Origin of the sequence: Janthinobacterium sp. 13, assembly GCF_002749695.1 — a bacterium.
GTDB classification, from domain to species: Bacteria; Pseudomonadota; Gammaproteobacteria; order Burkholderiales; family Burkholderiaceae_D; genus Janthinobacterium; species Janthinobacterium kumbetense.
Genome location: NZ_PEEQ01000001.1, coordinates 6,233,031 through 6,290,701 on the forward strand (window position 1 = coordinate 6,233,031; position 57,671 = coordinate 6,290,701).

A 57,671-nucleotide genomic window follows, 5' to 3' on the forward strand; every position below is an offset into this window, starting at 1 on the left:
CCGATTTCGGCTTCCTGCCCGTCAGCACGGCGCTGAACCTGGGCACGCTCGACGGGCCATGGCACGGCATCGTGTACGACGTCACCATGGGCGGGCCGGGCGCGCTCGTCTCGGCCGCCGGCTTCCATTCGACCCTGCTGCTGGCCTGGTCGCCTGCCAGCACGGCCGACGACGACGAACAAGCCGTCTTCGTCGGCCTGTCGCTGCCCGGCGCGGCGCCGGGCGCCAGGCTGATCAGCCTGCAAGGCATCTTCAAGCTGGCCATCGACAATATCGGGCTGATGCGGCAAAAAGTGCCCGACGGCGACTCCTACTATTACTGCCTGCGGCTCGACAATATCGCCATCAAGTTCCTCGGCATTGCCAAGCTGCCGCCCGACGCGAACATCCAGTTCTTCCTATTTGGCGACCCGAAGAATACGGGCAGCCTGGGCTGGTATGCCGCGTACATCGCCGATGCGGCCGCCCGCCAGGAGCAGGCACTGGCCGCGCTGCCATTGCCTGCCATTTCACTGGGGAGCGCAGCATGACCAACGTCGTGTACTGGAATATCGAGAACTTCGGCATCAACAAGGTCAACAATCCCAGCCGCAAGCGGCCCCGCTATGGAGAAGGCGGCCGCTGCGGCGGCAACCTGCCGGCCGTGGCCGCGCTGCAGCGCCGCAACCACATCCTGACCATCCTGCGCGCCACGCAGCCCGACATCTTCGTCCTGATCGAGGTGTCGGCCAGCGCGGCCGGCGCCGGCGACCTGGCGCCCGACACGGGCGGCCTGCAGGGCGCGATCTTCCTGCTGCAACAGCTGCGCACCGACCCCGCCGACCCCAACCGCGCTGCCTGGCGCATGGTGCCGCCGCTGAAAGTGGGCACGGGCGGGCGCACGGAATCGGTCGCCGTGCTGTACCGCGGCATATCGGGCACGGTTGGCACGCCCACGGAAGTGCGGCGCTATTTCACGGGGCCGAACGTGTGGACGGGCGGCGGCGTGTCGGCCGTGGCGGCCGGCGCCGTGCCCGCCGCCTACCCGGCCGGGGGCGCCGGCGCGCCCGACATCCAGGATTTGCTCAACCCGCAAGGCCAGCCGGCGCGCACCATCCCCGCCGGCGCGCAATACAACGGCGGCCTGGCCGAGGGCATGGCGGCGGCGCGCATCGCCTTCGCCCCCGCGCCGGCGCCGGCCGTGCCGCCCGTCGTTGGCGGCCTGGTCAATTTCAATGGCTTGCGCCAGCCCTTCATGGTCACTTTCGTGGAAACCAACCGGGCCAACGTCATCACGCGCAACCTGACCCTGTTTGCCGTGCATGCGCCGCCCAACCACGGCGGCGCCACCAATTTCATCAATATCCTGCTGCGCGGCGTGCTCGACGTGGCGGCGCCGCCCGCCGGCGCGCCGCACAATGAAGTCAAGATGATCTGCGGCGACTTCAACCTGAACGCCATCTACGCGCAGCCGCCCGGCGCGGGCGGGCGGACGACGGCCTACGACCAGTTGCGCGCGATCAACTACATACCGCTGCTGGACCCGCCGCCCGCCATGCCGGCGGCGCCGAACCTGACGCTGGATGCGTACCAGGGCTACCTGGCCACGCATATCCGTCCCAAGCGCACCAAGCAGCAGCTGACGCAGCAATCGCGCTTCCTGTGGTCCGACAATACGGCCGGCGGCGCGCTGGTGGCGGCGCCGTATCCCGGCTATAACTATATCGGCAGCGATATGGTGAGCAACTTTTTCTCGATCGACAATATGCTCGTCAACCCGCTGGTGCCGGCGAATAACTACCAGTTCACGGTGATGAACCCCGTGTCGGGCACGCCGTTCACGGTGGCGGGCGGCATGCCTGCGGGCGTGCCCATCGGCACGCGCCCGCTGCCCGCGCAATTTCCGAACGTGCCTACCGGCATGGCCTGGCCGCAATCGCCGGCGGCCGTGTATGCCGTAGGCCAGGCGCGCACCCTGAACGGCTGGGCCAATTACGGCTACCTGCGCAGCACCAGCGACCACCTGGCGCTGTTTGCCGTGCTGTAGACAGAGCGTCCGGGCGGGTGCGAGCGTCCGCCCTGGACATCATGACTGATTCAAGGAGCAAGTTCGTATGGCCACCACCGATACCGCGCTGGAAAACCTGCAGCAAGCCATCGTCAACGCCGCCAGTAGTGGCCCGTTCGCCCTCGATGCCGCCTTCCTGGAAGCGGGCCTGGCCGACCCGGACGTCGCGCCGCCCGAAAAATTCGACGCCATCATCGGCCAGGCATTCCAGATCGACGCGGCGCAGTTCCTGATCAGCTGCGCGGCAGCCGACGTGGGCGCCGTGAGCGACGGCGTGTTTACGGTCAGCAAGGCGAGCCTGCCCTTCATCGGCGGCCTGCTGCAAACTCCGGCTACGCTGGTGTTTTCCACGCAGCCTGCCGCCGCGCGCTCGTCGGCCGACGACGGGGATGACGGCGGGGATGACGCGGCCGTGCTGGTGGTGCAGGTGGCCGCCAGTCCCGCGGACTGGAACTGGGACAGCAGCTTTCCCTTCATGGGCGGCTGGCCGTTCGGCGAATTGCCGCTGTCGGGCGCGCTGCTGGTGTTTTCCAGCGCCGACGGCGTCTATCCATGGGGCGGCGACAGCGCGCTGTCCGTCACGGGCGGCGCCAAGCAGAACCTCAGCGCCAGTGTGGCCCTGCCCGCCTTCGTGACGCCATTTCTGGAACTGTTTTCCGACCTGGCCGCGCCGCCGGGCAAGCTGCAGATCGGCGGCTACCTGGACATGGCGCTGTACGACGGCAAGACGTTCGAACTGGGCGGCCTGATGCCCAGCGGCGTGCTGTCGGCCACGCTCAGCGAGCTCGACTGCACGTTCGCCGGCTACCTGCGCGTGGCGGCGCCCAGCCTGACCGTGACGATCCCGCCGCCCGTCGATGCGCCGCCGCCCGACGCCCTGCTGCTCGACGGCGGCATGCAGCTGCTGCTGCGCGGCGCCGGCGAAGCGGACGACGAGGAAGCGGCCGACGGCGACCAGGCCGCCACGCTGGCCTTGACGGCCACGCTCAGCGTGGAAGGCGCCGGCGCCGCCGACTACACGCTGTCGCTGCTGCTGCAGCCATCGAACGCCGACGGCGACGGCAACTACGCGGTCAGCCTGGAAGCGGGCAGCGACGGGCCGCCCCTCAGTCCCGCCGCCGCCATCGGCCTGATCGGCGGGGGCGCCAGCTATTTCCGCGCCACCCCGGCCGTGCTGCAGGAGTTCCTGACGTCGTTCGGCCTCGGCGGCATGACCATCAGCGGCAGCATCCCGCCCAAGGCGGCGCCCACGGTGGACCAGGTCACGCTGCAGCTGCGCAGCGTGCGCGATCTCAGCTGGCAGCCCATCCCGGCGCCCACGCCCGCGCTGAGCTTTACCATCACCTCGTTCTTCCTCGACTGGACGGCTTACCAGCCGCTGGCGAGCAAGGCCAGCGGCAAGTCGCGCTATGAATACCTGTTCGGCACCACCTTCACCCTGTTGCCCACGGTATTTCGCAACCTCGACGGCACGCCGGGCGGCGAATTCGACGTGCAATTCAACTCGGCGCAGCTGTTCCAGGCCAGCTTTCCCGGCAAGGCCACGCTGTCGGACTTCCTGTCCGTCGTCTCGAACGGCCTCGTCAGCCTGCCCGACAGCATCCAGGCCGAGGTGTCTAACATCGCGCTGAGCATAGACGGCGCGGCCCAGTCCTTCGCGTTTTCCAGCGACTACGCCATCAGCCTGTCCTTCCTGACGGTGGGCGGCGCGCCCATCCTGAGCATTTCGGATGGCCAGATCAGCCTGTCGGGCATCAGCGCCACGGTGGCCGCGGACAAGCAGGAAGGCGCGCTTGCCCTTGTCGAGGCCGGCAAGGCGGGCGCCGGCACGGCCTGGGCCGGTTCCATTTCCGGCTTGCTGGGCGTGGGCGCCAGCCTGCAGGCGGCCGTCAGCGTGGCCTACAGCAGCCAGGAAACACCGCCCCGCTGGACCCTCTCCGCCTCGCTCGCGCAAGAACTCGACGTGGGCGAGATGATCAAGCAATTCTTTGCCGCCGGCGGCATCTATGATTTCCCGGTCTTCTTGCCGGGCAACCTGAAGATTTCCGCGTTCGCCATCGACGCGGTCATTCCCAGCGGCAAGCCCAGCACGGACCTGGCCACCAGCTACACGGTCGACACCACCTTTACCTGGCTGTTCTTGCTTGGCCAGCAACAGATCGGCTTGCAGAAAGCCACGCTCTCGGTGCAATATGACGGCGCCAAGCCGGCCGCGCAGCAATTCTCGGGCAAGGCAGACGCCGTATGGATCTATACCGCCATCAATCTGAAACTGGGCTTCGGCTATGCATTCCAGCCGACGGACAAGGGGCCGAACCACACGCTGTACGTGAGCTGGGAAGGCTTCACGGCAACCTATACCAGCGGCAACGAGATGCTCAGCTTCACCCTGGCGGGCTGGTCCCTGGGCAGCCTGATCCAGGCGCTCGTGCGCACGCTGGGCGATCCGTATTTCGTGCTGCCGTCGCCGTGGGACTTGCTGAACCAGGTCACGCTGGACGGCCTGTCCGTCAACGTGTCGCTGAAAACCGGCGAAAAGAACCGCCTCAGCGCCACCTACACGCTCAGTTCCCCCCTCAACCTGGGCTTCATCGTCATCCGCAGCATCGTCTTCAAGCGCAATACGGACGGCAAGGTGACCCTGGCGCTGGACGCCACCGTGCCGCCATTGCTCAAAGGCAGCATGGGCGACTTGCTGGACCCGGACAAGGGACAGGACGTGGAAGAGATGCCCAGCGTGCCGGGCGCCGGTTCCAGCTATTTCAAGGTCTTCCTGCTGATGCTGGGCCAGCGCGTGGCCATCAACGGCGCGTCCGACTTCAGCTCGACCAAGGCCGTCATCGATGCGCTGGCGGGCGTGCCGCCCACCACGGGCAAGAACAATCCCGTCAACCCGGGCAGCGGCGTGCACGGCCAGCCGTATTACCAGCCGGACAGCAACTGGCTGATCGCCGCGCATTTCGGCGTGCTGCAGACGGCCGGCGTATGGGCCGTCGACGTCCAGATCGTCTTCAACGATCCCAACCTGTACGGCTTGCGCCTGACCCTGGGCAGCCCCAAGATGGGCGGCCTGGCCGGCCTGGTGGTCGACATCCTGTACAAGAAAATCAGCGACGACGTGGGCCTGTTCCAGATCGACTTCACCTTCCCCGACAGCATCCGCAACCTGAACTTCGGCGCCGTCAGCGTGGTGCTGCCGATGATAGGCATCAAGATCTACACGAATGGCGACTTCCTGATCGACATCGGCTTTCCCTACAATATGGACTTTACGCGCTCGTTCAGCTTCAGCGCCATCGTCTACGGCGTGCCGGTGCTGGGCTCGGGCGGCGTGTATTTCGGCAAGCTGTCGGGCGCGACGGCGACGCAGGTGCCGAAAACCGATCTCGGGTATTTCAATCCCGTCATCGTCTTCGGCCTGGGCCTGCAGCTGGGCCTGGGCTACAACTTCGTCAAGGGGCCGCTGAAAGCCGGCTTCGCGCTGACCGTGTTCGGCATCATCGAAGGCGTGATCGCCACCTACCATCCGTACGACCGCAGCAACGCCGTCGCGCTGGCCAACGCGGGCGCGTCCGGCAGCGTCCAGGAAAGCAGCTACTTCAAGCTGACGGGCACGTTCGGCGTGATCGGCATGCTGTACGGCGAAGTGGACTTGAAGATCATCAGCGCTTCGCTGCTCGTCAATATCACCGTGTCGGTGCAGATCGGCTACGAATCCTACCGCGCCATCCCCCTGTCCGTGACGGCCTCGGTGCGCATCAGCCTGCGCGTCAAGATCGACCTGGGCATCTTCAGCTTCACCATTTCCGTGGGCTTTTCCGCCACCGTCAGCGCGCAATTCCGCATCGGCGACGACAGCCGCGCGCCGTGGGATGGCGGCGGCGCGCTGCGCCTGGACAGCCTGGCGCGCGGCCGCGCGCGCACCTTGCCGATGGAATTGCAGGCCGCCATGCTGCGTGCCGCGCCGCGCCGCCAGCCGCGACGCGTGCTGCGCACCGACGCCAAGCCGGTGCTGCAACTGGTGACGGCGCCGCAATTCACGGTGTTGGCGCCGCAGGGCGCCACCGCCAGCAGCGCGCAGCAAGGCGCGTTCGTCTGCCTGTTCGCCATGGATGCGCCGGACCCGGCCGCCGGCGGCGCGGGCACCGGCACGACCTCGTTCGACCTGCTGTGCAAGGCGTATTTCCCGTGGCTGCTCGACGCCCTGCAGCCGGCGGTGCGGGCCGACGCCGAGGCGCTGGACCTGGCTGCCGCCGCGACTGCCAGCGTCACGCTGGCGCAGCTGGTGGCGGGCATCCAGGTGCTGGCCGATCCCGCCATGCAGCCATTCGGCATGGGCGACCTGCTGCACTTCCTCGCCGACAGTTTCATCGTGAACATCAGCGCGCCGGGAGCCAATATGGACGGCGCCACGCTCTTCCCGCTGTTCGACGGGCTGCGGCTGGACGTCCCCGACCCGCAAGGCGGCGCCGGCACGCAGGCGATCGACCTCGAGACCTACGCGACGGCGACGGAACAGTACCGCAGCACGGTGGCCGGCGTGCTGCGCCAGGTGGCCGCCAAGGTGGGCAAGGCGCCCGCCAAGCCCGCGCTGCTGGCGCAGGACGACGCCGAGCCCGAATCGATGGCGGCCTTCATCTTCGTCGACGTCTTCAGCCTGATCGGCCGCGCACTGCTGCAATCGGCCATCGATGCCTTTGATAATTACAGCTATGCGCTGCAGCCGGGCGACAGCATCGCCGGCATCGTCGCCGCCTTCAACCGGGCCGGCAACGCCATCGACGCGGACGACGTGTCGCTGCCGAATGCCACGTATCCGCTGAACGGCGCGCTGCCGCTGCAGGTCGGCGGCCTGTCCGCCGTGATCCAGGCCGGCGATACGCTGGCGGCCATCGCCGCCCGCTACACGGATCCGGCCGGCGCCGGCGGGCGCTGGCACACCACCGCGGCCCAGCTCATCGGCGCGAATGCCGAACCGCGCGCGCTGCGCACGGGCGTGACGCTGGTCTTCGACTTCGGCGCCGGCGCCGTCAGCCACGTCACCGCGCCCGGCGACAGCTTCGGCGCCATCGCCGCCGCGCTGGGCGTGCCGCTGGCCACCCTGGCGCAGCAGGCATCGCTGTATGCGCGCGCCGACCTGCTGCTGCCGACGGCCATCCTCGCCGTGCCGCCGCTGGCCTATGCTTCCGTCGCCGGCGATACCCTGGCCGGCATCGCCAGCCGCTTTGCCGCCACGACGGCCGCGCTGGGGCGCGACAATGCCGGCGTCGCCAATCTGTTCGCCGCGGCCCCGGGCCGGCTGGCCATCGCCCACCTCGACGCCTTGCCGCTGGAGCAGCTGTGGAGCGGCGTGCAGGCGAGCGGCGCCGTGGCCCAGGCCGCCGGCCAGGTCGCGCGCTTCATCACCTATGGCTTGCGCCTGCCGGTGGCGGCGGGCCTGAGCCTGTCGCCATCCTTCCTGTATAGCAAGACGCAGACCGACTACGCGCTGTACCAGCTGACGGGCCAGCAATTCCCCACGCCCGCCAGCGCCGCCGGCGGCTACCGCATCGGCCTGGGACGCAATGCCGTCTCGCATGGCGTCGCCCTCGATTTCATCACCTTCGCCGGCGCGCCCGGCACCAGCCTGCCCATCGACCTGGGCGCCGCGTACGGCTTGCTGTCGGGCGTGCTGGCGTATGCGCAGGCGGGCAACTTCGTGCCGTCGCCTGCGCTGCACATCCTGCCGCTGGCGTCCTTGCAGCCGCGGCAGTTCCCTGCGGCAGGCTATGCCGCCTGGATCACCGCCGACCTGGCGCGCCTGACGGCCGTGACGTCCGGCGCCGCTCCAGGGGCGCGCGCCGCCGCCAGCCAGGCCGCGCCCGCGCCGTATCTGTGGCAATTGCCCGACGCCATGCTGGCCAGCATCACCCAGCGCCAGGATACGCTGCAGACGCTGTACCCCCAGGCGCCATACGCGGACATACTGGCCCTGATGCCCGCCTATCGTCCCCGCATTGGCAACACGCCGCCCAACAGCAGCAGCACGGTGTTCCAGGACTTGAGCGGCTATGCCTATGCCACGCGCGTGGATTTCCAGATCACGCGCATGCCGGCCGCCACCGTGGCCACCAACGACGCCAGCGGCACCGCGCTGGCCAGCGCCGCCACCCTGGCCCACGTATACGAGCTGGTGGGACCGTCGGCCGCCGATGCCCAGCGCCTGGAATACTTGCTGAGCGGCATGGCCGCCGTGGGCGAAACCCTGGTGGCAGGCCTGTTCCTGCTGTACAGCGAAGGCGGAAGCGACCAGGTGGCGCTGACGGGCCAGGCCGATGCCGACTACCTGTGCTTCCTGACGCAAACCAATCTATCCACGGAAAGCCATCCACCGGCCAGCCGCATGCTGCTGGACGCGGCGGGGACGGTCTTGCCGCGCGGCATAGCCAACAGCCCCTCGCAATTCATCAAGCTGCTGTGGGAGCAATCGGTGGTGCGCGGCGGCGGCTACTATCTGTATTTCGAGGACATGGTGTCGGGCGCCGGCTTGCCCCCATCCGTCTTCGACGCCACGGGCACGGCCACGCTGACCCTGGTGGTGCCGCTGGCGCGCCAGGCGGCGGGCGCCGCCGACACCGTGCCGAACTTCGTCAACGCCCTGCTGACGACGCAAGCGATCGACCCGCAGCAGGACGTGCTGGTGTTCGAATCGCTGAGCAAGCCGGCCAAGAGCCAGCCTTTGGCCCTGGCCGCCACGCGCACCCTGAGCGCCGTGGCCGCCACGTACGGCATGGGCGTGGGACAGCTGGCGCGGCAAAACGCCGCGCGGCCGCTGCGCGCCGGCGCCAGCGTGCCCGTGGCCGGCATCCTGCACCAGCTGAACCAGCAAGACATGGCCGCGCCCGCGCAAGCGCTGGGGCAGCTGGCCGCGTACTACTCGGCCGGCGCCACCCCGCTGAGCGCGGCGCAGATCGCTGCCTACAATCCCGGCGTGACGGTGGCGCTGGGCGCGACCATGCGCATTCCGCCGCTCGTCTACCGCGTGCCCGCCGCCTCTGGCGGTCCCGGCAATACCTTCGCCGCCCTGGCCGCCTACTACGGCTTGTCGGTGGACGCCCTGGCCCTGGGCGCAGCCGACACCGAAGGCCTGTATGCCGATGGCGCCGTGCTCGACGTCGACAGCCTGGCCCTCGATGCGCAAGCGACATTGGCGCCGGGCAACCTGTCGTTCCAGCTCAAGCGTACCAATGACGGCGTGCCCGTGCTGCCGCCCAACCCCACGCCGCAGCAACAGCAGCAATATGCGCAGGCGACCCTGTCCGCGCTGTACAACACGCTGTCGGCCGGCCTGGGCCGCAACCCGTTTTTCCTGCCCAGTCCCTACAGCCTGCCTTTCGGACCGCAGGACCATGCGAACGACAGCGATGGCGGCGACGATGGCGAAACTCACCGCCGGCGCTATGCGGCCGCGGCGCTGGCCGATTACGACTACCGCCAGGCACTGGGCTACCTGGGCAACAACAGCCAGGGACGGCCGTTCGCCACGCTCAATGCGGCGCCTGCCAATCCGCCGGCCGGCCTGCCGCCCGCCGCCGACAATCCCTACCTGGGCGTGGGCGGCCATGCGTCGCTGGCCCTGCGCTGGCAAGACCTGTTCGGCAACACCACCGTCACGCCGTTCGAGGCGCCGCCGGCCGGCTACACGGGAGCGCTGGACCAGGCCCCCGCCCCGCTGCGCTACACGGATCGCCTGCTGGGCCTGTCCGCCTGGCCGAAAGTCCAGGCCAGCTACCTGTATGGCACGGATGCGGGCGGCGCGCCCGCGCTGCTGCTGACCTTGCGCATGGATGGCCTGGCCTACGCCACGCCAGCCGACGCGGCGCAAGACTTGCCTTTCTATCAATGTTTGTACTTCCAGCTGCACCAGGACTATACGGGCCTGGGCGTGCCCGGACTGAGCGGAAATGCGGTGAGCATTTCCCTCAGCAACTCGCTCTTGGCCACGCCGCTGCAGCCGCTGGACGAGGCCCGGTCGCGCCAGGTGCGCGACTTCGCCGCCGCCTGCGCCATCTACTTGCAAGCCCTGGCCAACGGCGGCAGCGCCACGGCGCCCGCCGCCACGCTGTCGGTGCCGGTGCCGCTGGCGCAACTGGCCAGAGCCAACCGCATCGCGCTCGACGTGGCGCTGGTGCTGACGCGCCAGGCCATCCTGCTCGATCCCGCGCTGGCGGCCCTGCCGGACGGCGCCAGCGTGGTCAGCGCCGTGCTGCCGCAGGCCGACACGAACGGCGGCGCGTCCAGCTTCACCACGTTTGCCAAGGCGCTCGAAGCGTGCCTGAAGACGCCGCAATGGTCGATGCGCGCGGGCGCGGGGCTGACGCGCGTGGGCAGCGCCGGACAGCAGACGCAGCAGTTGTTCGCCGTGCGTTTCAGCGAGACGCCGGGCCAGGGCATCCATTTCCGCCTGGGCCAGCAAGCCAGCTACTACGCGCCGTTGCCCGTCGCCAATTCGCTGGAAAGCCGCACGGTCAGCATCGACGCCTATCCGACCAATACGCCGCATGCGCTGACGCTCAATAGCGTCGACCTGAACCTGTGGCTGCAAAGCTGTCTCGACGCCATCGACAAGTTCCTCTCGGCCACCTATGCGCCGCCCGCCTACATCCTTGATCGCCTCAACGGCGTCGCCGATCCGCTGCAGAGCGGCCAGCTGGGCCTCGTACTCAAGGCGAAACAGACGCTGGCCGACGTCATCAGCGCTACGGTCAGCCCCGTGCTCAGCAGCAGCGCCGCGGACGAGGCCACGCGCGTCAGCGCGGCCGCCACCATGCGGCAGCAGCTGCTGACCACCCTGGGGCCGGCCTTTGCCGCCGGCGCCGTGGTGGTGTACGGCGTGGACCAGGTCACTGGCGCGGACGACGAAGACGAGGGCGCGCCGCCAGCGCTGTACGGCCAGCCCGCCGGCGCGGGCACAGCCGACGGCGCGGCCGGCGACGGCAACCAGAACTACACCTTGTTCCCGACCCGGCTGCCTTTGCCAGGCACGGCCGCGCAGGACCAGAGCCGGCTGTCATTCAACTTCATCTCGAAGAACGTCGAAGGCCAGGCCTATGTGCCGCTGGACTTGCGCTACCAGATCACGCACATGGAATTCGACCAGCGCCCCGTGCCCGGCATCGAAAACTACCTGCAAAGCCAGTGGCTGCTGTTCATCACGGGTCCGTTCGAGGTACCGCTGGGCAATGGCACGCAATATATCCCCGTGCTGAACCGCGCCCTGCCCGTGCCGCCCACGGTCAACCGGCAGACCGCCACCGCGTCCGCCGCGCCGCAGGGCGGCCGCATGCGCCTGGCCGCCGGTGGCTTGCAGCCGGCCCAGCTGGCCCAGTGGGATTACGGCTTCAGCTACACCTATCGCCAGGCGGCGCAGGATGCCGTGCACGTCAGCGTCGTGCTCAACGTGCCGTCGCAGGTTGCCAGGCTGTCCGCGGCGACCGGTCCCGACCTGTTCACGGCGCTGGCTGCCTTCGTCAGCAACTATCCGCTCATCTCGGCTGACCTCGACGCCTTCCTCGCCCCCCTCGACGGCAAGCAGGACACGGCCGATAGTATCGCCAAGGCAACACTGGCCACCACCGCCTTCCAGCAGCTGGTGACCCAGGTGGCAACCAGCTATGGCCAGCATTTCGGCACGGCGCGGCTGGCGGCGGCGCAAGGCGAGGCCAGCGTGGCCGTGGAATTCGACGCGCGCCTGGAAGACCATGGCGGCGACGCCTGGTATGCGCTGCTCAATGTCACCGTCGGCGGCGCGCCCGCCACCTACGACCCGCTGTCCGGCACCCTGAGCAACGGTATCGTCAGCGTGCCCGTGCCCGTGCTCGACATCGATGCGCAGCAGTACCGGGCCACGCCGGCCACGCCCACGCCGCCCGATGCGCTGCTGGCCTACCGCTACGCGGCCATCGCCGCCGACGCGCCCGACCTGTCGTTTGCCGCCGCGCTGGCCAATACCGGTCGCGAGGTGCGCATGCCGGGGCTGAACGTGATGGTGTACAAGAACGCCCAGGCTTCGCTGTACGTGCAGCGCAACCGCTACCTGTGCCCGCCCAGCCAGACGCAGGTGTCGACCATGCACGCCTTCCTGTACCAGACGCCGGTCGTCAAGTTCAGCGACCCCATCCTGCCACGCCTGAGCTGGCAAGGCTATGATTTGCGGCAAGTCGCACCGGTGGGCGGCAGCGATGTGGCGGCCTATATGCGAGGCTTCTTCAACGCCCTCTTCACGGGCGCCTCGGGCAGCGTGCGCATCGCCATGGATGGCAGCTATTCCTACAGCGTGATGCCGGCCGTGGCGGGCTTTCCCCGCACTTCGCTGCCGGTCAGCCTGCTGCCGGCCGTGCTCGCGCCCATCGATGCGGCCCAGCCTCCCGCCGCGCCCATGGCGCTGGTGGCCCAGGTGCAGCAATGGTATGACGCGCAGCAGCCGACCACGGATGGCGGCGCCGCCATGGATTTCCGCCTGAACTTCTTTACGGACGGCGCGCCCGAGCAACTGCTGCTGTCGCTCGAAGACGTGCGCTGGGTGGTGCGGCCTTGACGCGGCGGCGCAGCGTCAGGGCACGGGCGTGAGCAGCGGCAAGCCGGCAAAGTGGGCTTGTAGATTGTCCAGCACCAGCTGGCCCATGGCGTGCCGCGTTTCCACGGTCAGGCTGCCCACGTGCGGCGTGAGCACCACGTTGGGCAAGGCGCGCAAGGCGGCTGGCACGCGCGGTTCGTCCGCGAACACATCGAGGCCGGCCGCGCCCAGGCGGCCATCCTGCAAGGCGGCGATCAGCGCATCTTCGTCGATCAGGGCGCCGCGGGCGATATTGATCAGCGTGCCTTGCGGGCCGAGCGCGTCGAGCACGCTGCGCTCGACGATCTGGCGCGTGGCCGGCGTGCCCGGCGCACAGACGATCAGATAGTCGCTTTCCTGCGCCAGGGCCAGCAGCGATTCCGCGCGCGGCACGGCAGTGCCAGCAATGGCGCGCGGCTGGAAGTAACGGACCTTGACGCCAAAGGCGGCCAGGCGCAGCGCGATGGCTTGCCCGATCTGGCCGTAACCGAAGATGCCGGCCGTCTTGCCGCGCAGGCTGGACGCGGGGACGATGGCCTCGCGGCGTTCCCAGCCGCCGTCGCGCACGAAACGGTCGAGCGCCACGATGTGCCGCGCGCTGGCCAGCAGCAAGGCCAGCGCCACGTCGGCCACGTCATCGGTCAGCACGTTCGGCGTGGTGGTGACGGCGATGCCCCGTTCGCGCGCCACGTCCAGCGCCACGCCGTCGAGGCCCACGCCATTGACGGCGACGATTTCCAGCTTTGGCAACAAGGCCATGTCGGCGGCGTTCAAGCCCAGCGCGCCCGTCGTGACGACCCCGCGGATGACCGGCGCCCGTTCGGCCAGCCACGCATGGCGCTCGTTCGCCGGCACTTGCCAGGCGTGGTGGCAGGCGTAGTGCTGGTCGAGCTGCGCGTTGACGGCAGCCGAAGGGCTGGGAGCGAGGATGAGGAGTTCGGGGAGCATGGGCGTCCAGGTTGGTGTCGACAGGATTAGCAGACGCAACTTAGCATATTTGGGAACCGGCCGGGGCTGAGCGCCCCGTATGCCGTGAAAACCGTGTACTGCGCGGAAACTTTAGCCCGGGCAAGGCACGCGTTTGACCTTGCCGCCCGTCCTGGCCGGGTCGGCGCCCGAGCCTGGATTCTCGGCCATGCCAAAGCACGTGGCGCCGCCGGCGCTGACGACGCGCGTGGCGGGCCGGCCGTCGGCCGTCAGGTAGTCCTCCACGCGAAGGACGGGGCCGCCGCGCCAGGCGGAGGCGACCAGTTTCTGGAAGGTGCTTTCGCTTTTGAGGTCGGCAGCGGCCAGCCACGGCTGGTCTTGCCTGCGTTCGCCGCGCAGGGCCTTGTCGGCGGCGCCCGCCGCCAGCCGGGCGCGCGTGAGCAAGTCGGCCGTGGCAGGCGCCGTGGCTGGCGCGGCGGGAAATTCCTCGGCCGGTACGGTGATCGCTTCGGCCGCCACGGGCGGCGGCGCGAAGAAGACGGGCGGCGCGGCGGGCGGCGCGACGGCCCGCGTGCGCGGCGCAGGAGCCGGCATGGGCATCGGCAAGGCCATCGGCGGCGTCTGCGGCAGCGCGCGGGGCGGCAGCAAGGTCATGAATGCCACTTCCGTGTATTGCTTGAGTTGCCGCGCCGGCAGGAGCAGGAAATACAGGCCCAGCACGTGCATGGCCAGGATCAGCGCGACGGCCGCGCCTTTCAGGCTCAAGCCGTCCCGTATGCGCATGGAAGCGGACGGTAAATGGCGAAGCAATGGCATGCGGTGTCCTGTGGGCGCGGGGCGCGATGGCCTATTCTAGCGAAACTTGAATATGCGCATTAATAAATCCGCAAGGTATCGCCTGGCGCGCCTTTTTCCGCCAGATTCCAGCACCCTGGCTTGCCCGGTGTTGTACGAATGGCGACTTTTTTGACCGCTTTCTCACACTTTCCCACGCGCTGCGCCACGCTGGAATATAATGATAATCATTCTCATTAATATCCAAACAATACCATGCGCACCTCCCACCTCGTCCCTACCCCGTTCGCCCTGGCCGCTTTCCTGCTGGCCAGCGCCGCAGCCCACGCCCAAGCCACCACCACCGCGCCGGCCGGCGACGCGCAAACCATGCCCACGGTAGTCGTCAATGCCTCGGCCGATGCGTCGGCGGAAGGGTTGTCGAAGGCGTATGCGGGTGGCCAGGTGGCGCGCGGCGGGCGCATGGGCATCCTCGGTGCCGTGGACATGATGGATTCGCCATTCGGCAGCACCAGTTACACGCAGCAATTCATTGCCGATCAGCAAGCGCGCAGCGTGGGCGACCTGCTGCAGAGCGATCCGGCCGTGCGCATGTCGCGTGGCTATGGCAATTTCCAGGAAGTGTATGTGATCCGCGGCTTCGCCCTCGATTCCGACGACGTGGCGTACAACGGCCTGTACGGCGTATTGCCCCGTCAATATGTCTCGCCGGAATTGCTCGAGCGCGTGGAAGTGTTCCGTGGCGCCAGCGCCTTCCTGAATGGCGCGGCGCCGGGCGGCAGCGGCATCGGCGGCGCCATCAACCTGATGCCCAAGCGCGCCGGCAATGCGCCGCTGACGGAATTGACGGTGGGCGTGGAATCGGGCGGCCACGCCTATGCAGCCATCGACGTGGCGCGCCGCTTTGGCGAGCGCCAGGAATTCGGCGTGCGCGTCAACGCCGCCAAGCGCCAGGGCGAGACCGGCATCCAGCGCGAAGACCACGACGTGGGCATGTTCTCGGTCGGCCTCGACTACCGCGGCAGCGGCTACCGCCTGTCGGCCGACGCCGGCTACCAGAATTTCGACCTGACATCGCCGCGCCCGTCCGTCGGCATTGGCAGCGTGGCCGTGCTGCCATCCGCACCCGATGCGTCGAAGAACTTTGCCCAGCCGTGGAGCTATTCCAAGGAACACGATGTGTTCGGCACGGCGCGCGCCGAAGTGGACCTGGCCAAGGATGTCGTGGCCTGGGCCGCATTTGGCTCCCGCTCGACCAAGGAAGCCAACAGCCTGGCCGAACCGACGTTGACTTCGATCAATGGCGACGCCACGGTGTCGCGCTTCGACAATGCGCGCAAGCAAGAAATCCGCACGGGCGAACTGGGCATTCGCGGCAAGCTCGTTACGGGCGCCGTCAAGCACACCCTGGTGGCCAGCTGGTCCGGGCACTGGAATGAAGCGAAGAACGCATTTGCGATCGGCGACAAGTTTGCCACCAACATTTACGCCCCGGTCGACGTGACGGCGCCGCCGGCGCCCTACACGGGCGGCATCATGAGCGACCCGCGCATCACCCAGAAAACCATCCTCAACAGCTACGCCCTGGCCGACACCATGGCCTTCCTCGACGACAAGCTGCTGCTGACCGTGGGCTTGCGCCGCCAGCAGATCAAGGATGCCGCTTACGACTACAACACCTCGGCGCCGCAAGGCAAGGCCTATGACGAGAGCGCCACGACGCCCGTGGCGGGCATCGTGTTCAAGGCCGGCAAGGACGTGTCGCTGTACGCCAACTACATCGAGGCGCTGGTCAAGGGGCCGACGGCCACGGGAACGTATCTGGAAAACGGCCAGCAGGTCAATGTCGACAACATGGGCGAGGTGTTTGCGCCGTATAAATCGAAGCAAAAGGAAATCGGCGTCAAGTACGACGGCGGCAAGCTGGGCATGAGCGCGGCCCTGTTCACGACAAGCAAGCCTTTGCTGGCCGTGCTCGGCAAGCGGGCCGAACTTGATGGCGAGCAACGCAACCGCGGCCTGGAATTATCGATTTTCGGCACGCCGATGCAGGGCGTGCGCCTGCTGGGCGGCTTGACCTGGCTCGATGCAAAGCTCAGCAATACCGGCGTGGCCGCCAACAATGGCAAGAAACCCATCGGCGCACCGGAAACGCAGATGAGCGTGGGCGGCGAATGGGACGTGCCCGGCGCGCCAGGCCTGACCCTGAACGCCCGCACCATCTACACCTCGACGCAATACGCTGACCTGGCCAACACCCGGCAGCTGCCATCGTGGACCCGCCTCGACATCGGCGCGCGCTACCTGACGCAAGTGGCGGGCCGTGACGTGACCTTGCGCGCCCGCGTGGACAACGCGACGGACCGCAATTACTGGTCGTCGGCCGTGTCGTCCTTCAATATCGGCTCGCTGGTGCTGGCCGCGCCGCGCACCGTGGTCGTGTCGGCCAGCGTGGCATTTTAAAGACCGCGCGCGCCTGTCGCACGATGAAAAGCTGCCTTCGGGCAGCTTTTTTTCATGTGTGCGCCTGTGCCGCAAGGCGCGCTTCGGCGACAATGCCGACATGAAACGACTCCCTGCCCTGCTGCTGTTGCTTTGCCTGTCCCTGCCGGCCCTTGCCCAAAAACAAGCCGCCTGCCCGTACGCCGCCTGGAAAAGCGGCTTCAAGGGCGATGCGCTGGCGCAAGCCACGTGCTTGCTGCGTCCCGTCAAACTGTATGCGCGCTTGGGGGACAGCGCGCCGCTGCCGGACTTCCTGGCCGCCCGCATCGGCCAGCGCGCGGGCATCGCCCCGGCCCGCCTGCGCGCCTGGCTGGCGGAACAGGGTATCGCCGAGGCGGACGTGGGCGGCGCCGTCGACGCGCCCCTGTCGCGCGCCGTGGGCCGGCTGGCCGCGCCGATGGCGCGCTATTTCGTCATCCACGACACCAGCTACCCGAATTTCTTGTTAGAAACCATTCCCGACCACATCAACGACGCGAGCTGGGATTTCAACGACTTCAGCTTGCGCAATCCGGCGCTGGGTGGCGGTCCGAAAGGCCATGTCTACGTGAACCGCCTGGGCGGTTCCTTGCAGGTGCGCGATTTCGGCACGGCCAGCTTTGCCAGCAAGCTGGAAAAGGACAAGCCTTCGCTGACGGGCCTGTTCCTGCACGTGGAACTGGTGCAACCGCGCAACTCCGTGCCCGGCGGCGGCAAGGGCAACGATGGCCTGGCGCCCGATCCCGGCTTTACGCCGGCCCAATACGACCGCCTGGCCCTGCTGTACATCGCCGCCAGCGTGCGCAAGGGAACGTGGCTGATTCCCGCCTTCCACGCCGTGCTCGATACAGGGTTTGCGAATGGTCATGATGACCCACAGAACTTTTCGCTAAGCGAGTGGTCAGCCTCGCTTTCCCGCCTGTATGCGGCCTTGCGCCAGGCCGATACTGGACAATAAAGCGTTTCCCCGGCGGCTGATTAGGCGCATACTATTGCAAGCATAGTCACTGCGGTCAGGGAGGCCAGGTGAGCATCAGCACGGATCATCACGCGGGTCGCCAGGCCGGCACGCGCCAGCCATTGCAGCGTGCGCAGCGCATCTTCGCCATGCGCGACGCCGTCCTCGAGGCCTGGGAACAGCGCGTGCGCGCCAGCGTGCGCGGCGCGGACCAGCTGCTCACGCCCATACTCATCAATACCTTGCCGGCCTTTTTCGACAACCTGGCCGAAGCCCTCACCCCCGGCCACCCGCGCGACAACGCCGCCAGCAACAGCAACGTGCCCGCCGTGCATGGCAACGAACGGGCGCGCATGACCAATTACGGCCCGGAACAGGTGATCCAGGAATACCAGATCTTCCGCGACTGCTTTGCCGCCACTGCGCATGAGTCCGGCATCACCCTGCGCAGCAAGGATTGGCAAGTGATCAACAAGTCGATCGACGTGGGCATCCGCGAATCGATACGCGAATTTACCAGCATGCATGAAAGCTTCCGGCGCCGCGTCGCGGCCGGCCTGTCGCACGACATGCGCAATCCCTTGGCCGTCATCAGCACCAGCGCCCAGCTGTTGTTCAGGCCAGCCGACCCGGAGCGGGTGGTATTGCTGGCGCACAAGATTGTCGAGCACAGCAAGCGGCTCGACAGCATGATCGAGGAATTGCTCGATGGCCTCAGCTACCACCAGGGCCAGCAGCTGCCGCTGGTGCTGAGCCAATTCGACGTGCTGCCGCTGGTACACGCCGTGGCCGGCCAGGTCAACTTGCAGCGGCCGGACAAATGCCGGGTCAGCGGGCAAGCCGTCACCGGCTGGTGGTGCGAGAACTCGCTGCGGCGCGCGCTGGAAAACCTGCTCGGCAATGCCCTCAAGTATGGCGACGACACGCCCATCAGCGTGCACGTGGAAGCGGTCCACGAACGCCTGATCGTCACCGTCCACAATGGCGGCCAGGCCATCGCGCCGGAACAGGCTGCACGCATCTTCGACTATTTGCGCCGCGAAAACGACAACCCCGCGCCAGGCTGGGGCATCGGCCTGCCCTTCGTGCAAAGCGTGGCGGAAAGCCACGGCGGCAGCATCGCCGTCGACAGCGCGTCCGAAACGGGCACCAGCTTCATCTTCGACGTGCCCGTCGATTGCCGCCCCTTCGTCCCGTCCGCCGACGTCCCCAAGAGTGGCGCCTAACGCACCAAATTGGTGCAAGGAATGGCGCGACGCCACAAAAGTGGTCATATTTACACCTGTTCACGCCCGCCCTGTTGGCACGCTTCCTGCTGAGCTATACCCAGACACGGCTCAAGGGAAATCACAACATGGCAAATTTTTTCAATGAAATGACTGCAAATGAAGTGGGTACGGACAGCAAGGTACGTGAACACTATCGTGAATTCAGCAACTGGCTGGAACAGCAATCGCCCGAGACCATCGCCCGCAAGCGGGCCGAAGCCGACCTCACGTTCCGCCGGGTCGGCATCACGTTCGCCGTCTACGGCGACGATGCCGGCACGGAACGCCTGATTCCGTTCGACACCATCCCCCGCATCATCCCCGCCGCCGAATGGGCGCAGATGCAGACGGGCCTGGTGCAGCGCGTGCAAGCCTTGAACATGTTCATCCATGATATTTATCATGAACAAAACATCATCAAGGCGGGCATTATTCCCGCCGAGCAAATCTACAAGAATGCCCAGTACCGCCCGGAAATGCAGGGCATATCCGTCGCTTCCGACATCTACGCCCACATCGCGGGCGTCGACATCGTGCGCGCCGGCCAGGGCGAATTCTATGTACTGGAAGACAATTTGCGCGTGCCCTCCGGCGTGTCCTACATGCTGGAAGACCGCAAGATGATGATGCGGCTGTTCCCGGAACTGTTCGCGCGCAACCGCATCGCCCCCGTCGACCACTATCCGGACATGCTGCTCGACAACCTGCGTTCCGTCGCGCCCATGGGCGTGGACGACCCGACCGTCGTCGTCATGACGCCCGGCATGTACAACTCCGCCTACTTCGAGCACGCGTTCCTGGCCCAGCAAATGGGCGTGGAACTGGTCGAAGGCAAGGATTTGTTTGTCAACGACAATTCCGTGTACATGCGCACGACGCGGGGACCGAAGAGGGTCGACGTGATCTACCGCAGGGTCGACGACGATTTCCTCGACCCGCTGGCCTTCCGTTCCGACTCGTCGCTGGGCGTGCCGGGCCTGCTGTCCGTGTACCGCGCAGGACGCGTGACCCTGGCGAACGCCATCGGCACGGGCGTGGCCGACGACAAGTCGATCTATCCCTTTGTGCCCGACATGATCAAGTTTTACTTGTCGCAGGAACCGATCCTCAACAACGTACCCACGTACCAGTGCCGCAAACCGGCCGATTTATCCTACGTGCTGGCGAACTTGCCGACACTGGTCGTCAAGGAAGTGCATGGCGCGGGCGGCTACGGCATGCTGGTGGGCCCGGCGTCCAGCCTGGCGCAGATCGAGGATTTCCGCCAACGCCTGCTGGCCAATCCGGGCGGCTACATCGCCCAGCCGACACTCGCCCTGTCCGCCTGCCCCACGTATGTCGAGGCCGGCATTGCGCCGCGCCACATCGATTTGCGGCCGTTCGTGCTGTCCGGCAAGACAATTTCCATGGTGCCGGGCGGCCTGACCCGCGTGGCCCTCGGCGAAGGCTCGCTGGTGGTCAATTCCTCGCAAGGGGGCGGCACCAAGGATACCTGGGTATTGGAAGCCACATCCGCTTTTGCAGGAGAGAAAACATGCTGAGCCGCACTGCCGATCATTTATTCTGGATGGCCCGCTACACGGAGCGGGCGGAAAACACGGCGCGCATGCTCGACGTCAACATGCAGACGTCGATGCTGCCGCAATCCGAGCAGGACGCGGAGCAAGGCTGGCGCGCCACCCTGGGTATTTCCGAGCTGCAAAGCGCGTACGACCACAAATATGGCCGCTTCCACACGCGCGACGTGCTCGACTTCATGGTGCGCGACCCGAACAACCCGTCTTCCATCCTGGCCTGCCTGACGGGCGCGCGCGAAAACGCCCGCGCCGTGCGGGGCACCCTGACGACGGAAGTGTGGGAAATCCAGAACGCCACCTGGCTCGACATGCAAAAGCGCCTGAAGAGCAATCTGCTGGAAACGGACCCCAGCCAGTTCTTCGAATGGGTGAAATACCGTTCGCACCTGTCGCGCGGCGTGACCCTGGGCACCATGCTCAAGGATGAAGCCATCCACTTCATCCGCCTGGGCACCTTCCTGGAGCGGGCCGACAACACGGCGCGCATCCTCGACGTGAAGTTCCACGGCGCGCGCGACACGTCGAAAGACATCACCCAGCGCGATTTCTACTACTGGGCGGCCCTGCTGCGCTCCGTGTCCGGCTTCGAAATCTACCGGAAGGTCTACCGCGACGTGATCACGCCGGCACGGGTGGCGGAATTGCTGATGCTGCGCGGCGACATGCCCAGGTCGCTCTTGGCCTGCATGGATGACGTGGTGGAAAACCTGAAACATATCCGCAACGACGTGTCGGCCGATACGGAGCGTTTCGCCGGCAAACTGCATGCGGAACTGAAATTCGGCCATATCGACGACATCATGAAGGCGGGCCTGCACCATACATTGACGGAATTCCTGGAAAACATCTATGACCTGGGCAACCGGGTCAGCCGCGACTTCCTCGTTCCCTTGGCGGCCTGATGCAGCTCACCATCCGCCACGAAACCCATTACGCCTATAGTGCGCCGCTGGCCTACACCATCCAGCAGCTGCACCTGACGCCGCGTATCGAGCCGCAGCAGCGCGCCCTGTCCTGGCACATCGCCACGCCGGGCCAGTGCCACGCCTACACGGATGCCTACGGCAATCTGTCGCACATGCTGACGATTAACGGCAGCCATCAGTCGCTGAGCCTGGTGGCGCACGGCGTGGTGGAAACCATCTACCCGCACAAGGGACGGCTGAACCTGGTCGATACCCTGTCGCCGCTATTGTTTACCATGCCGACGCCGCTGACCCAGGCCAACCCCGCCATCCTCGAGCTGACGGCCGCCAGCCTGCCGGACCGGCGCGTGACGGCCGGCACGGGCCATTTGCTGCGCCTGGCCGAGCACATCGTCGGCAAGGTCGCGTATGAAAGCGGCGCCACCATGGTCACCACCACGGCCGGCGACGCCCTGGCCCTGGGGCGCGGCGTGTGCCAGGACCACGCCCATCTGTTCCTCGCGTGCTGCCACGCCTGGGGCATCCCGGCCCGTTACGTGTCCGGCTATATCGATCCGGGCACGACGGGCCACGCGGCCAGCCATGCCTGGGTCGACGCCTGGGCGGAAGACACGGATTTCGCGGGCTGGGTCAGCATCGACGTCACGCATGCGCGGCTGATGACGGATGCGTATTGCCGCCTGGCCATTGGGCGCGACTACGATTCGGCCGCCCCCGTGCGGGGCGTGCGCCAGGGTGGCGGCACGGAAACGTTAAGAGTCGATGTGCAGATCGTGCCCGTGTAAACGGGCAGGAATGAGGCTGGCCGGGCCTTGCAGGCGGTAGGCCGGGCCCGGCTGGTGTAAAATGCTTCCCCTTTTGATTTGATTTACGACAATGACTTATTGCATAGGCATGCGCCTGAACGAAGGCCTGGTCTTCCTGTCCGACTCTCGCACCAACGCCGGCGTGGACCAGGTGGGCACCTTTCGCAAGATGAGCGTGTTCGAAAACCCGGGCGACCGCATGCTGGTCTTGATGACGGCCGGCAACTTGTCGATCTCGCAGGCGATCCGCCAGATCGTGTCCGAACACGTGGATGCGGACGGGCGCAGCATCTGGAACGTGGCCAGCATGTACGACGCGGCCCGCATCGTGGGCGAAGCCGTGCGCACCGTGCACCTGCGCGAAGCGAAGGCGCTGGCCGACTGCGGCATCGATTTCAATGTCAGCATCATTCTCGGGGGCCAGATAGGCGCCGAGCGCTGCCGCTTGTTCCAGGTGTATTCGGCCGGCAATTTCATCGAATCGCACGATGAGAACACGTATTTCCAGATCGGCGAAGCGAAATACGGCAAGCCCATCATCGACCGGGTCATCAATCCGTTCACGCGCCTGGACGAGGCGGCCAAGTGCGCGCTCATTTCCATGGACTCGACCCTGCGATCGAACATTTCCGTCGGCTTGCCGCTGGACTTGCTCGTCTACGAGACGGGCAGCCTGGCCGTCACGCGCTTCGTCACCATCGATGAAAAGAACCAGTATTTCCGCATGATCCGCGATACGTGGGGCGAACAATTGAAGCATGTGTTCGAAGGCATCGTCGATCCCGTGTGGAATGCGGCGCCGGAAACCACGACAAACGTGCTGTCATCGACCAACATGCACAGCAAGCCCGTGCGCGTGGCCATCCCCGAGCACGTGAGCCGCGGCGGCTTGACCGTGGCGCCCCTGCAATCCCTGGCGCAGCAGTTCAGCGACGACAAGCAGCATTGATCTGTGGTTGACAGCGCCTGTCGTGACAGGCATTGCCTCGTCGCATGCAAAACGCTTCACAGATTACGTGCAAATATTGCTTTATTGATATGCCTATAGGGGTGCAATCTATATCGAACAACAAGAAAATAAAAATTTTCATTCTCAACATTGCCTCTTAATTTCATGTCACTATTTAAACTGGCGCCTTTCGATTCCGGAAGGCGCTATTTTTCAATATTGCAATATAAAAGGAAACAGCAATGAACTTTCAAAAGGCACGGGTAGATAAACATAATTGCTGGCCTACGGCTATGCTATTTAAGGCGGAACAGGAATTTGCTGATTTGCTGGTGATGAAGCACCATCCTCAGGTATTTGAACCCGTGCACCTACAATTTAGCAGCGATGCTAATTTCCAAGTACTGGTGGGGCACCTGATTGATGGCATAGAATGCCTGCCTACCCGTCCAGACTATCTGTTTGATCATTGCTTTCGTGTCATAGACAAGGGCGCAACTCCGCTGTTTTCCAAAGGTGGCAAGGCCATAGTTCAAGGATTGGGGGGGAAGCTGACCCTAGCCAACCAAAAAGGTTGGAATGACATACTCAAGCTACTGGCCGATGCAATGCCGCTTGGTTCATATAAATATGTGGCCAAGCGCATTTGCTACGCACATGTACAACCTGGCATTCAGAACGAATTTATCAGAGGACGCGCCAAAGATTTTTTTGGCGAAGTGCGCTATGACGAATTTATGGATAAATTCGCGGTGCCGCCACCGGTCGCGCCTCAAACGGTTGGAGCAAAACTGAAAGGGAAGCCAAAACTTTCAAATCCACCGCCTGTCGATGCCAAGAAAATCGATCTGTGTGCGAGTTTTCTCAAACTCTACATATCGGGTTCGTTTGGCGGCAAGCCGAAAAATCCTGCTACGCATACTGCACTGGATATGACTAGGGTGCAAAACCAGCCCAAGGATAAGAAAAGAATCGAGTTTTTTCTATCTTTACTATTATTCACTTCTCGCAATGAGCGCGCGCATGGCAGTATGTTAAGCCCGTTCCGCACCAGTAAGGCGGATGTTGAACGCTATGAGCGTTTTTATTTTTCGGCCTTGGTTGCATATATCTTTGCGCTTGGTGTTATTGATCTTCAAGGTGCGATAGCAATTCCTGTTGCCGACATCAAGGCTATCTGCGCACGCAATTTACAGCTCCAGAAGTATCTGTTCACATAGGCGGTTGTGGTGGCCGCGGCCAGGCCAGAGTCGGAAGAACAATGGCTCTATCCGAGCAGCTTGACAGATCTTCCATGCGTTGCGAACCCCTCTGGACAAGCTCATGACATCGTGCTTATATGGCAATATCAATAATTGCACAGGAAGGTGGGCAGCATGGACTTGATCACTTCCGCCGTCGTGGCAGCCATCGGGCATGGCGCGCCCGGCCAGGCTCCCGAAGCCATCGCCAGCCACTATGAACGCCTCAAGCAAGCCATCGCCAAGTTCGACAGCGCCGCCGCCATCCTGGCCGCCATCGCCGCGCTGGAAACCGAACCTGCCGATACCCGGCTGCAACTGGCCCTGTCGGCCGCCCTGTCGGCCGCGAAAGTGCCGGACGACATGGAAACCCTGTTTGCCGCGCAAGGCTTGCTCGATGCGGTGCAGCCCCCCCTGCGTCCATTTCCCCCGTCGCCCGCCCCTGCCGACCAGGGCGCCGTCGTGTCGAACTATGCGGTGGTGAAAGTGTATTTCGCCACGGACCGCCAGCGCGACGTGGGCAAGCCGCCGGCCCAGCGCTTCAGCGGCGAACGCAACATCATGGGCGGCAATGGCCCCCTCAGCTATGGCAGCTGCGACGTCAGCATTCCCCGCGACCATCGCATGGGGCAGCTGGAATCGCCGTCGCTGTGGCGCCTGGAGTTTCGCGACGACCCGGCCAAGCACGTGGTGCTGCTGTCGGCCGACGTGCAAGACCGCGACAACTTCTTTGCCGCATTAAAAACGCAGATCCGCGCCTCGGCTGGCAAGAGCGCCTTTGTCTTCGTGCATGGCTATAACATGAGTTTCGAGGATGCGGCCCGGCGCACGGGACAGATGGCCTACGACCTGGGCTTTGACGGCGCGCCCGTGTTCTACAGCTGGCCGTCGCGCGGCGAGGTGGCCGGCTACACCATCGATGAAAACAATATCGAGTGGAGCACGCCCCACCTCGCCAGCTTCCTGACCGACTTTCTCGCCAGCACGGAAGCGGCGCAAGTGTACCTGGTCGGACACAGCATGGGCAGCCGCGGCCTGGCGCGGGCCGTGGCCGACTTGCTGGCCGCGCAGCCGCAGCTGGCGCAAAAGATTACGGAAATCATCCTGTCTGCGCCCGATATCGACGCCGCCATCTTCAAGCACGATATCGCGCCGAAACTGGCCGGCGCGCGCAATCCCGTCACCCTGTATGCCTCGTCGCAAGACCTGGCCCTGGCCGCCTCGAAAGCCGTGCACGGCTACCCGCGCGCGGGCGACAGCGGCGCCGGCATGCTGATCGTGGCGGGCGTGGAAACCATCGACGCCACGGGGGTCGACACGAGCTTCATGAAGCACTCTTACTTTGCGGAAAAGCGCTCGGCCCTGTCCGACATGTTTTATCTGATACGCAACCAGGCGCGCGCCGACCAGCGCTTTCTCGACCCCGTCGATACGGTGGCCGGGCGCTATTGGACGTTCAAACCGTGACGCCGTTCCATCGAGTGCGGCACGCATGCTAAGATACGGCCCAGAGGGTGGCAAAGGCACGGCGATGACGCCGCCAGCCGATCCCCCGCAAGCAGGCCTATCATGTTGACATCATCTTCTACACCGCAAGCCGAATCGCTGATCCGCAACACCAACGCCCGCGTCACCAAGACGCGCGTGAAGGTGCTCGACTTTTTAATGGCGCAAAGCCGTTCGCTGACCCACCATGAAATCCAGCAAGCGCTGTCGCAGGACAGCGACATCGATTCCGTCACCCTGTACCGGGTGCTGGAATGGCTGACGGAAAATGAACTGGTGCACCGCATCGCGGGTGCCGACCAGGTGTGGCGCTTCAGCGCAGGCGCCGGCCACCAGGCGCACGAACACGCGCATTTCCAGTGCACGAAATGCGCGAACGTCACCTGCTTCAATGAAGTCAAGCTGCCCCCGCCCGTGCTCTTGCCGGAAGGTTTCAGCGGCGGCGAAGTCGATTACCTGATCAAGGGCTTGTGCCCGCGCTGCAAGTAATCGGCGGCAGCATTACCTGATCAATAAAGCCAGGTGATGCTCGTCATAGAATAGCTCGCCCACGCGCATCGAGCGCGGTTCCGTGCCATACGCGATAAATCCCAGCGATTCATACAGGCCCAGCGCGGCATTGTTTTCCGCATTCACGCTCAAATGCACTTGCATGACGGCGGGGTCCGCTTCGGCCTGGGCGATGCAGGCGTTCACGAGGCGCCGCGCCACGCCCTTGCCCCGCTGCGCCACATCGACAAACACGCCCCACAGCAAGGCCTTGTGCGACAGTTGCCGCATGGATTCACGCCGCAAGCCCGCAAAGCCGACCAGGCGTTCGCCATCGAAGGCGCCGAACGCCCGGTGCAGCGGGCCGTCGGCGATACGCTGAACGTGTTCTTCGGGCGTGCGGGCCAGCTCGTCCTCGCGCGACGAGGAAAACGAGCTGGGCGAATCGAGGATGGCGCGCAGGCGCAGCGCGCAAAAGGCGGCGGTGTCGGCTGGCGTCAGCAGGCGGATGACGATTTCAGGTGCGGGCATGGTGGAATCCGGCAGTTTTTTTCCATTATACCCACGCCCCCGCCTCAAGCACGCACGCGGCGCAAACCCAGCAAGGTCCAGCCGTACAGGGCCGCCATCAGCAACACCATGGCCGCACCGAGTGCCGCCGTCCAGCTTTCCGGCAGCGACCAGGCCGGATCGAGCTTGCCGGCGGCCATGCAAGCGGCCATGGCCACGCAGATGGCGACGATGGGCCAGCCCAGGCGGCGCCGGAAGGCGCGCACGAGATCAATCTGGCCAGTGCGCATGACTTTTGCCGTAACCCAGCCATCGAAGGTATCCGTCACGCCCATGCCGACGGCAAACACCAGGCCCGTGAGCAAGGCCGGCTGCATGCCGCCCAGCGCGACGGCCGCATAGCCCCAGGCGGCCGCCTGCAAGGCCGTGTCGAAGACCAGCGCGAACAGCATGCCGACGAGAATGGCGGCGAGCGGCCCGGATGCGCCCCGCAGCCAGCGCGGCAGCAGCCGGCCGCGCACCTCGGCCAGCTGGGCGCCGGCCAGCAAGCTGCGCGCATTCAGGGCCGCAATCAGCAGCAGCAAGGCGATGGGCAACCATTCCAGCCAGCCGAACACGGTTTCCGACGGTGAAAATTGCTGCGACGCCACGGCGGCCACGGCCACGATGGCCAGCACGGTGACGCCATGGCCCAGCGCAAACAGCGCGCCCATCCACGGCGTCCAGCGCGGCGCCGCGGCCTGGCTACGCAGGGTCAGGCCATCGACGGCGGCCAGGTGGTCCGGTTCCAGCCCATGCCGCATGCCCAGCAAAAAGATCAGCGCCAGGGCGGGCAAGCCCGCTTCCACGCTCACGCCGCCACCTCGGCGGGGCTGTCCGCCTTGGCCACGCAGCGGTCCAGGCCACGGGTCAGCATATCCTGCGGCAAGTCGCGGCCGATGAAGATCATCTTGCTGGCGCGCGTTTCCCCGTCGTTCCACGGCGCGCCCAGTTCCGAGCCCATCAGCATGTGCACGCCCTGGAAGACGGCGCGGCACGGCACGTCGGCCACGTACAGGATGCCCTTGTAGCGCATCAGCTGGCTGCCGAACAGCTGCACCACGGCATCGAGGAAATTTTCCACCTGCAGCAGATCGAGGGGCCGGGACTGGTGATAGACGAACGATTGCACGCCGTCGCCATGGCGGTGGCCCAATTCTCCCAGGAAATCCGGCTCCAGCTCGACGATGGCGTTCAAATTGAAACCGCGGATGTTGAGGATGTCGCGCAAGGGCACATTGCCAAAGCGCACTTTCTGGATGCTGGCGCGGCCATTGATGGCGACCAGGCGCTGGCGCAGCGCGGCCAGCTCGTCCTTGCCGACCAGGTCCGTCTTCGACAGCAGGATGCGGTCGGCGAAGCCCACCTGCTCCTGCGCTTCCTTGTGCGCCGTCAATTGCTGCTGCGCATGACGCGCATCGACCACCGTCAGGATGGCGTCAAGCATGTAGTACTCGCTGACGGATGGCTCCGCAAAGAAGGTTTGCGCCACGGGGCCGGGCGCGGCCAGGCCCGTCGTTTCGATGATCACGTGGTCGAAAGCGATGGTGCCGGCTTCGCGTTTGGCGTGCAACTCGCCCAGGATGCGGATCAAGTCGCCGCGCACGCTGCAGCAGATGCAGCCATTGTTCATTTCCACGATCTGCTCGTCGCTGTCCTGCACCAGCAAGCCATGGTCGATGCTTTCGGCGGCGAATTCGTTTTCGATCACGGCGATGCGCACGCCGTGATCGCCCTGCAATATGCGCTTGAGCAAGGTGGTTTTCCCGCTGCCGAGAAAACCCGTGATGATGGTGACGGGGATCAATTCTGTCATATTTGTTTCCTATCGATGGTTAATCTTCCAGTTCTTCCATGCGTTGCCATTGGGGAAACGGGTCGGGCAGCTTGCGCCAGGCGGCCATGCCCTGGCGCGTTTCCGTGTAGTTGAGTTGGCATTTCTTCAAGTCCGCCTCGATGGCGGCCTGGTCCATGTCCTGGCCGATGAAGACGAGCTCCTGGTAGCGGTCGCCATACGGCTCGCTCCAGCCCGCCTTGACTTCCGCCAGCGAGGCCGCATCCGTGGGCCAGCGCTCCTTCGGCACGGACGCCCACCACAGGCCCACGGGTTCGATATTCATCAGCTTGCCCGCGCCGGACAGGCTGGCCACCCATTCGGGCCGGCTGGCCAGCCAGAAATATCCCTTGCTGCGCACCACGCCCTTGATCGGCCGGGCGATGTAATCGTGCAGGCGCTGCGCGTGGAACGGCTCCTTGGCGCGGTAGACGAAGCTGCTGATGCCATACGTTTCCGTCTCCGGCGTGTGCACGCCGGCCAGCTCCTGGGCCCAACCGGGCATGCCGGCCGCCTGTTCCAGGTCGAACAAGTTCGTGCCCAGGATGGCGTCCAGCGGCACGACGGACTGGTTCGTTTCGATGATGCGCGCGCCGGGATTGAGGGCTTTTAAAATGGCCAGCACGCGCAGGCGCTCGTCCGCCGCCACCATGTCGACCTTGTTGAGGACGATGACATTGGCAAATTCGATCTGTTCCGTCAGCAAATTGGCCAGCTGGCGGTCGTCGCCCTCGCCCGCGATTTCGCCGCGCTGCTCCAGGCTGTCTTCGCTGTGGAAATCGGCCAGCAGGTTGGCGCAGTCGACCACGGTGACCATGCAGTCGATGCGCGCCACGTCGTTCAGGCTGTCGCCATGCTCATCCTCGAAATCGAAAGTGGCGGCCACGGGCATCGGCTCGCCCACGCCAGTCGATTCGATCAGCAGGTAATCGAAGCGGTCTTCCGCGGCCAGGCGCCGCACTTCCAGCAGCAAATCGTCGCGCAAGGTGCAGCAGATGCAGCCGTTGGACATTTCCACGAGTTTTTCTTCCGTGCGCGACAGGGCCGCGCCGGCCGCCTCGGCGCCATCCCTGACAAGCGAAGCGTCGATATTGACTTCGCTCATGTCGTTGACGATGACGGCCACGCGCTTGCCTTCGCGGTTGCGCAGTATGTGGTTGAGCAAGGTGGTCTTGCCGGCGCCGAGAAAGCCGGACAGGACGGTGACGGGGAGTTTGCGCTGGGTCATGGGTATCTTTCGGATGGGGTGATCGGGTTGTCAAGCAAGGGAGAAATGGACGGTCGCATTTTAAATGCAAGTCGATTGCGTTTGAATTATAATGCAGCTCAGTTGCATTTGTGCAGCAATCTTTGCCTGCCGGCCAGTTACCCGAAAGAACTTCATGCTCCACCTCGATTCACTCACCTACGGCTATGACCCCGCCCGCCCCGTGCTGGACATCGCCGCCTTTCACTTGCCCGCCGGGCGCCACGCCCTGCTGCTGGGACCATCCGGTTCCGGCAAATCGACCTTGCTGCATTTGCTGGCCGGCATCCTGGCACCCCAGGCGGGCCGCCTCGACGTGGCGGGCACGTCCCTGCCCGGCCTGACGCCGCGCCAGCGCGACAGCTGGCGCGGCCGCGCCGTCGGCTTGCTGCCCCAGCAACTGGCGCTGGTGCCCAGCTTGAACGTGCTCGACAATGTCTTGCTGCCCGCCTACGCCAGCGGCCAGCGGCCCGATCCGGCCCGCGCAGCCAGCCTGCTGGGCCAGTTGGGCTTGGCCGACAAGCTCGACGCCTACCCGCATGCCTTGAGCGGCGGCGAACGGCAGCGGGCCGCCATCGCGCGCGCCGTCGTCATGCGCCCGCAACTGATCCTGGCCGACGAGCCGACGGATAACCTCGACGACGAGAATTGCGCGGCCGTCGTCGCGCTGATGGCCAGCCAGGCCGCGCAAGTGGGCGCCTCGCTGGTGATCGCCAGCCACGACGCCAGGGTGCTGGCCGCCTTGCCGCACGCCGTCGTGCTGCGCCTGCCGCGCGCCAGGGTGGCGGCATGAACGCGGCCACCCTCGCCTGGCGCGCCCTGCGCCACAAGCCGCTGGCGTCCAGCCTGAACTTGCTGCTGGTGGCCATCGGCATCGCCATGATGACCTTCATACTCGGCGTATCAAACCAGCTGGAAGAGCACGCGGAGCGCGATGCGCAAGGCATCGACCTGGTGGTGGGCGCGAAAGGTTCTCCACTGCAATTGATCCTGTCGTCCGTGTATCACGCCGATATTCCGACCGGCAATATCCCCGACACGGCGCTGGCGGCGCTGGCCGCGCAGCCGCTGGTGAAAGCGGCGATCCCGCTCGCGCTGGGCGACAACTTCCACGGTTTCCGCATCGTCGGCAGCACCACGGCGCTGCTCGACCATTACGGCGCGCGCCTGGCGCAGGGAACGCCGTTCGCGCAGCCGATGCAAGCCGTGTTCGGCGCCAGGGCGGCGCGCGAGACGGGCGCCATCCTGGGCGCCCGCTTTGCCGGTTCGCACGGACTGGCGGCGGGCGGCGAATTGCACGAACATGCGCCGTACACGGTCACGGGCATCCTGGCGCCCACGGGCACGGTGCTGGACCGGCTGATCCTCACGCCCGTCGCTTCCGTGTGGCAAGTGCATGAAACGGACCCGGATGAGCAGCCGGCCGTGCCAGCCGCCGCGCCCGAGCGCGAACTGACGGCCGTGCTGGTGCAATACGCGTCGCCCCTGGCCGCGATCAGCCTGCCCCGCTGGGTGAATGGCCAGCCGCGCCTGCAGGCGGCGCAGCCCGCTTTCGAGGCGGCGCGGCTGTTCAACCTGCTGGGCGTGGGCATCGCCGTGCTGCGGGCGATCGCCGCCGGCGTGCTGCTGGTGGCGGCCCTGTCGCTGTTCGTCGCCCTGTACGGCGCGCTGGAAGAGCGCAAGACAGACCTTGCCATCCTGCGCACCCTGGGCGCCTCGCCCGCCAAACTGCTGCGCTTGCTGCTGGCGCAAGGCTTGCTGCTGTCATTGACGGGCGCGGCCCTGGGTTGGCTGCTGGGCCATGCGGCCCTCGGCTTGCTGGGCTGGCTGGCATCGATGCAGGAGCTGAACCTGCAAGCCTGGCGCATCGCGCCCGGCGAAGCGTGGCTGCCCGTGATTGCCGTGGCCGTGGGCTTGCTGGCCGCTGCCCTTCCCGCCGCGCGCGCCTACCGCACCGATATCGCCGCCACCCTGGCGCGTAGCTGAAAGGAAAAACATGTTGAAAATCATTGTCTTGACTGCCTGCCTGCTGCTGGCCGGCATCGCGGCGGCGGCCCCCGCCGACGAACCGCCCTCGTTTTTTGCCCCGTTGACGGACTTGCCCGGCGTCGTTTCGTGGAAACTGCTGGGCCAGGCCACCACGGTGAAGGCGAAAAAGGGCCGCATGGTGCCGAAATACACGCCGGAAATCAGCGCGCTCGACAATACTGACGTGAAAGTGCAAGGTTTCATGATGCCTTTGGAACCAGGACAAAAACAGAAACACTTCCTGCTGACCATCACTTCGGCCAGCTGTCCCTTTTGCCTGCCGGCCGGTCCGGAAGGCGTGGTGGAGATCAAGAGCCGCACCCCCGTGAAATTCAGCTACGCGCCCTTCATCGTGCAAGGCAAGCTGAAAGTGCTGGCCAGCGACCCCATGGGCCTGTATTACCGCATGACGGACGCGGCCGTGGTGCCGCAATGATGCGCTGGCCCGCGCTGCTGCTGGCGTTCGCCTGCCAGGCCCACGCCGCGCCGCTATCCTTCGACCTGCCCCGCCTGGATGCCGGTGGCAAGCTGCGCCTTGATCAATTCCACGGCCGGGCCGTGGTGCTGAACTTCTGGGCCAGCAATTGCCTGCCTTGCATCCAGGAGTTGCCGATATTCAACGCCCACGCCGCCAGCCAGCCGACACTCCCCGTCATCGGCATCGCCATCGACACGCGGGCCGCCGCGCAAGCATTCCTGCGCAGCCACCCGGCCAGCTATCCCCAGGCCCTGGCTGCGCCCGGCTTGTTGCCCATCTTTGGCAATCAAATCAAGGGCTTGCCGTACACAGTGATTGTGAATTCTGAACATCGGATCTGCATCCGGCGCCTGGGACCCGTCGATGCGGCCTGGCTGGCCACGGCCGCAGCCGCCTGCGCGCACCCCTGAATCCATGCGCCATGCACGGCTGTCATCGCCGCGTCATATGGCGGCGTTACAGTCGCGTCCTTTGAATCTTTCCGAGGGCGGTAATGAAAACAAATTGGGTCATGCTGGCGGCGCTGGCAAGTGCAGGTCTCGTCGGTTGCAACGGCAGTTCGAACACGGCGCCGGCCATTCCCGAAGGCACGACGGTCACCGTCGCCTTGCTGGAAACCACGGACATCCACTCGAATGTCCTCAGCTATAACTATTACGCGCTGGCCGAAGACACGAGCCTGGGCCTGGAACGCACGTCGACCCTGATCCAGGCGGCGCGCGCGGAAAATCCGAACAACGTCTTGCTCGACGATGGCGACGTCATCCAGGGCACCTTGCTGGCCGACCTGCAAGCCGTGGCCGCGCCCGTTCCTTGCAGCGGCACATTGGCCGTGCACAAGGCCATGAACGCGCTGAAATACGATGCGGGCGGCATGGGCAACCACGAATTCAACTACGGCTTGCCTTACCTGAGCCAGATCACCAACACGGATTTCGGCATTCCCGGCGTGGCCAAGCCGACGGGCACGTGCGGCGCGCCCGCCTTCCCTTCCGTGCTGAGCAATGTCGTCGGCGTGTCCAGCGGCAAGCCGATTTTCCAGCCCTACACCCTGCTGCCCCGCGATTTCGCCGCCACGGCGCCCGATGGCAGCAAGCTGACCGTGAAAATCAATGTGGGCGTGCTGAGCTTTGTGCCGCCGCAAATCCTCGAATGGGACCAGAAAGTACTCGCTGGCAAAGTCAGCGTGACGGGCGTGCAGGAAGCGGCGAAACAATACGTGCCGGAATTGCGCAGCAAGGGCGCCGACCTCGTCGTGGCCCTGTCGCACGGCGGCCTGGACACCAGTCCCTACAGCCCGAAGATGGAAAACGGCAGCTATCACCTGACCAGCACGGGCATCGATGCCTTGATGATCGGCCACTCGCACTTGATCTTCCCGAAAGGCAAGGAAACGGGCGCGGCCGCCCTGGACGCCTCGTTTGCCGCCTTCCCCGCCAGCGCCAAGATCGATGCCGAGAAAGGCTTCGTCAATGGCGTGCCCACCGTCATGGCGCAAAGCTGGGGCCGCCGCCTGGGCATCATCAAGCTGACCATGGCCTACCAGGGCGGCAAGTGGGTGGTGCAGCCGGCCAAGACGACGGTGGAATCGCGCGGCTTCAAATACACCGATGGCAAGACCCTCGTGAACGCCGACCCGGCCATCGCCCCGCTGGTCGCCACGGAGCACGCGGCCACCATCGCCTACGCCAAGCAACCACTGGGCATCAGCACGGATTTCGAGATGTCCGCCTACTTCGCACTGGTGGGCGACGTGAGCGCCATCCAGCTGGTGAACCAGGCGCAGCTCGATTACGTGAAAAATTTCATCGCCACCAGCACGGATGCCACCTTGTCCAGCTACAAGAACATCCCCGTCATTTCCTGCAGCGCGCCATTCAAGGCGGGCCGCAACGGGCCATCGGACTTCACGGACGTGGCCGCTGGCGCTTCCCCTGCCGCGCCGGTCGGCTTGCAAGTGCGCAATCCGGGCGACCTGTATTTATATAGCAACAACAACCTGCAAGCCGTGAAGATCAAGGGCGCGGACTTGAAAGCCTGGCTGGAAACGTCGGCCAAACAATTCAACCAGATCGACCCGGCCAGCAGCGCCGAGCAAGACCTGGTGCCGTCGTATGGCACGATCTATAACTATGACGTGTTCTACGCGGAAAACAATGCGCTGACGTACCAGATCGACGTGACGAAAAAGCCGGGCAGCCGCATCGTCAACCTCAGCTACAAGGGTGCGCCAGTGGCCGATGGCGATGACTTCATCGTCGCCACCAACGACTACCGCGCCGGTGGCGGCGGCGCCGTGCCTGGCATCGATGGCAGCAAGACCATCATCAAGTCGCCCGATGCGAACCAGGCCGTGGTCAGCAATTACCTGGCGTCGCTGAGCACCAAGGGCGGCAAGGTGACCCTGGCCAACAATGGCAGCGCGCGCAGCTGGAGCTTCGTCAAGACGGCCACGGCAGGTCCCGTGATCCTGCGCTCGGCGCCCGGCCATCTGGCGCTGGCGCAAGGCAGCGGCATCACCAACGTGGCGGCCGAAGGCGGACTCGACGCCAGCGGCTTTGCCAAGTACCGCATCGACCTGAGCAAATAAGGTCCGAGGGCCGGAACAAGCGCAGTTCCGGCCCGTTTTGATGAAAGCTGATCACAATGAAACACGCACTCTCCCTGCCCGCCGTCGTGCTGGCCTCCGTCCTGGCCGCTTGCCAGGCGTCGCCACCGCCCACGGCGGCGGAAATCGAAGCCGTTGCCATGCATGCGCGCCAGGCGGGCGACCACCAGGCCGAGCGCAAGGTGCGCAGCTGGGCCGGCAAGGACATGCCCGTCGCCGAGCGCGAACTGGCGCTGATTTACCAGCCCCGCGCCGAACGCCGTGCCGAGGCCTTGAGCCTGTTCGAACAGGCGGCACGCGCGGGCGACACGGAAGCGGCCTTCGAGCTGGGCCAGATGCTGCGCGCGGCCACGCCGGCCCAGGCCTGGCTGTGGTACCGCCAGGCGGCGCAGCAAGGCCACGCGAAGGCGGCCCTGATGCTGGGCTTGCTTGCCGCGAATGGCGAAGGCGTGCCGAAAGACGCCGTGACCGCCGCGCACTGGCTGGACAAGTCCAGCGAGCTGGGCAATCCACACGCCATGTTCCTGCTGTACAACGCCTACCGCGAAGGCCGCGGCGTGCCGCGCGACCTGGCGAAAGGCCGCGAATGGCTGGAAGAAGCGGCCCACCACGAATACCCGCCCGCCATCCAGGAACTGGCCATGACGGTGCAAGCGGACGACGCCCTGCGCGCCGGCCACCTGATGAAGGAAGCGACGGAGCACCGGCACAATAACTGGAACAAGTTTTAAGCCAGGTCAAGGCCGGCCCATATTGCCAAATAGAATGCTTGCCGGTGGCATAAGCTTGCCTGGCACGGACAGCTGTTCGCGCACAACTTCATCGCGAGGCAGGCATGGCAGATCACCGGTTGGGCCCCATGACAAAGAGCGACTTGCAGTTCAGCTATCCGGACGGCCCGGCGGCCGGCGACGACCCGGCGCAGCGCGGCATCCCCGACAGCACCCTGCTGAACCGCCACGAATGGTATGAGGTGCTGTACAGCTGCAACAGCTGGTCCGGCGGCAGCCTGGCCACGGCCTTGAAATGCGAACGCCTGATCCAGCGCCACTTGCCCGCCGACATACGCGGCCATGCCGCCGTGCTGACGTGGCTGCAGGCGAACTGGGCCCAATATCGCTGATATCGCCAATACGTCGGAAATCACGCTGCGCTTTGTGCCAGGTCAATCGTGTTGGGCTGGACAAGGCCGAGAGGCTATGATGGGCAAGCCGCTTCCCCGGACGCGGCGGGGCTGTTGCCGGCTCCGAAATGGATTACACTGAATTTGCTTTTTAGAAATTTGTTACTCTGGACCAGCCTCGGTGAGCACGTCGTACACGCTCAGCCCAGCCAGTGTTTGGGTAGGCCCTGGCTCGTCCGTTGACCTCCCCTATAAAGAAAGAGTCCAATGAAAAAGCTGACCACCGCCTTTGGCGCGCCCGTAGTCGACAACCAGAACATCCAGACGGCCGGCCCGCGCGGCCCCGCCCTGCTGCAAGATGTGTGGTTCCTGGAAAAGCTGGCCCACTTCGACCGCGAAGTCATTCCCGAGCGCCGCATGCATGCCAAGGGTTCCGGCGCGCACGGCACATTTACCGTCACGCACGACATCACGCGCTACACGCGGGCGAAAATCTTTGGCGAAGTGGGCAAGCAAACGCCGATGTTCGCGCGCTTTTCCACGGTGGCGGGCGAACGGGGGGCGGCGGACGCGGAACGCGATATCCGCGGCTTCGCCCTGAAGTTTTATACGGAAGAAGGCAACTGGGACCTGGTCGGCAACAACACGCCCGTGTTTTTCATGCGCGACCCCTTGAAATTCCCCGATTTGAATCACGCCATCAAGCGCGACCCGCGCACGGGCTTGCGCAGCGCCAACAGCAACTGGGATTTCTGGACCTCGCTGCCGGAAGCCCTGCACCAGGTGACCGTGGTGATGAGCGACCGGGGCTTGCCGCGCAGCTTCCGCCACATGCACGGCTTCGGCAGCCATACCTTCAGCTTCCTGAATGCGCAAAACGAGCGTTTCTGGGTCAAGTTCACCTTTAAAACCCAGCAAGGGATCCAGAACCTGACGGATGCCGAAGCGGAGGAACTGGTGGGCAAGGACCGCGAAAGCTCGCACCGCGACCTGTATGAAAGCATCGAAAACAAGGATTTCCCCCGCTGGACCCTGTACGTGCAGATCATGCCGGAAAAAGAGGCAGGCACGTATCACATCAACCCGTTCGACCTGTCGAAAGTGTGGCCGCACGGCGACTATCCGCTGATCGAGGTGGGCGTGCTGGAATTGAACCGCAATGCCGACAACCATTTCGCGGAAGTGGAGCAGGCGGCCTTCAATCCGGCCAACGTGGTGCCCGGCATCAGCTTTTCGCCGGACAAGATGCTGCAAGGCCGGCTGTTCTCGTATGGCGACGCGCAGCGCTACCGGCTCGGCGTCAACCACAGCCATATCCCCGTCAACGCACCGAAATGCCCGTTCCACAGCTATCACCGCGATGGCCAGATGCGGGTCGACGGCAACCAGGGCGGAACCCTGGGCTATGAACCGAACAGCGAGCAGGAATGGGCCGAGCAGCCCGATTTCCGCGAGCCGCCGCTCAGCATCGAAGGCGCGGCCGACCACTGGAACCACCGCGTCGACGAAGATTACTATTCGCAGCCGCGCGCCCTGTTCCGCTTGATGACCGCGGCGCAGCAGCAAGCCTTGTTCGACAACACGGCGCGCGCCATCTCGGGCGCCTCGGAGCAAGTCAAGCAACGCCACATCGGCAACTGCACGCTGTGTGACCCCGCCTATGGCGCGGGCGTGGCCGCAGCGATCGGCCGCCTGAGCCCAGGCTGACAGTGAACCCGGAAGGCCTGGCGACAGGCCTTCCGCCGCCATCCGCGGCCGGAGGCCCCCGCCGCCAGGCCGGCTGGCCTAGCGGCGCTGGATATCAATCTGGCCCGTGATGCTCGTTTCCACCGGATAACCCTCGACCTGCAACGGCACGCGCCGCTTGACGGACGAGTCGCGCAGGTACACGACGAGCGCTTCCTTGCCCACGGCCGTCTGCCCCAGGCTGACGCCTTCCACGCCGTCGATGGCCATCAGCGCCCGCTCGTTGCGCCGCCTGGCCGCTTCCAGGCGGCCCTGAGGTGCGGCCTGGGCATGCTGCCCCGGGCCCTGTCCAGGGGGGGCATCCGGCAAATACGGCATGGCCGCGTCCTCGAAGACGGCATATGGCGATTGTGCGAACTTACTGTTTGACATGACACACCCTCCTGATATGACAAACCCTCCCGATGCCTTGCATGATACACCCGGCCAACCGGCGCTGCAGCACGCTTCGCCGGCCAAGACCATGCGCGACGGCCGCCCTTGAGCAATACTTGAGCAAGATCGTCATCGTGCAAAAAACAGCGTCGGGCAAGGCGGCGCGCGGCCGCCCGGCCGGCTCCTAAGGCGTGCTCAGGTGTACAAATTGATGTCGAGCGCCACCACCACGCGCCGCATCTGGTTGGCAAACGTGATGTTGCCGCCGCCGGCAAACAGCAGGCCGACGGGATTGCGCTGCTGGTTCCAGGTCCAGATGGACGAGCCGGAATCGCCGCCCGCGCTGAAGGCCCCGCTGACGCCCGTGATGGCGATCTGGTCCTGGAACAGCGCGATCCTGCCGCCGCCGTAATTGACGTTGATGGTGGCGCCCAGGCCCGTGATGCGGCCCTGCGTCAATTGCGTCGTGCGGCCGGACTTGCCAACCATCATGCCCAGTGCGGGTGCCACGAGCGCATTGCTGATGCGGAAGTACGCGGGCACGCCCCCGCTCAGGTAGACCAGTTCGGGACGCACCCTGTCTGGCCAGGCCCAGCCGGTGGCGCAATCGACGAAGTTGACGCCGCCGCTGAAATTGATGGGCACGAAGCGCTCGAGCACGGCCACCTGGTCTTGCGGGCAGCGGCCGCCGTCGATGGGGCCAGGCTGCACGATGCAATCGTTGAACACGCCCCCGTTGGAATTGGCCAGCACGTGATTATTGCTAAGAATCATCAGGCGGCTGTTGCGCGGCGCGCTGCGCCCCACGGCCAGGCAGCCGATGGTGCCGGCCGTGATGCGGAAATGCCCGACCGACACGCCGCCCGGCGCGGGGCGCAAGCGGAAACGGTGGGGCTGCGCATCGATCACGCCCGTGACGACGATGTTGACGGGCACCTTGTCGCTGGCCACGGCGCGCACGCCCATGGCCCCCACGATGGCGGCCTTGGCGCGGTCGACGGAAGTGGGTTCGGCCACGTACAGGGTCAGGGCCGGCAAGCCCGGTTCGCCGGACGAGCTGTCGCTGGCGCCCTCGCCCAGGCCGATGGACACGCCCTGGATATTGCCGCTGTCGCTGAAGGCGTCGGCCGCGCGCGCGCCGCCCGCTTGCGCGATGCTTTGCCGCATGCCGTCCTCGATGCTGCGCTTGATTTCCAGCAATTCCATGCTGACGCCGCTCAGGGCGTCGGGCACATCCGCAACGGACGCGCTCTCGATCGTATTGTCGTCTTCGCCAGGGACGGAAAACTGGCCGACGGCCTCTTCATCGTCCGCGCTCTGTCCCCTGCCGCTGCCGCCAGGCGGGGCGCTGAAACCATTCTCGTTGCCTATCATCGTGTTCTCCTCGTGGGTCGCCGCAAGCTTCCAGTGTGGACGGGCTGCGCGGGCCGGTATTGATCTGGATTGAACCGCGCGGATGCCAGGCTGCCCTGCCCCAATGGGGGCCAGCGAGTACAAAAATAGTTCCCTCGTCAAGGTTGAGCGGGATCAGGCGTGCGGGCAGAGGCGCCGCCGTATACTTGGCCGACAGGCTGGAACCGGGCCTGCTCCACGGCAGCAACGCCAGCAACAGCAAGGATGGGGAAACAATGACGAGCCCTGCAATAACGAGCCCTGGTATGACACGCCAATCCGACGACGCCCCTGCGGCAGCGGCCTCAGCCGGCGCCAATACAGCCGCCGAGAATACGACGGACGCCGGTGGCACGGCCCAGCATGCGGGTTTCGTGCACGGCATGGCGGCCTGGGCGGAAAAACACCGCATCACGCCCTGGCGCGGCAGTTTTGCCGACTTCCTCGAGCAAATCCTGCCCGGCCGCGCCGCCCTGCTGACGCGCAGCGCGCACCAGTACCTGTGGGACATGATGCGCTGGAATGGCCAGACCGACGACAACGGGCGCTTCCGCTGCCGCCTGTTCGACGACGAGCTGTTCGGCATCGACGAGGCGATCGACAGGGTCGCCGCCTACTTCAAGGCGGCCGCCGCCGGCTCCGAAGTGGGCCGCCGCATGTTGCTGTTGCTGGGCCCGCCATCGGGCGGCAAGTCGACCATGGTGATCCTGCTCAAGCGGGGCCTGGAAGAATACAGCCACAGCAGCGAAGGCGCGCTGTACGGCATCGCCGGCTGTCCCGTGCACGAATCGCCGCTGCATCTGGTGCCGCACAGCATGCGCGCCGACTTTCGCGCCAGCTATGATGCCGAGCTGCAGGGCGAACTGTGTCCACATTGCCGCGCCCGCCTGGAAGAGCAGTATGCGGGCGACTTCCTGCGCATGCCCGTCGAGCGCATCCATTTGTCCGAGGCGGGCCGCTGCGGCATCGGCACGTATGCGCCGCACGATCCCACGACGGCCGACCTGGCCGACCTGGTCGGTTCCGTCGACCTGTCGAAAGTGGCGCAATACGGCGACGAAGGCGATCCGCGCGCCTGGTCGTGGTCCGGCGCCGTGTACGCGGCCAGCCGCGGCATGCTGGAAATGATCGAAATCCTCAAGGTCAAGCGGGAATTCCTCTACTTGCTGCTGACCTTGACGCAGGAAAAGAATGTCAAGGTGTCGCGCTTCCCCCTGATCTACCTCGACGAAACCATCCTCGCGCACACGAATCTGGCCGAATTCCGCAAATTCCTGCAAGAAAGCGAAAACGAGGCGCTGCTCGACCGCATGGTCATCGTGCAAGTGCCCTATACGCTCAATTACCGCGAAGAAGCGCGCATCTACCGCAAGCTGATCCTCGCGGCCGCGCCCGCCTTCCGCGACGTGCACCTCGATCCGCACGTGCTGCATGCGGCGGCCGTGTTTGCCATCCTCAGCCGCATGCCCGAGGGCGAGGACAAGGAGGCCGAGCTGGTCAAGAAACTGCGCATCTACGCGAACGAAGATGTCGACGACTTGCAGCCGGCCGACCTGCGCCGCATGCGCGAGCGCGACAAGTCGCCCGACGAAGGCCTGTCGGGCGTGTCGCCCCGCTTCGTCATCAATGCCCTGTCGCACGCCATCATTTCCGCCCAGCGCAACAGCCTGTCCACCATGGACGTGCTGCTGGCCCTGAAAGACGGCATCGAAAACGATGCGCGCATCGAACCGCGGCGCAAGCGCAAATGGGTCGATTACCTGGTGCTCACGCGCAAGGATTTCTATAACCGCTGGGTCAAGGCCGACGTGCACAAGGCCTTGTTCGTATCATTCGAGCAAGAAGCGCAAGACTTGCTGAACAAATATCTCGATGAAGTCGAAGCCATGCTCGACAACCGCCAGATCCGCGATCCCATCACCAGCGAAGAGCGCCGTCCCGACGAGCGCTTCCTGCGCGCCGTGGAAGAGAAAATCCACATCAGCGACTCGGGCAAGCAATCTTTCCGGCAAGAAGTGGTGCGCAAGGCCATGAGCGCCTTCAAGCGGGGCGAAGCGTTTGGCCTGGCCAGCCATGCGCCATTGCACGACGCCATCCAGCAATACCTGTTCGAGCAGCGGCGCGACGTGCTGCGCCTCGTCGGCTCGGCCAAGCGGCCCGACGACGACGTGCGGGCCAGGATATCCGCCGTCGAGCAGCGCCTGGTCGACGAATATGGCTATGACGCCCATAGCGCGCGCGAAGCGCTCAACTACGTGACCACCTTGCTGGCGCAGGAATAGCCATGGCCGCCACCACGACGCCAGGCAGCGGCACACAGGATGGCCATCCGGCCTGGGGGGATTCCACGGACCCCGCAGGCACCGCAGCCCCCGCCGCCACGGCCGGCTCCTCCGGTTCCGCCGGCGCGGCGGCGGGTGCCGCGCCAGCCCTGGCTCGGCCCTGGTATGCGCTGTTCTCGCGCGGCGCGCGCGACTGGCTGCGCCACAACCAGAAGGTACGCGAAGCCGTGCAGGCGCACTTGCCCGAGCTGGTCGCCACGCCCGACCTGATCGGCGGGCCGCAGCAGCGCACGGTGCAAGTGCCCATGCGCCTGCTCGAACATGCGCGTTTCCGCCTGGCGCCCGCGCGCAGCAGCTTGGGCGCGGGCCAGGGGGACGGCCAGCCCGGCGATATCCTGCGCCCGGCCCGGCCCGCCGCCACGGGCGGGGCCGGCACGCAAGGTGACGGCGGCGATGGCGAGGGGGCCGTGCGCCTGCTGCTGGAGTTTCCCATCGACGACATACTCGACTGGCTGTGGGACGCCTTCGAATTGCCGCACCTGACGCCACGCCACCTGGGCGCCATCGACGACGTGCGGCTCGTGCGTAGCGGCCTGGACCGGCATGGCGCCCGTTCGCGGCTGGACCGGCGGCGCACCGTCAAGGAAGCCATCAAGCGGCGCGCCCTGCAAGCGCAGCCAGTACCCTTCACCAATGAAGACTTGCGTTACCGCCAGGTGCTGCCGCAACCCCGGCCCAGCACGAACGCCGTCGTGTTTTTCGTGCTGGACGTGTCGGCCAGCATGGCGCAGCCCGAGCGCAAGCTGGCCAAATCGTTCTTTTTCTTTGCCTTGCAAGGCTTGCGCCGCAGGTATGCGCGCGTGGAAACGCGCTTTATCGCCCATACGACGCGGGCCTGGGAATTTTCCGAAGCCGAGTTCTTCCAGGTCAATGGCATGGGCGGCACCATGGCGTCCACCGCGTTTCGCCTGAGCCGCGAATTGCTGCAGGAACACTACGCGCCGGGCCGTTACAACGCCTATCTGTTCTATGCCTCCGATGGCGAAAATTTCAGCGAAGACCGGGGGCCGGCCAGCGTGGCCCTGGGCGAACTGGCCGTCTTGCTTAACTATATGGGCTATGTGGAAACCGTGCCCGGCGTGCCGCGCAGCCTGGAAACCGAAATGCACAGCTTGTTCGCCGAGCAGGAACGGCGCGGCTTGCCCTTGCACAGCAGCATCCTCGGCAAGAGCGACGACGTGTGGGAAGCCATCCGCACCTTTTTCCGGCACGAGGCGGCCGATACGGAGGATGCGGCATGATGCGGCACGACGCCCCGCGCCACGCCGGCACGGCCGATATGGGCGATATGGCCGATACAGCGAACATGGCGAGCACAACTGGCCTGGACGGCTACGCGGCGCGCATCGAAGCGCTGGCGCGGCAACTGGGGCTGGCGTTCGCCCCCGTCGAGTTCGAGCTGGTGCCGGACAGTTTCATGGCCGAAATCGCCATTTATGGCTTGCCCGTGCGCATGCGCCACTGGTCGTTCGGCGTGCGCTACATCCACCAGCTCGTGCATCAAAAGATGGGCAACTCGCATATGTTCGAAGTCATGTTTCCCGGCGACCCTTGCCATGCCTACATGGCCGAACACAATTCCGTGGCGGAAAACACCCTCGTCACGGCCCACGTGCTGGGCCACGCCGATTTCGCCAGCCGCAACGCCCTGTTCCTGCGTTTCGGCGTCATGGCGGGCCAGCATATCCTGGAACAGAGCGCGGCGCGGGCGCAACGTCTGGAAATGGCGCTGCAACGGCACGGGCAGGAACAGGTGGAAGCCGTGCTCGACGCGGCACTGGCGCTGGAGCAGCACGTGGACATCCACGCCGAGCTGCACCGCCCGCCCTATGCCGCGCTGTCCGGACCGGCCGGTGTCGCCGGCAAGCGTGGCGGCGCCGGAGGAGACGATCCGTTTGCACGACGCTACCGGCGCCTGCCCGGCGAAGCGGCCGCGCTGGCGGCGCGCGAGGCGGCACGGGCCCGCGTGACGCAGCGCCCGCTCCTGCCGCCGCAGCCCGAATACGATTTACTATGGTTCATCGCGCAACATGGGCCGGACCTGGCCGACTGGGAACGCGATATTTTCCTGGCCGTGCGCGAAGAGTCGTTTTACTTCTATCCCGTGTACGCCTGCCAGATCATGAACGAAGGCTGGGCCTCGTACTGGCATGCGCGGCTGCTGCGCGAAGCGGATTTCCTGCCGCCCGCCCTGTACCTGGCCGCCCTCAAGTCACACTCCGACGTGGTGCGCCCATACGCGGGCGAGCACCAGCAGGCGCTGGCCGTCAATCCCTATCACCTGGGCTTTTGCATGTGGGAACACATCATCGAACGCGAAGGACTGGCGCGGGCGCGCCAGATTTGCCGCGACGACGATGACTGCAGTTTTATTCGCAACTATCTGGATGCCGAACTGGCTGACCGCCTGGGCCTGTTCGTGCATGAAAGCCGCCGCGACGGCGAAACGCGCCTGGCCAGCCGCGACTTGCGGGTCATCCGCGAAGCCATCCTGGCGCCCAAATACAACTATGGCGCACCGTGCATCGCCGTCACCCTGCTCAACGACGACGGCAGCCTGGTGCTGCGCCACGACCACCTGCGCGATGGGCGCGGCCTCGACCTGGAGCGGGCGGAACAGGTGCTGGCGTATATCGCCCGCGTCTGGCGCCGTCCCGTCACCCTGCATACGGCCGACTTCCGGGGCTCGCCCCGGGTATTGCGCAGCAAGAACGACGGCGTACCCGAGCCGCCCGCGCCGACAGCGTTAGCAACAGCGTCAGCAACGCCGACAGCGCCGCCCACGCAACGCTGAACGCCAGGCACCATGCACCAATCGGTCTGGCGGTCTCGCGGCCGGGCGGCCGGGCGGCCGGGCGGCCGGCGGCCGGACGGATGGCGAGCCTGCGCATCTGGCATGTGTATCCGGCATGTGCATCTGGTATGGGTATCGGGTATGGGTATCGGGTATGGGTATCTGGCATGTGCATCTGGTAGGCATATCTGATATGGGTATGTGTATATGTATCTGATATGCATGTCAGCATGCATATCTGGCAATGAAAACATGCGAATGGCCAGTGCCGGACGCGCACGCCGCCGGCCGCCTGCGCGCGCACCGCAAGCGCGGCCGGCATGTGCCTGGCTGGCCGGCGTGTTTTTCAAGCCCCGTCCGCCTGCGCCACATACCAGGCGATGGTGTGCCGCAGACCTTGCGCCAGGTCGTGCGTGGGCGCATAGCCGAGCAAGCGGGCCGCCTTGGCTATGTCCGCCTGCGAATGGCGCACGTCGCCGGCGCGAAACTCGCCGTACTGCGGCGCCTGCGGCACGTGTTGCGGGCGGGCGGCAAGCAGCATCTGCTGCATGGTGGCGTGCAGCTGCGTCAGGCTGGTGCGGGCGTTGACGGCCACGTTGTAGACCTGGTTGACGGCCGCGGGGTCGGTACCGGTGGCGGCGAGGATATTCGCTTGCACGGCATTGTGCACGAAGCAAAAGTCGCGGCTGGTGGCGCCGTCGCCGTGGATGTGCACGGCCTCGTTGTCCAGCATGGCGGCGATCCAGCGGGGAATGACGGCCGCGTAGGCGCCCAGCGGGTCTTGCCGCGGACCGAAGACATTGAAGTAGCGCAGCCCCACCGTCTGCATGGCGTAGCAGCGCGCATACACTTGCGCATACAGTTCATTGACATATTTGCTCAGGGCGTACGGCGACAGGGGCGCGCCGATGTGTTGTTCCACTTTCGGCAAGTCCGGATGGTCGCCGTACGTGGCGCTGGACGCGGCATACACGAAGCGCCGCACGCCCGCCTCGCGCGCGGCGGCCAGCATGTTCAGGAAGCCGCTGACATTGACGGCGTGGCAAAGCAGCGGGTCTTCCAGCGAACGGGAAACGGAACCGAGCGCCGCCTGGTGCAGCACATAATCGACGGCAACGCCGGCGCCGGCGCCGGGACCGTCCGGATCGTCCGGACCTGCATGGCCGTCCGGAGGTTCGCTGCCGCCGTCGCTTGCACCGGCGGCATGACCCGCATGGCGCCCGGCATGAGGGGCGCCGATGCTGGCGATGTCGGCACCTGCACCGGCGACGCCGCCTGCGCCTGCCATGCCGGCCATGCTGGCAAAACCGGCCATGCCGTCGCCTGCTCCGCACGCGCGCGCGCACGCTTGCGGATCGCGGATGTCGCCTTCGATGAAGGTGAAGCGCCGCCACGCCTGCTCGCCCACGCTGGCGCGCACCTGCTCCAGGTTGTGGCGGTGGCCCGTCATGAAATTGTCGAGGCCGCGCACTTCCTGCCCCAGGTTCAGCAGGGTTTCCAGCAAGTGCGAACCGATGAAGCCGGCCACGCCCGTCACCAGCCAGCGGCGCGGCGCCTGCGCCAGCCGTTCACAGGCCAGCGCGTACGCGCCGGCAGCCGGGCCGCCAGCGATAATGCCAGTGGGAGCGCCAGCGGGGGCGCCTTGCACCGCGCCCGCCGCCCGATCGAAGGCTCCAGCCGCCATCACAGCCGCCACACGTGCAAGCCGCCGTCTTCCAGCGGACGGGGGTCGAAATGCGATTTAATGTCGATGAAGCAACCGTTTTCCAGCACCTTGGCCTGGAAGTCCGCCAGCGGCCTGGCCAGCAGGGCCTGGTGCGAGACGGCGCTGATGATGGCCTCGGCCCGCGGCAACTGCTCCCAGCTCTCCAGGGGCAGGCCGTATTCTTCCAGCGCTTCGCGGCCATCGGCCACGGGGTCGTGCACGTGCACCTGCACGCCGTACGATTGCAGTTCGTGGATCATGTCGACCACTTTCGAGTTGCGCAAGTCCGGGCAATTTTCCTTGAAGGTCAGGCCCAGCACGTTCACGTGCGCTCCCTTCAGCTTGAAACCTGCCCGCACCATTTCCTTGATGGTCTTTTCCGCCACGAACTTGGCCATGCCGTCGTTGATGCGGCGCCCGGCCAGGATCACGTGCGGGTGGTAGCCCAGCATTTCCGCCTTGTGCGTCAGATAATAGGGGTCGACGCCGATGCAGTGGCCGCCCACCAGGCCGGGACGGAACGGCAGGAAATTCCATTTCGTGCCCGCCGCCTGCAGCACTTCCAGGGTGTCGATGCCGATGCGGTCGAAGATGATGGCCAGCTCGTTCATCAGCGCGATATTCAGGTCGCGCTGCGTGTTTTCGATCACCTTGGCCGCCTCGGCCACGCGGATGCTGGACGCCCGGTGCACGCCCGCCTCGACCACGCCTTCGTACAGGGCGGCTACCTTGTCGAGGGTGGCGGCGTCGTCGCCCGAGACCACCTTGCGGATGCTGTGCAGGGTATGGTCGCGGTCGCCCGGGTTGATGCGCTCGGGCGAAAAGCCCACGTGAAAGTCTTCCTTCCAGCGCAGGCCCGAATGCTGTTCCAGGAGGGGGATGCAGATTTCCTCGGTGGCGCCCGGATACACGGTGGACTCGTAGATGACGATGGCGCCGCGCCGCATGTGGCGGCCGACGGCCGCGCTGGCGCCGGCCAGGGCCGAGAAATCGGGATTGTGCGCGCTGTCGACGGGCGTGGGCACGGCCACGACGATGAAATCGGCCAGTTGCAGCTCGGCCGGATCGCAGCCGACGCTCAGCCCTTGCGCCGCAAGCAACTGTTCATGGCTGACTTCGCCCGTCGGGTCGATGTGGCGCCGGTAGCTTTCCACCTTGCGTGCCGACAAGTCGAAGCCTATCGTGCGCTGGCGCATGCCGAACGCCACGGCCAGCTGCAAGCCCACATAACCGAGCCCCACCACCGCCACCACGCCCGCCTTGCCATCCACCTTGCTATCCGCCTTGCTGTCCATATGCATGTGCTCCGAAGGGTTGCGGCCTGAGCATCGCCGTCCGGGAAATTCTACGGTCGCCGGTCCGGCCATTCTTGAGCGGGAACAAGGAACGCGGGGCGGCGGCCGGCAGGCGCGCGGAGAATCGGCGGCTTGTTGAGCGCAATCAAGGAGAGCGGCGGCCATCTTTTTAAGCTAGGCCATGCCGATCACTCATGCACGCCGCTACCGGAGACTTCCATGGCCCGTTCCCTGCCCCGCCCTTTCCCCGGCCTGCCGGCCGCCGCGCTGTGCTGCACCCTGCTGCTGCCCCTGCTGACGGCTTGCCACGGCACGCAGAGCAGTGAATCCCTGCTGGCCGACGCGCAGCAGTACCGCCAGAAAGGCGAAGCGCGCGCCGCCATCATCCAGTTGAAGAACTTGCTGCAAAAGGAGCCGGACAACAAGGCCGCGCGCTTGCTGCTGGGCAGCATCTACATCGACACGGGCGAAGCGCTGTCGGCCGAGAAAGAATTGCGCAAGGCAAAGTCGCTGGGCCTGGCGTCGCAGCAAGTGATGCCATTGCTGGGCAAGGCCTGGCTGATGCTGGGCCAGTTCGACAAGGTGCTGGCCGAGATTCCCGACGATGCGGCGCAGCCCGCCAGCGTGCTGGCCCTGCGCGGCGACGCCTTGCTGGCCCTGGGCCGCCAGGACGAGGCGCGCGCCGTGTACGCGCGCCTGCTGGAAGCCCATCCGGACCAGCTCGAAGCCTTGCTGGGCCTGGCGCGCCTGGCCGCGCTGCAGCAGCAGGTGCCGGCGGCCGAGCTGCTGCTGGCGCAAGCGTTGAAAGGCGCACCCGCCAACCTCGACGCCTTGCGCCTGCAGGGCGACCTGCTGCGCCTGCAAGGCAAGAATGGCGCGGCGCGGCTCGCCTACATGCATATCCTCAAGATAAAACCGGACAATACCCAGGCGCACATCGACCTGGCCAACCTCGACATCCTGGAAAACCGCTACCTGGAAGCGGCTGCCCAGCTGGCCACGGCGCGCAAGACGGCGCCCAACAGCCTGGGCTTGCTGCAAACCCAGGCGCTGCTCGATTTCCGCGAAGGCAAGCACAAGGCGGCCTTGCAAGGCTTGCAACTGGTGCTCAAGGCGGCGCCCGACCACATGCCGTCCATCCTGCTGGCCGGCGCCGTGCAACTGGCGCTCGGCTCGCCGCCCCAGGCGGAAAGCTACCTGCGGCGCTTCCTGGCCGTGTATCCGCGGCACCTGTATGCCGTCAAGATGATGGCGTCGATCGAATTGATGCGCAACAAGACCGACGCGGCGATCGACTTGCTGCAGCCGATGCTGGCGGCCTTTCCCGAAGACGTGGAATTGCTGTCGCTGGCCGGCGAAGCCCACTTGCGCGCGCGCCAGTACGACAAGGCGACAGCGTATTTCGAACAAGCCAGCATCCTGGCGCCGGACACGGCCAAGCTGCACGCGGCGCTGGGCATCAGCCGCCTGGGCCAGGGAGAGAACGGCCGCGCCATCAGTGAACTGGAACGGGCCAGCATGCTCGACAAGAGTACGCCGCAGGCGGGCACCATGCTGGTGATGACCTTGCTGCGCAACAAGCAGAACGACAAGGCCCTGGCCAGCGTCAAGATGATGGAGCAACAGCAGAAAGGCACGAATCCCTTGCTGCTGAACCTGAAAGGCGGCGTCTACCTGGCCTTGCACGACTTGCCGGCCGCGCGCGCCAGCTTCGAGCAAGCGCTGGGCATGGACCCGGTCTACCTGCCCGCGCTGAACAACCTGGCGCAAATCGACCTGGTCGAGAAAAAGCCGGAGCAAGCCAGGCAGCGCTTCGAGCGGGCGCTGGCGAAGGCGCCGAAAAATGCCGACCTGTGCGCGGCGCTGGCCAAGCTGGCCGCGTCGCAGGGCAAGACGGACGAGGCGCGGCGCTGGCTCGAGCGGGCCCACCGCGACAATCCCGACGCCGTTGCGCCAGCCCTGCTGCTAAGTAACTTTTACCTGAAGACGGGCGCGCCCGACAAGGCGCTGGAACTGGCGCGCACCCTGCAGACGGGCCATCCGGGCGACGCCGATGCGCTGGCCCTGCGCGCCCAGGTGGAATACAGCGCCGGCCTGGCGCCGGCCGCGCTCGACAGCTACATCAAGCTGGCCAGCATACAGACCACGTCGGCGCCCTTGCAGATGCGCATTGCCAGCCTGCACATGGCGCTGGGCGACCATCACAATGCGCTGCAAGCCGTCAAGCGGGCGCAGGCGCTCGACCCGGCCCTGCTGGAAGCGCGCGTGGTGGAAGTGGCCATGCTGCTGACCCTGAACCGCCAGCGCGAGGCGCTGGCCGTGGCGCGCCAAGTGCAGGAACAGCAGCCGAAGCTGGCGGCCGGCTACAAGCTCGAGGGCGACGTCCTGATGGAGCAAAAACTGCCGCAGCAAGCCGTCAAGCTGTACCAGCACGCCTTCGGCATCAGTCCCATCGGCCCCTTGCAAGTGCAGCTGTACCGCGCCTTGCAGGCGTCGGGACAGGAGCGCGAAGCCGATGCGCGCATGGCCGCGTGGCTGAAAGAACATCCGGAAGACTTGCCGACGCGCACTTACCTGGCAGGCACCCGGCTGGCAGCCAAGCAATACCGCGCCGCCATCGAACAATTCCAGTATGTCGTCGCCAAGGATGCGGGCAACGTGGTGGCCTTGAACGACCTGGCCTGGGCGTATCAGCAGGAAAAGGATCCGCGCGCGCTGGCCACGGCCGAGCAGGCGCTGAAGCTGGCGCCCGAGAATGCCGCCGTGCTCGACACCCTGGGCTGGATCGCGCTGGAGCAAGGCGACGTCAAGCGCGCCACGACGCTGCTGCGCAAGGCCGCGGGCCTGGCGCCCGCATCGCCCGAAGTGCAATACCACCTGGGCGCGGCCCTGGCGAAATCGGGCGACAAGGGCGGTGCGCGCAAGCAACTGGAACAATTGCTGGCCGCCAACAAGGACTTTCCGCAGCGGGCCGCGGCGCAGGCCTTGCTGACCCAGTTGTAGGCCATGGCTGTGCAAGCGGCCATGCCCGGCGTGGCGGCGCGGCCGCTGGCCCTGCTGGCGGGCGCGGCCTGCGTGCTGGCCCTGCGCCATTATCCGCTGGGCCACGGCTGGCCCGGCCTGCTGTTTGCCATCCTGCTGCCCGCGTATTTCCTGCTGCTGTGCTGGCGTCCCGCCTGCTGGCTGTTCTGCGTGCCCGCCCTGCTGCCCGTGCTGGACCTGGCGCCGTGGACGGGCTGGTTCTTCCTCGAAGAGATCGACGTGCTGCTGTTGCTGACGGTAGCCTGCGGCTATTGGCGCCTGGGCGGACCCGGCCAGCCGGCAGCGGCGCGGCTGTCGCCCGCCGCCCGCCTATGTTTGCTGCTGTGCAGCCTGGCCTGGCTGGCGGCGCTGCTGCGCGGCGTCCTGCCGCTGGCGCCGCTCGACCTGAATGCCTGGGACAATTATCTGAGCCCCTACAACAGTTTGCGGCTGGGCAAGGCCTGGGCCTGGAGCATGCTGCTGCTGCCGCTGCTGCTGCGCGACGCGCATCCGCACGCCCTGCGCCGCTACGCGCTGCCGGGCATGCTGGCCGGGCTGGCCACGGTGTCCCTGTTCGCCCTGTGGGAGCGGGCCGTGTTTCCCGGCCTGCTGAACCTGTCGAGCGACTACCGCATCACGGCGCCGTTTTCCGCCATGCACACGGGCGGCGCCGCGCTGGACGGCTACCTGGCCCTGGGCTTGCCCTTTGCGGGCCTGTGGCTGGCGCGCGCGCGCAGCCGCTGGCAGGCGGCGCTGGCCTTGCTGCTGCTGGCCCTGGCCCTGCACGCGGCGTTCACCACCTTTTCACGGGGCTTGTACGCGGCCCTGGCGGCGGCCATGCTGCTGGCCTTGTGGCAAGCCCTGCGGACGGCGCCCGGCGCGGGGCGGCAAGCGCGCGGACGGCCGCCCGTGCGGGGCATCTTGCTCAAGCTGCTGCTGGCCGGCCTGGGCACCGCCCTGCTGCTGTACATGTTCAGCCTGGCCGGCTACCGGGGCTTGCTGGCCGCCGCCGTCCTGCTCGCGGCCAGCTTCGTGCTGGCGGCGCGGCCCCTGCCATGGCGCCTGGCGCCGGCCAGCCTGCTGTGTGCGCTGTGCCTGCAGGGTCTGCTGGCCGCCTGGTGGCCGGAACCGGCCTTTCAACCAACGGCCGGCTGGCTGAAAGGCCCGTATTTCCTGTTCCTGCTGGCCGCCATGCTGCTGACGGGCACCTTGTGGCCGGGCGGCGCCGGCGGCAAGGGTCCAGCCAGGCTGGGCCTGGCGATGATGGCGTGGACCATGCTGGCATGCAATCTCGCCTGGATAGGCTGGCACTGGGCCGGTCCACCGGCCTTGCTGCCGGCCGGCCTGGTCGTGCTGCTGGCCATGCTAATGCTGTGCAACGGGCGCTTGCACCCGCCGCTGTGGCGGCTGGACCGGGCCAGCCTCAGCATCGCGGGCGCGGCCGGCATCCTGCTGTTGCTGGCCATCCCCGTGTCGGCCAGCTATTACGCCACCGAACGTTTCGCCACCACGGCCTTCGACATGCAGGGCCGCTTGCGCCACTGGCGGCAAGTGCTGGCCATGCAGCCGCCCGACTGGGGCAACCGCCTGTTCGGCATGGGCAGCGGCAGCTTTCCCGCCACCTATTATTGGCACAATCCGGGGCGCGAGGTGCCGGCCAGCATCGCGTATGCAGAAGACAGGGACGCGCCCGGCAATTATTATGTGCGCCTGGCCAGTCCCGGCTACAGCGCCGGCTATGGCGAACTGCTGCGGCTGCTGCAACGCCTGCGCGTGCAGCCGGCCACGCGCTACACCCTGGCGCTCGATGTGCGCAGAAGCGGCCCCATGCCCGTGCTGCAGGTGCGCCTGTGCCAGCGGCAATTGCTGTATGCACAAAATTGCGTGGAAATCCCCCTGCGCCTGCGCCCGCCCCCGCCAGGCAATCCGCCGGCGGCCTGGCAACACTATGACGTGCCGTTCGACAGCGCCTGGCTGGGCACGGGCGCCTGGCTGCTGCGCCCGCCCGTGCAGCTGGAACTGGCGGCCAGCGGCACGGCCGCCTCGTCCGTGCTCGACGTCGACAACCTGAGCTTGCGCGCGCCCGGCGGCGAGGAACTGATCGCCAACGGCCGCTTTACGCAGGCCAACAATTACTGGTTTTTCAGCAGCGACCACCATCACTTGCCGTGGCATATCAAGAGCATGGCGCTGCATCTGCTGGTGGAAACGGGCTGGTGCGGCGCACTGACCATGCTGGCCCTGCTGGCCGTGGCCGGCCTACGCCTGCTGCGCCGCGCCGCGCGGGGCGAGCCGGGCGCGCTGGCCTGCGCCGCCGCCCTGCTGGGTTTTCTCGTCGTCGGCCTGTTCGACAGCCTGCTCGACGTGCCGCGCCTCGTCCTGCTGTGCCATCTGATGCTGCTGTGCGCGCTGCTGCAGCCCGCGCCTTCCCCGCCACCTCCCCACCTTGAAAGCGCGCCGCCATGACAACCCTGTTTTCCGCCCTCCTATTCTGCCTGGCCCTGGCCAGCGCGCCGTGCCGCGCCGATGCGCCGCTGGCGCAAACCATCGCGCGCATCAAACCGTCCATCGTCGGCGTGGGCAGCCTGCAAAAGACGCGCACGCCGCCGATGAATTTCATCGGTACGGGTTTCGTGACGGGCGACGGCTTGAGCGTGCTGACCTGCGCCCACGTGATCCAGAAACTGCTCGACGCCAATCCGAATGAAGTCATCGGCATCCTCACGGGCCAGGGCGAGGCGGCGCAATTTCGCCCCGCCAGGGTCCAGGCGGTGGACACGGAACACGACCTGGCCTTGCTGCGCCTGGCGGGCGCGCCCCTGCCCGCCCTGGCGCTGGGCGACGCGGCCACGGTGCGCGAAGGCCAGGCCATGGCGTTTACGGGTTTTCCGCTGGGCACCTTGCTCGGGCTGCACCACGTGACGCACCGCGCCACCGTGTCATCGCTGACGCCGGTGGTCATGCCCAGCGAAAACGCGCAGCGCCTCGACATCCGGCGCCTGGCGCAGCTGCAAAAGGCGCCGTACACCGTGTTCCAGCTGGACGCGACGGCGTATCCGGGCAGCAGCGGCAGCCCCCTGTTCGATCCCGAGACCGGTCTCGTCTACGGCATCGTCAACATGGTGTACGTCAAGGGCCTCAAGGAAGCGGCCATCAGCGCCCCGAGCGGCATCACCTACGCGATTCCGGGCAGCTACATGCAGACGCTCTTGCTGAAAAACAAATGAGTAATCAATTGCGCCCCTGCCTCAGCCGGTCAGTAATGCCAGGCTCATCCCATGTCGGAAAAAAAAAGGGGTAAAACGACCGTTCACCCCCATGCTGTTCCATCAGGCCACCGTACTTACGGATCTGGGCCCCCATGTAATCGAGGTCCAGCCGTAGCAGCACGGCCGGCGCCCCCACGCGCGTGCACTCGCGCTCGCCGCCGAAGTCCTGGAATCCCAGCATGCGCTTGTAAAACACCACGTGGCGCGGGTTGACTTCGATCACGTAATCCGTAAAGCCGTGAATATTGTGGGCATAGATATAAGAGATATGAATCAGCGCCGCGAACACGCGCTTGCTCACCCCCTTGTCGATGGCCAGGCGCGACGGTTCGCACAGGCGCCGGCCTTCCTCGCGCAGGATGTCGAGCTTGTCGCGGAAGTTTTCATCGGCCGGCAAGCCGGTCTCGTCATTGTCGAGGCACAGGGTCATGGTGCCGACGGTGGTGCCGGCCGTTTCCGCAAACAGCGTGATTTTATTCAGGGCATGCGCGATGCCGGGATCGACGGCATAACCGCGCCAGCCGTACATCTTGCGGATCAGCAAACTGGCCGCCTCACGCCGGCCGCGCGAATTGGCCATGCGGATATGAAAGCGCTGCAGGTCGAGCTCATGCTCCATGGCAGGGTCGATCTGCCCCTCGCCCACCACCAGGTCATTGAAAGTACCGGGCGTGTCGAAGGAAATAATGGGTTCATCTTCAAAGCTCATCTTGTCCTCACGTTCATCGGCCGCCGTCGAGACGGACTGAAGCCAATGCCTTGTGACAAGAGAAAAACTGGAGAAGTTCCCGCGCCAGGCAAAAAAAACAGAAGAAATATGCTATTTAATAGCAAAATTGCATGCTGAAATTTGCCTGCAAGTACAAAATGACAAATATAAGTGCTGTTTTGATATTGCCGAGTCCGCTATTAAAAGAAGCTCTCCGGTATCAGCAGCACGTCGCCCGGGCGCATCATGACGTTGGCGGAAATATCGCCACGCTTCAAGAGGTCGTCGAGGCGCACGCCCAGCTGCTGCTGGTTGCCTTCGCGCATGCGGATGATGCTGGCCTTGTTGCCGGCCGCAAAATCGGTGATGCCGCCCACGGCGATGAGCACGTCCATCAGCGACATGCCCAGCCGGTACGGCAGCGCCTGCGGCTTGGCCGCTTCGCCGATGACGCGGATCTGCTCGCCATACGGGCCCGAGAAATTGGTGACGATGACCGTCACCACGGGCTGCTGGATGAACTTGCCCAACGCTTGCTCGATGTCGCGCGCCAGCTGGGTCGACGTCTTGCCGCTGGCGGGCAAATCCTCGACCAGCGGCGTGGTGATCTTGCCGTCCGGCCGCACGGCCACCGTCAGCGACACTTCCGGATTGCGCCAGACGATGATGTTGACGGAGTCTCCCGGTCCGATCAGGTAGTCGTGCATGGGCGCGCTGTCGTCGGAGGGCGCCAGCGGATGGGACGTGCGGCAGGCGCCCAGCAGGCCGGCGGCCAAGCCCAGGCCCAGCGTGTTGCAGACAAATGCACGGCGAAACGGATTCATGCGGAGCCTCTTCGAGTCGATGGCGCGTCCATGGCCGGCCCCGCAGAACCAGCCTGGGCCGCGAACTTCCTATGATTATTAAAACCCGGCAAGTCAACCTTGAGGCGTATCAAGAAGCAATCATCTTGGGAAATTTTGCCTCCCAGCCGCCCTATACTTTGCTTACTCAACAGGCAAGCATTTCTTGCAAGACGCCGTCGCCAGCCCATCGACCGTGCGGCACCGTCACCTGAAGGAAGCGACATGGAAGAATTGATACAGCAATTGCTTTCCAGCCTGAAAGGCATCTGGAAGTACCGCTGGCATGCGGTGCTGGTGGCGTGGCTGGTGGCCGTCGTCGGCTTCATCAAGGTGATCACCCTGCCCGACGACTTCCAGACGTCGGCGCGCGTGTTTGTCGATACGCAAACCATCCTCAAGCCGCTGATGGCCGGCATGACCAGCGTGCCGAACACGGAGCAGCAGGTGGCCATCATGAGCCGCACCCTGCTCAGCCGCCCGAACGTGGAGCGCGTCATGCGCATGGTCGACCTCGACCTCGATTCGAAGACCGTACGCGAACACGAGGCCCAGCTCGACGACTTGATGAGCCGCATCAAGATCACGGGCACCAACGCGTATGACATCTACACGATCAGCTACAGCGGGCGCGACCCGAAGCTGGTGCGCGACGTGGTGCAAAGCCTGCTCACCATCTTTGTCGAAGGCAGTTTCCAGGGGAAAAAAGGCGATTCGCAAAAGGCGGTGCAATTCATCGACGAGCAGATCAAGAATTACGAGGACAAGCTGAGCGCGGCGGAAAACCTCGTGAAGGAATTCAAGATCCGCAACAACCTGCTGCTGCCGCGCCAGGGCATCGACTATGGCAGCCAGCTGCTGATGTCGTCCGATAGCCTGAACAATGCCAAGCTGGAACTGGTCGAGGCGGAACAGGCGCGCAAGGCCATCCAGAGCCAGATCGAAGGCGACGAGCCCGTGCTCGACCTGGAGCCGAACGCATCGGCCATCGCGAATCCCGAACTCGACGAGCGCATCGCCACGCTCAACAAGAACCTCGACAGCCTGCGCATGCAATTTACGGAACTGCACCCCGACATCATTTCCTCGAAGCGCCTCATTGCCCAGCTGGAAGAACGCAAGATCGAGGAAAGCAAGCTGAAGACGGCGGCCGGCGACCCGGGCAAGAACTACAGCCCCATGCTGCAGCAGCTGAAGGTGGCGCTGACGGATGCGGACGCCAAGGTGGCCGCCATCCGCGCCCGCGTGCAGGAATACAACGCGCGCAATGAACGCCTGCTGGCGCAGAGCAATGCCGTGCCCGAGGTGGAATCGCAGCTGGCGCAGCTGAACCGCGATTACATCATCAACAAGGAAAACTATGAAAAGCTGATCGGCCGGCGCGAAGCGGCCAAGCTGTCGGGTGAGCTCAGTTCCACCACGGAAATGATGGCCTTCAAGATCATCGACCCGCCCACGGTGCAATATGCGCCCGTCGGCCCGAACCGCCCGCTGCTGTTCAGCGCGGCGCTGGGCGCGGCCCTGGTGGCCGGCGTCGCCACGGCCTTGCTCATCAGCCAGGTGCGTCCCACCTTCCTCAGCCCCGCCGAACTGCGCGACGCCACGGGCTTGAACGTGCTGGGCACGGTATCGATGAACTGGACGGCGCTGCAGCAAGTGCGCCGCCGCCGCGCCCGCTACGGCTTTGGCGCCTGCCTGGGCAGCCTGTTCGTGCTGTACGGCGGGGTCATGACGGCCGCGCTGCTGAAATT

40 protein-coding genes (2 of these 40 cut by a window edge) are annotated in these 57,671 nt (G+C 65.7%); 28 read left to right on the forward strand and 12 right to left on the reverse strand.

The annotated features are described in order from the left end of the window. From CLU94_RS27495 to CLU94_RS27505, 3 genes are all read left to right on the forward strand, one after another. A protein-coding gene (locus CLU94_RS27495; protein ID WP_099668030.1) for a hypothetical protein crosses the window boundary here: on the forward strand, positions 1–530 show its 3' end. 3,139 nt of this gene lie to the left of the window's left edge; the window shows 530 of its 3,669 coding nt (coding positions 3,140–3,669); its start codon lies beyond the left edge, outside the window; the stop codon is at positions 528–530. Then, a complete protein-coding gene (locus tag CLU94_RS27500) occupies positions 527–2,026 on the forward strand; it encodes a hypothetical protein (RefSeq protein ID WP_099668031.1) in 1,500 nt (499 codons plus the stop codon). Before CLU94_RS27495 ends, CLU94_RS27500 begins: the two co-directional genes overlap by 4 nt. Before the next feature lie 67 nt (positions 2,027–2,093). Continuing rightward, positions 2,094–12,623 carry a LysM peptidoglycan-binding domain-containing protein gene (locus tag CLU94_RS27505; RefSeq protein ID WP_218965327.1) on the forward strand — a complete coding sequence of 3,510 codons (10,530 nt, stop codon included), beginning with the start codon at positions 2,094–2,096 and terminating at the stop codon, positions 12,621–12,623. A gap of 15 nt (positions 12,624–12,638) precedes the next feature. On the opposite strand, the gene CLU94_RS27510 is transcribed toward CLU94_RS27505, so the two are convergent. After that, positions 12,639–13,589 (reverse strand): 2-hydroxyacid dehydrogenase, encoded by a 951-nt coding sequence (locus CLU94_RS27510; protein WP_099668032.1) that lies wholly within the window; start codon positions 13,587–13,589, stop codon positions 12,639–12,641. Between the two features lie 111 nt (positions 13,590–13,700). Beyond that, complete coding sequence (locus CLU94_RS28515) at positions 13,701–14,384, reverse strand: hypothetical protein (protein ID WP_180278795.1); 684 nt, start codon at positions 14,382–14,384, stop codon at positions 13,701–13,703. 234 nt (positions 14,385–14,618) lie between these two features. Between CLU94_RS28515 and CLU94_RS27520 the strand changes: the two genes are divergently transcribed. The 10 genes from CLU94_RS27520 (at position 14,619) to CLU94_RS27565 (ending at position 26,564) form a co-directional block, all read left to right on the forward strand. Further along, entirely contained in the window at positions 14,619–16,826 is a 2,208-nt protein-coding gene (locus CLU94_RS27520; RefSeq protein ID WP_099668033.1) for a TonB-dependent receptor, read from the forward strand. Positions 16,827–16,926: 100 nt separating this feature from the next. Continuing rightward, complete coding sequence (locus tag CLU94_RS27525; protein WP_143451579.1) at positions 16,927–17,802, forward strand: hypothetical protein; 876 nt, start codon at positions 16,927–16,929, stop codon at positions 17,800–17,802. A gap of 68 nt (positions 17,803–17,870) precedes the next feature. Next, a complete protein-coding gene (locus tag CLU94_RS27530; protein ID WP_099668035.1) occupies positions 17,871–19,028 on the forward strand; it encodes a sensor histidine kinase in 1,158 nt (385 codons plus the stop codon). Positions 19,029–19,156: 128 nt separating this feature from the next. Next, positions 19,157–20,611, forward strand: coding sequence for a circularly permuted type 2 ATP-grasp protein (locus CLU94_RS27535; RefSeq protein ID WP_099668036.1), 1,455 nt, complete (start codon positions 19,157–19,159; stop codon positions 20,609–20,611). Then, positions 20,605–21,549 (forward strand): alpha-E domain-containing protein, encoded by a 945-nt coding sequence (locus CLU94_RS27540; RefSeq protein ID WP_034787425.1) that lies wholly within the window; start codon positions 20,605–20,607, stop codon positions 21,547–21,549. Before CLU94_RS27535 ends, CLU94_RS27540 begins: the two co-directional genes overlap by 7 nt. Beyond that, positions 21,549–22,358 (forward strand): transglutaminase family protein, encoded by an 810-nt coding sequence (locus CLU94_RS27545; protein WP_099668037.1) that lies wholly within the window; start codon positions 21,549–21,551, stop codon positions 22,356–22,358. Before CLU94_RS27540 ends, CLU94_RS27545 begins: the two co-directional genes overlap by 1 nt. A gap of 91 nt (positions 22,359–22,449) precedes the next feature. Next, positions 22,450–23,328: a peptidase gene (locus CLU94_RS27550; protein WP_034787421.1), complete on the forward strand. Its 879-nt coding sequence runs from the start codon at positions 22,450–22,452 to the stop codon at positions 23,326–23,328. Between the two features lie 242 nt (positions 23,329–23,570). Beyond that, on the forward strand, positions 23,571–24,548 hold the full coding sequence (locus CLU94_RS27555) for a hypothetical protein (protein ID WP_099668038.1): 978 nt from the start codon (positions 23,571–23,573) through the stop codon (positions 24,546–24,548). Positions 24,549–24,704: 156 nt separating this feature from the next. Continuing rightward, positions 24,705–26,036, forward strand: coding sequence for an alpha/beta hydrolase (locus CLU94_RS27560; RefSeq protein ID WP_099668039.1), 1,332 nt, complete (start codon positions 24,705–24,707; stop codon positions 26,034–26,036). A gap of 102 nt (positions 26,037–26,138) precedes the next feature. After that, positions 26,139–26,564, forward strand: coding sequence for a Fur family transcriptional regulator (locus tag CLU94_RS27565; RefSeq protein ID WP_034787417.1), 426 nt, complete (start codon positions 26,139–26,141; stop codon positions 26,562–26,564). Positions 26,565–26,576: 12 nt separating this feature from the next. Here the strand turns inward: CLU94_RS27565 and CLU94_RS27570 are convergent, their stop codons facing one another. From CLU94_RS27570 to zigA, 4 genes are read right to left on the reverse strand one after another with little or no spacing between them, the layout of a single operon-like run. Beyond that, positions 26,577–27,095 (reverse strand): GNAT family N-acetyltransferase, encoded by a 519-nt coding sequence (locus CLU94_RS27570; RefSeq protein ID WP_099668040.1) that lies wholly within the window; start codon positions 27,093–27,095, stop codon positions 26,577–26,579. A gap of 44 nt (positions 27,096–27,139) precedes the next feature. Beyond that, a complete protein-coding gene (locus tag CLU94_RS27575) occupies positions 27,140–27,928 on the reverse strand; it encodes a HoxN/HupN/NixA family nickel/cobalt transporter (protein ID WP_099668041.1) in 789 nt (262 codons plus the stop codon). After that, positions 27,925–28,929, reverse strand: a complete 1,005-nt coding sequence (locus tag CLU94_RS27580; protein WP_099668042.1) for a CobW family GTP-binding protein — start codon at positions 28,927–28,929, stop codon at positions 27,925–27,927. Before CLU94_RS27580 ends, CLU94_RS27575 begins: the two co-directional genes overlap by 4 nt. Positions 28,930–28,948: 19 nt before the next feature. After that, a complete protein-coding gene (gene zigA / locus CLU94_RS27585) occupies positions 28,949–30,175 on the reverse strand; it encodes a zinc metallochaperone GTPase ZigA (protein ID WP_099668043.1) in 1,227 nt (408 codons plus the stop codon). Between the two features lie 154 nt (positions 30,176–30,329). Between zigA and CLU94_RS27590 the strand changes: the two genes are divergently transcribed. The 8 genes from CLU94_RS27590 to CLU94_RS27625 all read left to right on the forward strand — a co-directional run bounded on the left by CLU94_RS27590 (position 30,330) and on the right by CLU94_RS27625 (position 38,137). Beyond that, positions 30,330–30,986, forward strand: a complete 657-nt coding sequence (locus CLU94_RS27590; RefSeq protein WP_099668044.1) for an ABC transporter ATP-binding protein — start codon at positions 30,330–30,332, stop codon at positions 30,984–30,986. After that, a complete protein-coding gene (locus tag CLU94_RS27595) occupies positions 30,983–32,179 on the forward strand; it encodes an ABC transporter permease (RefSeq protein ID WP_099668045.1) in 1,197 nt (398 codons plus the stop codon). The genes CLU94_RS27590 and CLU94_RS27595 overlap by 4 nt, the downstream gene beginning before the upstream one ends. 10 nt (positions 32,180–32,189) lie before the next feature. Continuing rightward, entirely contained in the window at positions 32,190–32,657 is a 468-nt protein-coding gene (locus tag CLU94_RS27600) for a DUF3299 domain-containing protein (protein ID WP_099668046.1), read from the forward strand. Further along, entirely contained in the window at positions 32,654–33,109 is a 456-nt protein-coding gene (locus CLU94_RS27605; protein WP_099668047.1) for a TlpA family protein disulfide reductase, read from the forward strand. Before CLU94_RS27600 ends, CLU94_RS27605 begins: the two co-directional genes overlap by 4 nt. Before the next feature lie 83 nt (positions 33,110–33,192). Further along, positions 33,193–35,289: a bifunctional 2',3'-cyclic-nucleotide 2'-phosphodiesterase/3'-nucleotidase gene (locus CLU94_RS27610; protein WP_099668048.1), complete on the forward strand. Its 2,097-nt coding sequence runs from the start codon at positions 33,193–33,195 to the stop codon at positions 35,287–35,289. A 56-nt stretch (positions 35,290–35,345) separates the two neighbouring features. After that, positions 35,346–36,038 (forward strand): tetratricopeptide repeat protein, encoded by a 693-nt coding sequence (locus CLU94_RS27615; protein ID WP_099668049.1) that lies wholly within the window; start codon positions 35,346–35,348, stop codon positions 36,036–36,038. A gap of 128 nt (positions 36,039–36,166) precedes the next feature. Further along, on the forward strand, positions 36,167–36,430 hold the full coding sequence (locus tag CLU94_RS27620) for a hypothetical protein (protein ID WP_099668050.1): 264 nt from the start codon (positions 36,167–36,169) through the stop codon (positions 36,428–36,430). Positions 36,431–36,697: 267 nt separating this feature from the next. After that, on the forward strand, positions 36,698–38,137 hold the full coding sequence (locus CLU94_RS27625; protein WP_099668051.1) for a catalase: 1,440 nt from the start codon (positions 36,698–36,700) through the stop codon (positions 38,135–38,137). 78 nt (positions 38,138–38,215) lie between these two features. Here CLU94_RS27625 and CLU94_RS27630 read toward each other — a convergent pair whose 3' ends face one another. Together CLU94_RS27630 and CLU94_RS27635 are read right to left on the reverse strand one after the other, a co-directional pair. Further along, positions 38,216–38,548, reverse strand: coding sequence for a hypothetical protein (locus tag CLU94_RS27630; protein ID WP_099668052.1), 333 nt, complete (start codon positions 38,546–38,548; stop codon positions 38,216–38,218). Between the two features lie 198 nt (positions 38,549–38,746). Then, the gene (locus tag CLU94_RS27635) at positions 38,747–39,925 is read right to left on the reverse strand and encodes a hypothetical protein (protein WP_099668053.1); all 1,179 of its coding nucleotides are present in this window, start codon (positions 39,923–39,925) and stop codon (positions 38,747–38,749) included. Positions 39,926–40,209: 284 nt separating this feature from the next. On the opposite strand from CLU94_RS27635, the gene CLU94_RS27640 reads away from it, so the two are divergent. From CLU94_RS27640 to CLU94_RS27650, 3 genes are read left to right on the forward strand one after another with little or no spacing between them, the layout of a single operon-like run. Further along, positions 40,210–42,225, forward strand: coding sequence for a serine protein kinase (locus CLU94_RS27640; protein WP_099668054.1), 2,016 nt, complete (start codon positions 40,210–40,212; stop codon positions 42,223–42,225). A gap of 2 nt (positions 42,226–42,227) precedes the next feature. Next, positions 42,228–43,526 carry a DUF444 family protein gene (locus CLU94_RS27645; protein WP_218965328.1) on the forward strand — a complete coding sequence of 433 codons (1,299 nt, stop codon included), beginning with the start codon at positions 42,228–42,230 and terminating at the stop codon, positions 43,524–43,526. Then, on the forward strand, positions 43,523–45,079 hold the full coding sequence (locus tag CLU94_RS27650; RefSeq protein ID WP_257219031.1) for a SpoVR family protein: 1,557 nt from the start codon (positions 43,523–43,525) through the stop codon (positions 45,077–45,079). The genes CLU94_RS27645 and CLU94_RS27650 overlap by 4 nt, the downstream gene beginning before the upstream one ends. Positions 45,080–45,425: 346 nt before the next feature. Here CLU94_RS27650 and CLU94_RS28820 read toward each other — a convergent pair whose 3' ends face one another. Both CLU94_RS28820 and CLU94_RS27665 read right to left on the reverse strand, forming a co-directional pair. Continuing rightward, positions 45,426–46,763: an SDR family oxidoreductase gene (locus CLU94_RS28820; RefSeq protein WP_257219032.1), complete on the reverse strand. Its 1,338-nt coding sequence runs from the start codon at positions 46,761–46,763 to the stop codon at positions 45,426–45,428. After that, the gene (locus CLU94_RS27665; RefSeq protein ID WP_257219033.1) at positions 46,763–48,085 is read right to left on the reverse strand and encodes a nucleotide sugar dehydrogenase; all 1,323 of its coding nucleotides are present in this window, start codon (positions 48,083–48,085) and stop codon (positions 46,763–46,765) included. Before CLU94_RS27665 ends, CLU94_RS28820 begins: the two co-directional genes overlap by 1 nt. Positions 48,086–48,298: 213 nt before the next feature. On the opposite strand from CLU94_RS27665, the gene prsT reads away from it, so the two are divergent. The 3 genes from prsT to CLU94_RS27680 are packed head-to-tail and all read left to right on the forward strand — an operon-like array spanning position 48,299 to position 54,327. Beyond that, positions 48,299–51,082: an XrtA/PEP-CTERM system TPR-repeat protein PrsT gene (prsT, locus tag CLU94_RS27670; RefSeq protein WP_099668056.1), complete on the forward strand. Its 2,784-nt coding sequence runs from the start codon at positions 48,299–48,301 to the stop codon at positions 51,080–51,082. Between the two features lie 3 nt (positions 51,083–51,085). Further along, positions 51,086–53,566: a hypothetical protein gene (locus CLU94_RS27675; RefSeq protein ID WP_099668057.1), complete on the forward strand. Its 2,481-nt coding sequence runs from the start codon at positions 51,086–51,088 to the stop codon at positions 53,564–53,566. Continuing rightward, positions 53,563–54,327 (forward strand): S1 family peptidase, encoded by a 765-nt coding sequence (locus tag CLU94_RS27680; RefSeq protein ID WP_099668058.1) that lies wholly within the window; start codon positions 53,563–53,565, stop codon positions 54,325–54,327. The genes CLU94_RS27675 and CLU94_RS27680 overlap by 4 nt, the downstream gene beginning before the upstream one ends. Before the next feature lie 4 nt (positions 54,328–54,331). Here CLU94_RS27680 and CLU94_RS27685 read toward each other — a convergent pair whose 3' ends face one another. Together CLU94_RS27685 and CLU94_RS27690 are read right to left on the reverse strand one after the other, a co-directional pair. Continuing rightward, the gene (locus CLU94_RS27685) at positions 54,332–55,078 is read right to left on the reverse strand and encodes an N-acyl amino acid synthase FeeM domain-containing protein (protein WP_099668059.1); all 747 of its coding nucleotides are present in this window, start codon (positions 55,076–55,078) and stop codon (positions 54,332–54,334) included. A gap of 200 nt (positions 55,079–55,278) precedes the next feature. Then, positions 55,279–55,902, reverse strand: coding sequence for an XrtA/PEP-CTERM system exopolysaccharide export protein (locus tag CLU94_RS27690; protein WP_099668060.1), 624 nt, complete (start codon positions 55,900–55,902; stop codon positions 55,279–55,281). Between the two features lie 243 nt (positions 55,903–56,145). On the opposite strand from CLU94_RS27690, the gene CLU94_RS27695 reads away from it, so the two are divergent. Next, positions 56,146–57,671: the 5' portion of an XrtA system polysaccharide chain length determinant gene (locus CLU94_RS27695; protein ID WP_099668061.1), read on the forward strand. It continues 4 nt past the right edge of the window; 1,526 of the gene's 1,530 nt are visible here — the first part of the coding sequence; its start codon is at positions 56,146–56,148; its stop codon lies beyond the right edge, outside the window.

Coding starts and splice junctions, on each gene's coding strand:
- CLU94_RS27590 (WP_099668044.1), top strand. CDS start 30,330: ATGCTCCACCTCGATTCACTCACCTACGGCTATGACCCCGCCCGCCCC.
- CLU94_RS27690 (WP_099668060.1), bottom strand. CDS start 55,902: ATGAATCCGTTTCGCCGTGCATTTGTCTGCAACACGCTGGGCCTGGGC.
- prsT (WP_099668056.1), top strand. CDS start 48,299: ATGGCCCGTTCCCTGCCCCGCCCTTTCCCCGGCCTGCCGGCCGCCGCG.
- CLU94_RS27640 (WP_099668054.1), top strand. CDS start 40,210: ATGACACGCCAATCCGACGACGCCCCTGCGGCAGCGGCCTCAGCCGGC.
- CLU94_RS27600 (WP_099668046.1), top strand. CDS start 32,190: ATGTTGAAAATCATTGTCTTGACTGCCTGCCTGCTGCTGGCCGGCATC.
- CLU94_RS27680 (WP_099668058.1), top strand. CDS start 53,563: ATGACAACCCTGTTTTCCGCCCTCCTATTCTGCCTGGCCCTGGCCAGC.
- CLU94_RS27635 (WP_099668053.1), bottom strand. CDS start 39,925: ATGATAGGCAACGAGAATGGTTTCAGCGCCCCGCCTGGCGGCAGCGGC.
- CLU94_RS27525 (WP_143451579.1), top strand. CDS start 16,927: ATGAAACGACTCCCTGCCCTGCTGCTGTTGCTTTGCCTGTCCCTGCCG.
- CLU94_RS27620 (WP_099668050.1), top strand. CDS start 36,167: ATGACAAAGAGCGACTTGCAGTTCAGCTATCCGGACGGCCCGGCGGCC.
- CLU94_RS27505 (WP_218965327.1), top strand. CDS start 2,094: ATGGCCACCACCGATACCGCGCTGGAAAACCTGCAGCAAGCCATCGTC.
- zigA (WP_099668043.1), bottom strand. CDS start 30,175: ATGACCCAGCGCAAACTCCCCGTCACCGTCCTGTCCGGCTTTCTCGGC.
- CLU94_RS27565 (WP_034787417.1), top strand. CDS start 26,139: ATGTTGACATCATCTTCTACACCGCAAGCCGAATCGCTGATCCGCAAC.
- CLU94_RS27625 (WP_099668051.1), top strand. CDS start 36,698: ATGAAAAAGCTGACCACCGCCTTTGGCGCGCCCGTAGTCGACAACCAG.
- CLU94_RS27570 (WP_099668040.1), bottom strand. CDS start 27,095: ATGCCCGCACCTGAAATCGTCATCCGCCTGCTGACGCCAGCCGACACC.
- CLU94_RS27520 (WP_099668033.1), top strand. CDS start 14,619: ATGCGCACCTCCCACCTCGTCCCTACCCCGTTCGCCCTGGCCGCTTTC.
- CLU94_RS27540 (WP_034787425.1), top strand. CDS start 20,605: ATGCTGAGCCGCACTGCCGATCATTTATTCTGGATGGCCCGCTACACG.
- CLU94_RS27605 (WP_099668047.1), top strand. CDS start 32,654: ATGATGCGCTGGCCCGCGCTGCTGCTGGCGTTCGCCTGCCAGGCCCAC.
- CLU94_RS27595 (WP_099668045.1), top strand. CDS start 30,983: ATGAACGCGGCCACCCTCGCCTGGCGCGCCCTGCGCCACAAGCCGCTG.
- CLU94_RS27500 (WP_099668031.1), top strand. CDS start 527: ATGACCAACGTCGTGTACTGGAATATCGAGAACTTCGGCATCAACAAG.
- CLU94_RS27685 (WP_099668059.1), bottom strand. CDS start 55,078: ATGAGCTTTGAAGATGAACCCATTATTTCCTTCGACACGCCCGGTACT.
- CLU94_RS27630 (WP_099668052.1), bottom strand. CDS start 38,548: ATGTCAAACAGTAAGTTCGCACAATCGCCATATGCCGTCTTCGAGGAC.
- CLU94_RS27535 (WP_099668036.1), top strand. CDS start 19,157: ATGGCAAATTTTTTCAATGAAATGACTGCAAATGAAGTGGGTACGGAC.
- CLU94_RS28515 (WP_180278795.1), bottom strand. CDS start 14,384: ATGCCATTGCTTCGCCATTTACCGTCCGCTTCCATGCGCATACGGGAC.
- CLU94_RS27615 (WP_099668049.1), top strand. CDS start 35,346: ATGAAACACGCACTCTCCCTGCCCGCCGTCGTGCTGGCCTCCGTCCTG.
- CLU94_RS27510 (WP_099668032.1), bottom strand. CDS start 13,589: ATGCTCCCCGAACTCCTCATCCTCGCTCCCAGCCCTTCGGCTGCCGTC.
- CLU94_RS28820 (WP_257219032.1), bottom strand. CDS start 46,763: ATGGCGGCTGGAGCCTTCGATCGGGCGGCGGGCGCGGTGCAAGGCGCC.
- CLU94_RS27550 (WP_034787421.1), top strand. CDS start 22,450: ATGACTTATTGCATAGGCATGCGCCTGAACGAAGGCCTGGTCTTCCTG.
- CLU94_RS27555 (WP_099668038.1), top strand. CDS start 23,571: ATGAACTTTCAAAAGGCACGGGTAGATAAACATAATTGCTGGCCTACG.
- CLU94_RS27545 (WP_099668037.1), top strand. CDS start 21,549: ATGCAGCTCACCATCCGCCACGAAACCCATTACGCCTATAGTGCGCCG.
- CLU94_RS27580 (WP_099668042.1), bottom strand. CDS start 28,929: ATGACAGAATTGATCCCCGTCACCATCATCACGGGTTTTCTCGGCAGC.
- CLU94_RS27650 (WP_257219031.1), top strand. CDS start 43,523: ATGATGCGGCACGACGCCCCGCGCCACGCCGGCACGGCCGATATGGGC.
- CLU94_RS27665 (WP_257219033.1), bottom strand. CDS start 48,085: ATGCATATGGACAGCAAGGCGGATAGCAAGGTGGATGGCAAGGCGGGC.
- CLU94_RS27675 (WP_099668057.1), top strand. CDS start 51,086: ATGGCTGTGCAAGCGGCCATGCCCGGCGTGGCGGCGCGGCCGCTGGCC.
- CLU94_RS27645 (WP_218965328.1), top strand. CDS start 42,228: ATGGCCGCCACCACGACGCCAGGCAGCGGCACACAGGATGGCCATCCG.
- CLU94_RS27560 (WP_099668039.1), top strand. CDS start 24,705: ATGGACTTGATCACTTCCGCCGTCGTGGCAGCCATCGGGCATGGCGCG.
- CLU94_RS27610 (WP_099668048.1), top strand. CDS start 33,193: ATGAAAACAAATTGGGTCATGCTGGCGGCGCTGGCAAGTGCAGGTCTC.